Source organism: Paraburkholderia podalyriae (genome assembly GCF_014397785.1).
Classification (GTDB): domain Bacteria; phylum Pseudomonadota; class Gammaproteobacteria; order Burkholderiales; family Burkholderiaceae; genus Paraburkholderia; species Paraburkholderia podalyriae.
Map to the genome: position 1 here is coordinate 1 of NZ_VZQQ01000011.1, position 57038 is coordinate 57038.

Sequence of the window (57038 nt, forward strand, 5' to 3'; positions counted from 1 at the left end):
CGCACCGCGCATCAAGCGCCCACACTTATCGGCTGTTAGTTTTTAAAGATCGTTCCGCCCAACCCGCAGCACCTGCACCACAACCACCGGCACCGCTTCGTTTGCGTCGCTGCATCTGCAGCAGAGAAGCGAGATTATGGAGAACTTCCTTCGGATCGTCAACAGGTTTTTATCACTCGCCTGACCTGCCCACGCCGCTGAAACCCCCGCCATCCAAGGCTTCCCGCTTCTCCGTGCCCCGGCGTCCGGAGCACGAAAGAGCGGAATTCTAGTCGCCGCAGTTCGAACATGCAAGCGAAATCCAAGGGTTTTCCTTAGGGCGCCTTTCCGATGCGACCCGGATCGTCTATCACCGGCGTTTTCGCCTCCGGCGACAGAGTCTGCGCGGCGGACGCGCCGATAGTCCAGTCATGCAACACGGTATAAGCGACCGCCAGCAACGTAGGGCCGATGAAAACACCAAGGAAACCAAACGCTAGCGCGCCGCCCAGAATACCGAGCATCACCAGAATCAACGGCATGTCGCTGTTCTTGCCGATCAGGATCGGCTTGATGACGTTGTCGGCCATGCCAACTACCAGCACGCCCCATATGACCAGAAAAATCGCCCATCCGGTCGAGCCACCCTGATACAGCCAGATCGCCGCGGGCAACCAGACAATGACCGGACCGCCCGGTACCACCGACAGAAAAAACGTAGCGAGCCCGAGCAATGCCGGCGCCGGTACGCCCGCCATCCAGCAGCCGAATCCCGCGAGAACCGCCTGCACAAGGGCCGTACCAAGAATCCCGTAGACCACGCCCTTCACCGTGCTGCCCGCCAGCGCCAGCAGATACTCGGCGCGCTCACCGGCGACTCGACGCATGCCTGCGTTCAGCCATGCGGCCGCCCCTTCGCCACCGGTATAAAAGAAGAACGCGAGCACGATGCTCAACGCCAGTAGCCCCAGTCCATGCGTCACCGCAAGCGCCGCCGCCAGAATCCACTTGCCGGCCGGCGCGGCGAGAGTGCGCACTTGCGCGATCAACTCGGAATTGCTGCTGGTCACGCGCTCCCAAAAGGCCTCGATGCTCGAACCAACCAGCGGGATCCGCTGCACCCACGGCGGCAGATCGGGCAACCCCGAGTCGAAAAGTCTTTGCACCAGCGCCACGATATCGTGAACATGCGCGCCGAACGCGAAACCCGCATAGACGAATGGCCCGAGCACCACGACCAGAATGATCAGCACGATCAAGGTTGCGGCCAGCTTGCGCCGCCCGCCAACCACGCGGGTGAGTCGCCGGTAGAGTCCCCAGGAACTGTAGCTGAGGATGGCCCCCCACAACAGCGCGGTCGTGAAAGGCGCCAGTACCAGCAACGACCCGCCCACCAGCACAATCAACGCGAATACCGCGGCAAGTCGTTCGATCAGTTGGTCCGATTTCACGATGAATCTCCTATTGCGCCAGATCGTGGCAATGAAATGACACACGCCCGCCAGGCGCCCCACTGAACGCCGCCAGCATAGAAGCGAGTCGGACGTCCGAGGGTGTCTTATACCATCAGGCCAAGGCAAGATGCGTCGCGTGCGACGTGCCGGTGGCAAACACCTTTTCGAGATGAAAGCGCCCGAATCAGCCGGAGATTGCCGACCAACCGATATAGCTGCCTGGAAAAGACTACAATCTAAGGTTCCGTGCCCCCAATTTCCTGGATTTATGCGCTCGCGAATCGCCAAACGTCTCCCTCCCGACGCCGACAAGCTCGTCGGTCTCTCGCTCGCGCTTTTCGCGTCGGGCAGCCGTACCGAAGATCGCTTCTGGGAAGCGAAGCTCGACGCGCTGCTGGCCAAAATCGTGCGCAACGCCAACCAGACTACGCTGGACGCCGCGCTCGACCATCTGCAGCAAAACCATCCCGATGCCTACGGTGCGCTGGCCGACATGGCGGAAACGCACAGCGAATCGTTCGTGATCGAACACGAAGGCGTGTCTTACGAAGCGCTGCTGATCGCCGCGCCCGTGCTCGCCTGGACCCGCTACGTGATTCCGTCCGGCCCCCTCAAGTCCGACGCCGCCGACGTCCTGCGCGCGCACCTGCAGGCGCACGTGCTCGCCGCCAACACGCGCGTGGCAATGGCTCCGTTCCTGTACAGCATCGACCAGTTACCGCGCCATCACGTCGAAACGTGGCGCATCGCCCAGCAACTCGCGCAAGCCGCGCTCAGCGGCGGCAACGCGAAGCTAAACTTCGGCGAACTGCCGGAGACCTCGCCGATCCTGGCGGACCCGCGCTTTCTGCTAGCAGTAGTCGCCGCACCCATCGGCGAAGCGACGTTCCGCTGGCAGGAAGAAGAGCACGGCACTCGCATCGAGCGCGGCCAATGTCTGGAGCAATGGGCCACGCAAGGCGGCGCGAATCTGTCGGTCGTGCTGCCGGGCTGCGAATTTGAATGCCTGCTGCCGGATGCGTACTACTCCGCCTGCCGCGACGCCGACGAAAGTGTGCGTCCGCACACCGTGCGTACCGCCGTGCGTTATCTTTTCGACACAATTGGCGCGGCGCCGCAGGACCTGCGCGCGGTGGTCGCCGGCTTCGGCGAACGGCGCATCGACGAGTACCGCGTCGGCTTCACGCGCAAGGGCAGCAACGACGTGATCTACGGGGTGGTGTGGCCACTCTACGGCCGCGAAAACGGCGAGCCGGGCATCGACGAGGAGCCGGAGGAAATCACCGGATCGGACGAGCCGCTCGAGGAAATCGTCGCATTGCTCAAGGAAACCGGCATCACAGATGTGCGCCGCCACGCGGGCCGCTTCGAGCCGGAATATTGCGACGACTGCGGCGTGCCGCTGTATGCGGACCCGCTCGGCGAAATCGTCCATGCGGAAATGCCCGAGGACGCTGAACCCGCGCAACCCCATTTCCATTGATCCCGACGTCGACATCACACCTTATCGCGAAAAAGCCCCGTCCATGCGGGGCTTTTTTTGTCGAATGTCCGCCTTTCTTATGCCTTTTGGACAGCCGTCAAAACGAAGGGAATTTGTCATCATAGGCACGGCGACGCATCGCCGTGATCGAGTCAGCTTCACGAGTCCCACAGATGCGTCGCGCCATTTCGCCCGACACATCTGGAGACATGCATGCGCTTCGCGATTCTCAATTCAAACGCAGAACGACGTGATGGACTCAAGGCGCTGCTGCGGCAGATCGACCGGCTGGCGCGCTTCACCGAAGCCGACGAATGGCGTCTGCTAGAACGTCCGTTCAAGCGTTATCGGCCTGATCTTGTCGTGATCGACTGGGAGGACTGGATGTCGGTTGCGCAGGTTCGCGCGTTGCTCAGCCAGTTCCCCGACCTGCGCATCAGCGTGCTCACCGACGGGACCTTGCCAGCGCTCGTGCGGGCGCTGATGGACGAAGGGGTGCTCGGCGTCGTTCCACGCGACACCGATCCCTGTCTGATCGTGCGCGCATTGGAAATGGTGCTGCTCGGCGGTCACTACGTGCCGCCCGGCGCGCTCGCGATCGATCCGCCGCTGCCGACCGACACCACGATCCGTACATTCGATGAAGAAAGTCCTCCGCCCCGCCGCAACAAACTCTCGAGCGGACTGTCACCGCGGCAGGAGCAGATCATGCGCTGCGTGCACATGGGCAGCACCAACAAGATGATCGCGCGCACGCTCGGCATCAGCGAAGGCACGGTCAAGATCCACCTGACGAGCATATTCCAGCAACTCGGCGCGCCCAATCGCGCCGCCGCGGTCGCGCTTTACAACGGCTGGCTCACGAATCATTTGCAAGTTCTGCGCAACAACGGCGAGGACAGCGCGCGGCCTGTGATACGCGGGCAGCCTGGCCCGGTTCCGCTCCGGCGCCGCAACCACGGGCGCTTCCTGTACCCGTTGCCCGGCGGCGACACCAGTAGCGCGCTGCCGCTCGCTGCGGAGCCCACCAAGTCCTATGGCGAGGCCACACCCGGCGGACCCGCGCGGAAGTCGGTCCGGCCGGACTCCGCATGAGACGGGTCGCGGCGCGCACGGCTTGGAACATCCGCATGCGCGCAGGTTGACGGTGGGCTGGCATGGAATCCGCTCACACCTTTTGTCGTCCAACGAGTAATATGAGATTCATGGGTTTCCTCTACACACCGCTTCCGTTCTGGGTCGCTGTCGGTGGCTGGATTGCCACTGCGATGGCGGTCGCGCTCGCGCTGTGGAAAAACCCTTTCAAAAGACTTCAGGACGGCACGCTCCAGCATGTCTGGCTCGCCATAATCGTTGCGGTGTCGGTGCTGTGGGCGAGCAACGCCTGGCTCGACGACGGCACCGTGATGCACCTGCTCGGCGCCACGCTTGTCGTCACGCTGTTCGACTGGGGGCTCGCCCTGATCGCGATGGCGGTGGTCACGGGGCTGGCCGCCGTCGTCTTCGATGCACCCTGGCAGGGCATCGCGCTGACGTTCCTCGTATACGGCGCACTGCCCGTCGCCATCTCGACGTTGCTCCAGCGCATGTGCACCGCATGGCTGCCGCGCAATCTTTTCATGTTCATCTTCGGCCAGGGCTTCGTTTCGCCCGCCATCGCCGTGTCGTTGACCGCGGCGGCAGCGCTCGGCATTCATATAGCGGTCTCCGGCGGTTCGATGACTGTGGTGCCCATCGGCTACGCACTCAGCGTGCTGCTGCTCGCCACCGGCGAAGCATGGTTCACTGGCATGGCGACCGCGCTGATCGCGGTCTACCGTCCCGCGTGGGTTACCACGTACGATGTGCGGCGTTACCGGCTGGGAGGCCCGCGCACCTGAGCGCTTCGGGCTCGCGTGCGGTGCTCCTGTGATAATCGGCGCCTCGTCGTTGGAGGCTCTTCGGGCGGCCCCACGAGGACAAGATGTCAGAATATTTTTAGCGACATTGAACTCAACCCTTGCGCGGGGCATCTTATTTGCCTCATCTCCCATTTGCGTCTAAAGAACTAGATGGATCGCACCAATGTACCGCGCCGATTGCTGCGGGTGATCGGCCGGTTGGCAGCCTGCGCAGCGGGTCTCTCGCTCACCTGCGCGGCTCCCGCATTCGCTGATCAACTCGAACAGCACAACGACCTCGTCAACAGATTTATCACCGAAATGCACGCGGATCCGCTCGTCGCGGACTGCGCCGCGCATGGCGACTTTGTCGCGAGCACGTCGACCGCGTTCGACCACGTCGAATTTCCGTCCAGTTCGTTCGACAGCGCGCACTCGTCGGTCACGCCGTGGAACGACTCGTTCGACGAAGGCAAGCAGCGCGTCAAGGTGGACAGCATCGTCACCGTCGAGGGCGTCGGCGTGCGCCAGAACAGCTCGGCCGAGCCGGCCGAGCTGAAATTCCGCTGCGGCTATGTCGGCTCGCAGATGCTCGCGTTCAGCTGGAACGATCCAGTGCCGCCGAACCGTGCGCATAGCGAGGGATCCGGCAAGCACAAAGGCGGCAAAGGCAAGCACGCCGTCGGCGGCAAGACGCCGAAGAAGTCGTCGAAGACAGGCTCGGGTCAATCGTCGCGCGCAACGTCGAGCAAATCGGCAAACAAGACCTCGAAGAAAAAGAGTCAATAACATCTGGCGCTGATCGACTCACGCCGGTCGTCCGATCAGTCGCCGCAATAAAAAAGAGGCACGCACTTTTTCAGTGCGCGCCTCTTTTTTGCGACCATCCGTCCGCTTCTTCAGGCGAACGTCTCCACGTGATGCAGAATCGCCTGCAACATTGCGGCGCCCAGCGATGCGCTGCGCTCGCCGTTCCAGCCCACCCGCTCGTCGGGCAGATTCGCGTTGTCCTTGAACGGCATTTCCAACGTCAACGACAGACAGCCGAATTCGTTGCCGATGTACTTCGACGCAAGCTTCAATGCATCCTCGCGATACTTGCTCGGCGCATAGCCATACTCGTCCTGAAAATCCGGACTTGCGTGCTTGAACGCCTCGATGAACGCCTTCTGCTCGCGCCCCTGCCGCTCGGTGAAGCCCGGCAGCATTTCGGAACCCGCGACGAATACGTACGGCAGCGCCTCGTCGCCATGAACGTCGAAGAACAGGTCGCAACCCGTCGCATGAATCGCGTCACGCACCGCCAGCACCTCGGGACTGCGCGCGGCATCCGGCTCCATCCATTCGCGATTCAGGTTCGCGCCGGCCGCATTGGTGCGCAGATTGCCGCGCACGCTGCCGTCCGGATTCATGTTCGGCACGATGTGGAACACCGCGTGATCGTAAAGCTTGCGCGCGACCGGATCGCCCGCCCAATCGCCCCAACCCACCAGGCGCTTCACGAACCCTTCGATAAACCATTCAGCCATCGTCTCGCCCGGATGCTGGCGGGCGATCAGCCAGATGTTCTGTTTCGGCGTGGCGCTGACGGCATCGTCCGCCGGCGGCGTGCCGAGCGTGAGCAGCGAGATCGGTCGTCCTTCGACGGTCTTGCCGAGCTCGGTCAGCGACGCGTGCGGCATCTGCTGCACGGCGCCGAGAAACTCGGCATGGCGTTCCTCGCTATACGGTTCGAAGTATGCGTAATAGATGCTGTCGAAATCAGGCGTGTGGTCGATCGTCAGTACGCGGCCGTCGTACGAGGTCGGCACGCGGAACCAGTTCACGCGGTCATAACTCGCGACTGCCCGATAATCGTGCCAGCCCTCCGCGAACGCGCACGCGGCGGCATTCTCGAAGCTCATCACGCAGCGCTCGCCCGCCGCGCCCGACAGACGGAAATAGAACCACTGCGCGAACTCGGCGTGGCTGTCGGACCGCACGCGCAGGCGAATATCGCCGGCGTCCTCGCAGGACAGCACATCAATCGCGCCTGCGTCGAAATTGCTCGTAATCGATAACGTCATGAAAGTCTTCCCTGCCTGAATTCACGCTGCCGGTTCAGCGCAGCGGCACGCTTATTCCGCAACGCGGCGGCGAAATACGAAAGTGGAGTCGTTCGAGGCTTCGGCGCTGAACGCATAGCCTTCGGTGTCGAAGGCCCTCAACTGCTCGGGACGATCGAGGCGGTTTTCCACCGCGAAACGCGCCATCAAGCCTCGCGCCCGTTTTGCATGGAAGCTGATGATCTTGTAGCGGCCACCCTTCCAGTCTTCGAACACCGGCGTGACGACCGGCGCGTCGAGCAGCTTCGGCTTGACCGACTTGAAGTACTCGCCCGACGCGCAATTGACCAGCACGCGCGAGGCTGCCGCATTCTTCTTCAACTGCGCGTTCAATGCGTGCGTGATCCGCTCGCCCCAGAACGCGTACAGATCCTTGCCGCGCGGGTTGGCCAGGCGCGTGCCCATTTCGAGCCGGTACGGTTGCAGCAGGTCGAGCGGACGCAACAGGCCATAGAGGCCCGACAGCACTCGAACGTGATTCTGCGCATAGTCGAGATCGGCCGACGACAACGTCTTCGCATCGAAACCTTCGTACACGTCGCCGTTGAAAGCGAGCACCGCCTGCTTGGCGTTGTGCGCGCCGAATTGCTGTGACCAGTCCGCGTAACGCTGAAAATTGAGGTGCGCGAGCTGATCGGAAATGCTCATCAGCGAAGCAATCTGTTGTGGCGATAAACGGCGCAGGCCGCTGATCAACTCGGCGGCGTCATCGACGAAATCGGGGATCGTGTGCTTTTTGACGTGCGGCGGGGTGTCGTAGTCGAGCGATTTCGCCGGCGACAGAACGATTATCATAGAGGCTTGCAGGCACGCCGTGCCTGACGGTCAAAGACGAAAGCCCGATTGTAACGAATGCCAGGTTCCCTCGCCTCAAGCGGCGCGTTGCGCGTCGTACTCGATTCCAATGTGTGGATCGATATTCTCGTATTCGACGACCCGCACACGCGGCCGATCGCCGCCGCGCTCGAGAGCGGCGCGCTCGCCGCGCTGATCGACGCGCGCTGCCTCGCCGAACTCAGCTACGTGCTCGACTATCCGCAGTTTGCGCATCGCAACGTCGACAAAGCCGCTGCGCTCGCGATCGTCGCGCAGCTCGCGCAACGGGTCGAGCCGCCCGGGCCGACCGAGTCCGCCGGCGACTCCCGGCCGCTGCCCCAATGCAAGGATCGCGACGACCAGAAGTTTCTCGAACTCGCGCATGCAGCGAAGGCCGACTGGCTCGTGTCGAAAGACCGCGCGGTCCTGAAGCTCGCCAAGCGGATCGCGCGCGATTTCGGCTTCCAGATCGCGCAACCGGCCCCGTTCGTCGCGGCGGTCGGCATCGCGCAGAATGCCGGCGGCGAGCCCGTCACCGCGTGAATCCGCTCACCCGCACTTCACGTCGAGCCGAGCGCAATTTGACGGCTCATCGCGAGCCGGCCGGACCGTCAACGTGAAACCCGCGGCGCGCACAGCGTGTTGGGATTCCCTACAATCAGTCTTCGCCCTTCGCAACGACAGTTCGAGAACCGGCCCACCTATCGCCCTGCTACCCACGACGCCATGAACGCATCGCACGACACGCCCAGGATGCCCACGTTTCCGTCTCGCCTGCCGAACGTCGGCACGACGATTTTCACCCTGATGAGCGCGCTCGCCGCGGAAAAAGGCGCGGTGAATCTGGGTCAGGGCTTTCCCGACTTCGCCTGCGATCCGCGCATCGTCGACGCGGTCGCGAACGCGATGCGCGACGGCCACAACCAATATCCGCCGATGGCCGGCGTGCTGCCGCTGCGTCAGGCGATCTCGGACAAGATCGCGAATCTGTACGGCCGCCGCTATGACGCGAACAGCGAAATCACGGTCACCGCGGGCGCCACGCAGGCGTTGCTGACCGCAATTCTTTGCACCGTCCATCCGGGCGACGAAGTGATCCTGATCGAACCGACCTACGACAGCTATCTGCCGTCGATCGAACTAGCGGGCGGCAAGCCGGTCTTCGTCACGCTCGACGCACCCGACTACGCGATCCCGTTCGACAAGCTCGCCGCCGCGATCACGCCGAAGACGCGACTCATCATGATCAATACGCCGCACAATCCGACCGGCACGGTGTGGCGCGAACAGGACACGCGCAAGCTCGAGGAAATCGTGCGCGGCACCAACGTGCTGATTCTGTCCGACGAGGTGTATGAGCACATGGTCTACGACGGCGCACCGCATCAAAGCGTCGCGCGTTATCCGGAACTCTCGCAGCGCAGCTTCGTCGTGTCGAGCTTCGGCAAGACCTACCACGTGACCGGCTGGAAAGTCGGCTATGTGGCCGCGCCCGCTGCGCTCACCGCCGAGTTCCGCAAGGTGCACCAGTTCAACGTGTTCACCGTCAACACGCCGATGCAGGTCGGCCTTGCCGATTACATGAAGGACCCCGGGCCCTACGTGGATCTGCCGGCGTTTTATCAGCAGAAGCGCGACTTCTTCCGCACGGGCCTCGCGAATTCGCGCTTCCGGTTGCTGCCGTGCACGGGCACGTATTTTCAGTGCGTCGACTATTCGGCGATCAGCGACCTGCCCGAAGCCGAATTCGCCCAATGGCTGACCGGCGAGATCGGCGTGGCCGCGATTCCGGTCTCGGCGTTCTATCACGAGGCGCACGAGTCGGGCGTGGTGCGCTTCTGCTTCGCCAAGCAGGAAAGCACCCTCGCCACCGCGCTCGAACGGCTCGCGCAGCTCTAGGATGCTCCGCGCGATGTCACGAACGAATCCACGTTCCTTGTCATCGCGCTGCGCGGCATGGCTGTGCGCTGCACACCCTTGCGCGTTTCACCACACTGCGGTCTTTCCGTCAGGACGCGCGCGACGCCGCGACGCAGGCCTTGCGATCCTCGGTCACGCGCTGCGCCGCTGGTCGCGCGTTGATCGACTTGACGTAGCTCTTCCAGTCGATCCCCGCCTCGAGCAGAAAATCGCGGCCGTAAATGGTCTGTGTCGCCATGCCGACGAGCGGCAGGCTCACGTAGCCGGCGGCATCGGCGACGCTGAATTGCTCGCCGCACAGATACGGCGCGAACTTCGCGATCCGCCTGAAGCCGGCGATGTGATGCGTGAGCAACTTCTCGACGCGCCCTTTCGTCGCGTCGCTGACCGTGCCGCCGAAGAACGCTTCCTTATACAGATTGCGCACCGTCAGCTCGAGATGCACGTCGACGAAAAAGATCATTTCGCGTTCCTTGGCGGCCTGCCACGGATCGGCGGAAAAGATCCGCTTGTCGGCAAAACGCGCGGCCAGATATTCGACGATGCACTGCGACTCGCACAGATCGCCGTGCTCGGTCTGCAAATACGGCACCTTGCCGAGCGGCGAATGCGCGAGCAGCGCTTCTTCCTGGCTCGGCTTCACGAAATGCTCCTCGAACTCAATGCCATGTTCGAGCAGCACGAACTTGACCTTGTTGTAGTAGTTCGAAAGCGGGAAACCGCACAGCTTGATCATCGGGTGTCTCCTTGTGTCATCGTGTATGAGACCGCGCGTCGGAGTTGAAGCAGCGGCATTCCATCAAATCATCCGGGAAATTGCACGATCGTGCTATTCTGAAATAACCATGGAGTCGGGCATCACAATGAACTCTCGCAATTTCAGCATCGAGACCATCGGTATCGTCGGCACTGGCGCAATGGGTCGTGGCATCGCACAAATCGCGGCGCTCGCCGGCCTGCGCGTGCGACTCTACGATACCAACGCGGCGGCCGTCGGCGTCGCCCGCGACTATCTCGCGGAGACTTTCGCCAAATTGACGGCCAAAGGCAAGCTCGAGCAGTCGCGCTCGCTGGCCGCGCTCGCCAACGTGAGCGGCGTGCAGGCCGTCAGCGAGCTGGTCGGCTGCGATCTGGTCATCGAGGCGATCGTCGAAAGGCTCGACGTGAAGCAGGCACTGTTTCGCGAGCTCGAAACCGTGGTCAGCGGTCGCTGCATCCTCGCGTCGAATACGTCGTCGCTGTCGATCACCGCGATCGCCGCGGGCTGCACCGATCCGTCGCGCGTGGTCGGCTATCACTTCTTCAATCCGGTGCCGCTGATGAAGGTCGTCGAAGTGATCGACGGCCTGCGCAGCGACCCCGAGGCCGGCGACGCGCTGATGGATCTCGCGCGCCGCATGGGTCACACTCCGGTGCGCGCGAAGGACATGCCCGGCTTCATCGTCAATCACGCGGGCCGCGGCATGAATACCGAGGGCTTGCGCGTGGCGGGCGAAGGCGTCGCGAGCTTTGCGGACATCGACCGCATCATGCGCGAGCAGGCCGGCTTTCGGCTGGGACCGTTCGAGCTGCTGGACCTGACCGCGCTCGACGTGTCGCATCCGGTGATGGAGTCGATCTATCACCAGTTCTACGAAGAACCGCGCTATACGCCGTCGCCGATCACGGGCACGCGGCTGTCGGGCGGACTGCTCGGCCGCAAGACCGGCGAAGGTTTTTATCGATACGTGGACGGCAAGCAGCAGGTGCCCGCCGAAGCGCCCGCGCCGAGCGTGCTGCCGCAAAGCGTGTGGGTCAGCCAACGCTACCGCGACGCGTATGAGGCCGTGGTGCAACTGGTCGGCACAGCGGGCGTGAAGCTGGACGAAGGCGCGACGCCCGCCGCCGGTTCGCTGATCGTCGTGACGCCGTTCGGCCACGACGCGACCACGGCCGCGGTCGACGAAGCGCTCGACGCGAGCCGCGTCGTCGCGGTCGATGCTCTGTTCCCGCTCGTCGGCGCGCAACGCCGCACGCTGATGACCACGCCAGCCACGACGCGCCCCACGCGCGATAGCGCGCATGCGCTGTTCGCCGCCGATGGCATCCCCGTCACCGTGATCCGTGATTCGACCGGCTTCGTCGCGCAGCGGGTGGTCGCGACGATCGTCAACATCGGCTGCGACATCGCGCAAAAGCAGATCGCGACGCCGGAGGACATCGACCTCGCCGTCATGCTCGGCCTCGGCTATCCGCGCGGACCGCTCGCGCTCGGCGACGCGCTCGGCGCCGCCACCATTCTCACGATTCTGCGCAACATGCACAGCGTGCTCGGCGAGCCGCGCTACCGTCCGTCGCCGTGGCTCGCAAGACGCGCGCAGCTTGGCCTCTCGCTCACGCAGTGCGACGCCGCCGATATCCCAACCGAGACCCGATCATGAGCGCCGCCCTGCTCGCTTCACGCCCGGCCAGCAGCGAATCCACGCTGGTCCTTACGCTGTCGAACCCCGGTGCGCGCAACGCGCTGCATCCGGACATGTACGCCGCGGGCATCGAGGCATTCGATACCGTCGAGCGCGATCCGTCGATTCGCGCTGTCGTGATCACCGGTGCCGACAACTTCTTTTGCGCGGGCGGCAATCTGAACCGCCTGCTCGAAAATCGCGCGAAAGATCCGTCCGTGCAAGCCGATAGCATCGACATGCTCGGTCAATGGATTTCGGCGCTGCGGCTGTCGTCGAAACCGGTGATTGCCGCGGTGGAAGGCGCGGCGGCCGGCGCCGGATTTTCGCTCGCGCTCGCCTGCGATCTGATCGTCGCCGCGGACACCGCCAGGTTCGCGATGTCGTACGCGCGCGTCGGCCTGACGCCCGACGGCGGCGGCTCGTGGTTTCTCGCAGAGGCGCTGCCGCGTCAACTGGCCACCGAGGTACTGATCGAAGCCAAGCCGATCGGCGCCGCGCGTCTGCACGAACTCGGCGTCGTCAACCGACTCACGAAAGCCGGCACCGCGCTCGATAACGCGCTCGCCTGGGCCGACGAGCTCGGCGCGATTTCGCCCAATTCGGTCGCGCGCATCAAGGGGCTGATCGCCGCGGCCGGCACGCAGCCACTCGCGGACCATCTGCTCGCCGAGCGCGATCACTTCGTCGCGTCGCTGCATCATCGCGACGGTCTCGAAGGCATCACCGCGTTCCTCGAAAAACGCGCGCCGATCTACAAATAAGCGACGAGAGAGCCGCCCGACATGCCCGACTACCAACTGCCGAAACGGCGCCGCATCTTCCTGATGCGTCACGGCGACGTCACCTACTTCGACGACTCCGGCCGCGCGATCGATCCCGAAACCGTGCCGTTGAACGCGAACGGCCGCGAGCAGGCGAGCGCGGCGGGCCGCGTGTTCGCCGAACAGCAGGTGCGCTTTGACCGCGTGATCGTCAGCGGCTTGCCGCGCACGATCGAGACCGCGCGACGTGTGCTCGTCGAAACAGGTCAGCAAATCGAACCCGAGATCGAACCCGCATGGCAGGAGATTCGCGGCGGGCGGCTCGGCAGCATTCCTCCGAGCGATATCGAGGCAGCGTTTCTCGGCGTGTTCGACGGCATCGTGCCGGAGACCATGCGCTTTCTCGACGGCGAAACGATCGGCGAGCTGTTCGATCGCGTGCTGCCGGCCGTCGCGGCGCTACGCGAGGACACGTCGTGGGACACCGTGTTGCTGGTGCTGCACGGCGGCGTCAATCGCGCGATCCTGTCGCACGCGCTGACGGCGGGCGGCCGCACGTTTTTCGGTCATCTGGCGCAGGCGACCGGCTGCATCAATGCGCTCGACGTCGGCGCCGCGCCGCGCGACTGGGTGCTGCGCACGCTCAACTATTCACCGCCGTCGCCGTTGCACCGCGACGTTCGCAACACCACGATGGAAATCCTCTACGCTCAATTTATTCGATACCAGCGTAGCTGACACCGAACCGGAGGAGACACATGGCGCAAGCCCCGCAGACCGGCGAACCCGCACGCAAAAAGGACTACTCGGCTTTCGAGGGCACCCGCCCGGTCAACGAGCGGCAACGCTTCGACAACGACGCGCTCGCCGCGTGGCTCGGCGCCCATGTCGACGGTTTCGCGGGGCCGCTCACGCTCGAACAGTTCGCGGGCGGGCAATCCAATCCCACCTTCAAGCTGATCACGCCATCGCGCTCGTACGTGATGCGCGCGAAGCCCGGCCCCGCGGCGAAGCTGCTGCCGTCCGCGCATGCGATCGAACGCGAATATCGCGTGATGCACGCGCTCGCCGGCACCGACGTGCCGGTCGCCCACATGCTCGCGCTGTGCGAGGACGAAAGCGTAATTGGCCGCGCGTTCTACGTGATGGAGTTCGTCGAAGGTCGCGTGCTGTGGGATCAATCGCTGCCCGGCATGACGGCCGCCGAGCGCGCGGCGATCTATGACGAAATGAACCGCGTGATCGCGGCGTTGCACAGCGTCGACGTCGCCGCCGCCGGCCTCGCCGGCTACGGCAAACCAGGCAATTACTTCGCACGCCAGATCGGTCGCTGGAGCAAGCAGTATCTGGCGTCCGAGACCGAGCCCATCGACGCGATGCACCGGCTGATCGAATGGCTGCCGCAGCATATGCCGGCGGAGACGAACGAGCGTGTGTCTGTCGTGCATGGCGACTACCGGCTCGACAACCTGATCTTCGATCGCAACGAGCCGCGCGTGCTCGCGGTGCTCGACTGGGAACTGTCGACGCTCGGCAATCCGCTCGCCGACTTCGCTTATCACTGCATGGCGTGGCATGTCGATCCGGCGCAGTTCCGCGGCATTGCGGGACTCGATTGGGCCGCGCTCGGCATTCCCGATGAAGCGCGCTACGTCGAGCGTTATTGCCAACGCACCGGCTTCGAGATTCATGGCGACTGGAATTTCTATCTGGCCTACAACATGTTTCGCATCGCAGCGATTCTGCAAGGAATCATGAAGCGCGTCGTCGACGGTACCGCGTCGAGCGCGCAGGCACTTGATGCCGGCCGGCGCGCGAAGCCGATGGCCGAGCTCGCCTGGCATTACGCGCAGAAGGTTCTCTAGATACAAGGGCGCGCGCTGTTCCCCATCATTCGCAGTCCGTTACCCGCGAGGTCCCAGATGAATTTCGATTACACCCCGAAGGTCCAGGCGTTGCGCGAAAAACTGCTCGCCTTTGTCGACGAGCACATTTACCCGAACGAACAGGCGTTCTATGCGGAGATCGCGCGCAATCGCCAGAACGGCAACGCGTGGGTGCCGACAGAACTGATCGAGCAACTCAAGCAGAAGGCGCGCGACGTCGGCCTGTGGAATCTGTTCCTGCCGCAATCGGAGCGCGGCGCCGGGCTGACGAATCTCGAATACGCGCCGCTGTGCGAGATCATGGGCCGTGTGCCGTGGGCGCCCGAAGTGTTCAACTGCAACGCGCCGGACACCGGCAACATGGAGACGATCGAGCGCTATGGCAGCGAAGACAACAAGCGCGAGTGGCTCGAACCGCTGCTGCAAGGGCAGATCCGTTCGGCATTTCTGATGACGGAGCCGGAGGTCGCATCGTCGGATGCGACGAATATCCAGACCCGCATCGAGCGCGATGGCGACCATTACGTGATCAACGGTCACAAGTGGTGGTCGTCGGGCGCGGGCGATCCGCGCTGCAAGGTCTATATCGTGATGGGCAAGACCGATCCCGACGCTCCGCGCCACCAGCAGCAGTCGATGATCCTCGTGCCCGCCGACGCCACCGGCATTACCGTGCATCGCCCGCTCACGGTGTTCGGTTACGACGACGCGCCGCACGGCCACATGGAGATCACCCTCGACAACGTGCGCGTGCCCGCCACCAACATGCTGCTCGGCGAAGGCCGCGGCTTCGAGATCGCGCAAGGCCGCCTCGGTCCGGGACGCATCCATCACTGCATGCGCCTGATCGGTCTCGCGGAACGCGCGCTCGAATTGATGGCGAAGCGCTCGCTGCAACGTGTCGCGTTCGGCAAGCCGGTGGCGTCGCAAGGGGTCACGCAGGAGCGTCTCGCCGAGGCGCGCTGCATGATCGAGCAGGCGCGTCTGCTCACGCTGAAGACCGCGTACATGATGGACACCGTCGGCAACAAGGGCGCCCGCGGCGAGATCGCGATGATCAAGGTGGTCGCGCCGAACATGGCGTGTCAGGTGATCGATTGGGCGATTCAGGCTCATGGCGGCGGCGGCGTCAGCGACGATTTTCCGCTCGCGTATGCCTACGCGTCGGCGCGCACGCTGCGTTTCGCCGACGGCCCCGACGAAGTGCACCGCAACGCAATCGCGAAGCTCGAACTCGCGCGTCATATCGATGCGGGCGCGGCGGCTCGCGTGGAGATGCCGGTCACGCGCGTTTGAGTGCTTCGGCTCGCGGCGAGCGCGGAGCCTGAGCCCGCGGCAAGCAGCGTCGCGCGATCTATGCTCTAATTTTCGACAACGGCAGCGCCCTCTTTGCGGCGCCGCTTCGACGAAAAGGAGCCAGGATGATCGACGTCTATAGCTGGGCGACCCCGAACGGCCACAAGGTTCATATCATGCTCGAGGAAACGGGCCTACCCTACAACGTGCATGCCGTAAACATCGGCGCCGGCGACCAGTTCAAGCCGGAATTTCTCGCCATCAGTCCCAACAACAAGATTCCCGCGATCGTCGATTCCGAAGGTCCGAAAGGCGCCGACGGCCGGCCCCTCGCGCTATTCGAGTCGGGCGCGATCCTGATTTATCTGGCCGAGAAAACCGGCAAGTTTCTACCCACCGATCCGGCCGCGCGCTACGCGGCACTCCAATGGCTGATGTTCCAGATGGGCGGCCTCGGTCCGATGCTCGGGCAAACCCATCACTTCCGCGTGTACGCGCCCGAGCAGATCGAATACGCGGTCAATCGCTACACCAATGAAGCGCGACGTCTGTACGGCGTGATGGACACGCAACTCGGCAAGACACGTTACCTCGCGGGCAACGACTATACGATCGCGGACATCGCCGCGTTTCCGTGGACACGTTCGTGGAAAAATCAGGGCATCGAGCTCGATACGTTGCCGAACGTGAAGCGCTGGCATGAAGAGATCGCTGCGCGGCCGGCGGTGGTGCGCGGCGTCGACGTGCTCGCGTCGGCGCGCGCGCCGCTGACGGACGACAAGGCGAAAGAGGTCCTGTTTGGCGCGACGCAGTACGCGAAACACTAGCTTGAAGCCGCCTCGCCGACACGGGTCGACACAAACAGGAAGCGCGAGCGGCATGCCTGCCGTCTCGCGCTTTTTCATTTCATCTGCGAAGGGCAAACGCTAGAAGTAATGCCGCGTGATGAACTCCGCCACGCACACCGGTCGCTCGCTGCCCTGACGCTCCAGCGTCACGTTCCATGCGAGTTGCACGCCGCTATTGTCGACGTCGGTCACCGAATTCACCGCGAACTTCCCGCGCAGCGACGAACCCACCAGCACCAGCGATATGAAACGCACGCGATTCAAGCCGTAGTTGATTCCCATGCGCTGCTCGATCTTCACCGTTTTGCCGAGCAGAGCCGGAATCAGCGACAGTGTCAGAAACCCGTGCGCAACCGGCCCGCCAAACGGCGATTCGCGGTTGGCCCGCTCGGGATCGACATGAATCCATTGATGATCGCCGGTGGCCGCGGCGAAACGGTTGACCCTCTCCTGGTCGACGCTCAGCCATTCGCTGACGAGCGGCTCGGCGCCGATGAGCGCGCGCAAAGCGTCCGCATTATCGAAAACGGCTATTGCCGCCGTGTTTGCCGCCACGCTCGCCGCCGCGCTCGCCGTCATACCGCGACTCCGGGATTACGCAGACCGAACATGCCCTTCGAGCGCACCGTAATCACCGTTTCGCCGTGCTGATTGATGCCTTCCCAGCACGTCGACACGATGCCGCGGTCGGGCTTGCTTTCCGACACGCGCTTGTCGACGACGACGTTCATCATCGTGATCGTGTCGCCGACTCGTACCGGCTTGAGCCAGCGAATTTCGTCGATGCCGGGCGAACCCATCGACGTCGAATCCGCCAGTACCTTGCGCACGAGCATGCCCATCATCACCGAGCACGTGTGCCAGCCGCTCGCGACGAGGCCGCGAAACGGCGATTCGGCCGCGGCGGCTTCGTCGAGATGAAACGGCTGCGGATCGAACTTCTGCGCGAACTCGACGATCTCCTCGCGCGTGAACGTGTGCTTGCCGATTTCGCGGCTCGTGCCCACTTCCATGTCTTCGAAACTGATTTTCATCGTGTACCTCTTTTGTGCGGTGGAACGGCCCGATCAGTCTTCGGCGACGGCAAATCCGGGCAGCGTCGCAAACCGCGCGAGATGATGGTCGACGTCGCCGAGCGTGGTCTCGATGATCGCGAGACGCTTGAACAGATGCGCGGCCGCCACTTCGTTCGTGACACCCATGCCGCCATGCAACTGCACCGCCTGTTGACCGACGAAACGCGCGGCCTGGCCGACCCGAACCTTTGCCGCCGAGATTGCGCGACGGCGCTCGTTCGCGTCTTCACTCGGGTAGCGCATCGCGGCGAGATATGTGATCGACCGCGCCTGCTCCGCGTGGATCAGCATCTCGACCATGCGATGCTGCAACGCCTGGAAACGCGCGATCGGCTGGCCGAACTGCTGGCGCGTTTTCGTGTACTCGACAGTGGCGCGATTGAGCGCGTCGAGCGCGCCGATCGCTTCCGCGCACAGCAGCAGCGTGCCGTAGTCGGCGATCTGCTCGAGGGTCGCCGCTCCCGCATGTTTGCCGGCGAGCCGGCGTGCGGGCGTGCCGTTGAATTCGAGCGTCGCGGCGCGTTGACCGTCGATCGTGCGGTACTCGGTGAGCTTGACGCCGGCCGCGTGACGCGGGACGACAAAGAGCGCGATCTCGCCAGCGACGCGCGCCGGCACGATCCAGTCGTCGGCCTGCGCACCGTGCAGCACGACTGATTTGGTACCGCTCAGCGCGTGCTGCGCGCCCTGCCCGCTTGCGGTCGTGGCGACGTCGAACAGATCGTAGCGCGCGTGCGGCTCGTGAAACGCCACGGCCAGTTTGGCTTCGCCCCTGGCCGCCCGTTCGAGCAGCGCGGCATCTTCGCCGTCGCCGGTGCCGGCAAGTCGCAGCGCTTCGATGCCGACCGCGGTCGCCCAATACGGCTCGACGACGAGCGCGCGGCCAAGCTCCTGCATGACCACGAGCATGTCGATCGGACCGCCGTTGAAGCCGCCCTGCGCTTCGGGCACCGGCAACGCGGTCAGCCCCAGTTCGGTGAACGCAGCCCAGTGCGCAGCCGATACCCCCGCCTCCGAGCGCACGATCTGCTGGCGCGCTTCGAAGCCGTAGCTCTTCTCGAGATAGCGGCGCAGCGTGTCGGCAAATTGCTGCTGTTCGTCGTTAAAAGTGAAGTCCATGGCGCCGCTCCTCAAAGTCCGAGAATCATCTGCGCGATGATGTTCTTTTGAATTTCGTTCGAGCCGCCGTAAATCGACGTCTTGCGGAAGTTGAAGTAATACGCGGCAAGCGGCGCGGCATCGTCGTCGCCGGCGAGACTGTGCTCGCGTTCGCCTTCGAGGAATGGCACGTCGAACGGCGCGGCAAGCGGGCCGATCGCTTCGAACATCAGTTCGGTGAGCCCTTGCTGCACTTCGGTGCCCTTGATCTTTAGCATCGACGCTTCCGGGCCCGGGCCGCGCCCGCCCGCCTCGTTGGCCACCACGCGTTGCACGGTGACTTCGAGCGCCATCAACTCGATCTCGAGACTCGCGACCTTCGCCGCAAACACCGGATCGTGCAGCAGCGGCTTGCCGTTCTCCTTCTGATCTAGCGCGACGCGCTTGAGAAACGCCAGTTCACGCTTCGACGCACCGACTCGCGCAATGCCGGTACGCTCATGCCCGAGCAGATATTTCGCATACGTCCAGCCGCGATTTTCTTCGCCGACCAGATTGTCGACCGGTACTTTGACGTCCTCGAAGAACACTTCGTTGACTTCGTGATCTTCGTCGAGCGTGATGATCGGCCGCACGGTGATGCCCTGCGTTTTCATATCGATCAGCAGGAACGAGATGCCCTCCTGCTTTTTGGCGCCGCTGTCGGTGCGCACCAGACAGAACATCATGTCGGCGTGCTGGCCAAGCGTGGTCCATGTCTTCTGACCGTTGACCACGTAATGGTCACCGACGCGTTCGGCGCGGGTGCGCAACGACGCAAGGTCGGAGCCCGACCCCGGTTCCGAATAACCCTGACACCACCAGTCCGTACCGTCGAGAATCCGCGGTAGGTAATGGCGCTTCTGCGCCTCGTTGCCATACTTCATCAGCACCGGCGCGACCATCGACACCCCGAAAGGCAGCACGGAAGGTGCGCCGAGACGCGCGCACTCCTCTTCCCAGATATGCCGTTGCGTCGCGTCCCAGCCGGGGCCGCCGTATTCGCGCGGCCACGCGAGCGCCGACCAGCCCCGCGTGCCGAGCAGCCTGTGCCAGCTTGCGAAGTCTTCGCGGGAAAGACGTTTGTGATTGAGAACCTTGTCGCTCAGCTCGCGAGGCAGATTCGCTTCGAGCCAAGCGCGGATGTCGGCGCGGAACGCGTCTTCAGCGGGGGAATAGTCCAGATTCATGCGTAGTGTCTCCTGGCCGCCACCACCCGGCCGCCTGGAGTCACCGCGCTATTGCAGTGGTTCCTTCAGCGCAGCCGGGACCGGCAGCGGCATCACTTCGATGCCTTCCTCGACCAAGGCGCGCGCATCTTCCGGTGTCGTGACACCGCGAATGCTGCGCGCGGGCGCTTCGTTGTAGTGAATGCGCCGCGCTTCCTCGGCGAAGCGGTCGCCCACGTTCTCAGTCTTCTCCAGTACCTCGCGCAGCGCTCGCATCATCTGCGCCTGCATTTGCTCCGCGCGCGCGGGCGCCTCCGAGTCGCTCGCACCCGACAGATTCAGACGCGGTGCCGACGGCAAACGGCTCACCTCGGTCGCACCGCAGATCGGACATTCGACGAGCTTGCGGGACTGCTGCGACTCGAAGTCATCAGCCGAAGCGAACCACCCTTCGAACCGATGGCCATGCGGACACTGTAAATCGAGGACCTTCATGTGGAATCAGGGCTTGCGTGCCAGTTTAGCGCAAAATGGAAATTTGTGAACGGTCGTTCGTAAAACTTCAGGGCTACCGCGCAGCCGCCAGTTGCTGCCAGGGAATATGACGCGGGTGGGCGATTTTAACGCTTTACGGCATGTGCTGCCGATGGCGACCCAGCGCCTAGGCCGCACCACATTTGCTCCGTTCTTCAGCCTTCCGGCACACCGCTACGCCACGAGATTTTCGAGTTGACGGCTCACACGCGGTTCGATCTGACGGGCCTCCTTCGCCAGATTGATCTGTTTCGCCAGTTTTGCGACATTCGTCACACCGGTCTCGATCTCATACCCACCGCGCGCGGTCAGCCATTCGAGCACGTCCGCCAGATGCCAAACCGACGCACTGCCTTCGTGGACCGGCGACGGGAAGTCGATCGCATGGCTCAGCATCAGCTTGCGCATGTTTTGCCGGGACACGCCGGCCATTTCGGCGACGTCGGTCAGCCCCACGAAGTCAGGCCCAGCCTCGACCAGCTGCGCGGAGGGCACCGCGCGTTTCACGTCCTTCAGCGCGCTGGTGACAGCCTCGAATACGCTCGCGCCTTCGCGGGTGAAAAGCAGGCCCAGGCGGCCCGGTTGCCCGACGCCAACTGTGGCGTCGTCGCACCCTGCTTCGCCCAACCGCTCGACGATTGCGTCGGCATCGCAATCTTCCGCGGCGAGGCGGTATTTCAACGTGAACACATATTCCATACGTTACTCCTGTCTTCTCAACTTTAGACATTCGCGCCCCTAGCCGAACGGCATGGGGCGGTAAAAATTCTTAGGATCGCGTAATTAGCACTTGACATGAGGTGGAACTCGTGAGGCCGCCGCGCTGCTTGCGCGGGGTTTGGCGCAAGCAGCGCGGCGGCCAATGAGGATCGTTTTCGATCCCCATGCGATTCCTCATGTCCCTGTCCAACTTTGTCCGACTGTGCCTGTCCGAATGGATCAGCTTCCTGCTTCCCGCTGTCCCGATCCGCTCCCGCGCGACCTTCATCGAACTGCTCTGTGGCTGTCTGGTCTCGCCGGAAGGCTGGGTTACGCGCTCGATCGTCGCCATCTCGCGCCGCAAGCACTGGACCACCTACTACAAGCTGATCGGGCGCGGCAGCGTGCGCACCTTGCGCCTGGCTCGCGCGCTGTTTCGCCTGGTGCTTGCGGTGCTGCCCTTCGATGTGCTGACCCTGGTCATCGACGATACCCTGGTGCCGCGCTCCTCTGAGTCGGCCCTCGGTTGCGCGCGTCGCCACGACCACAGTCGCAAGACCAACCGGCCAACGTTCATGCTCGCGCAGTGCTGGGTCACCGTCGGGGTGAGCGTGCTCGGTCATGGCGGCGCCAAACTCGTGCTGCCGATTCTCTCCCGCCTGGTGCCGGCGACCGGCAACCGCAACAAGCTTTTGATTGCGCTGGCGCTGCTGCGCGGCCTGGCAGGCGTGGCCGACAAGCCGGTCCGGGTGCTGTTCGATTCCTGGTTCATGCGCGCGCGTCTGGTATTGCCTTTGCTGCGGCGTCAGATTCGCGTGATCGGTCAGGCGCGCGTCGACACCGCACTGTTTCTCCCACCGGTTGCACAGACGACGCCCAGGCGCGGCCGCAAGCGCATCTATGGCGAACGGCTGAGCGCCGAGGCAGTGGCGGCCTTGCCGGTGACCGAGCTGTGCTTGTCGCTCTATGGTCAGGAGCAGTTGCTTCGGCTGCGCTCGGTGGTGGCGCGAGCGCGCTTCCTCAGAGGCACACCCGTGCGCGCCGTCTGGTGCCAGTTCTTCGATACCAAAAAGCAGACGTGGACGAAGCCCCGTCTGCTGCTTGCGACAGAGACCGGGCTGACGGCCGAAGCGATCGTGCAGCTGTATGCGCGCCGCTGGGGGATCGAACCGCTGTTTCACAATCTCAAAAGGTGGTGGGGTATCGGCAATCTCTGGCAGCAGTCGCGCACTGCGCTCGAGCTGTGGATGCAGATTCGCTCGACGGCCTGGACGTTGGCCCAGTTGTTGAGCCTGGCGGCACACGGGGCCTTCCCAATGGAAGTCGTGGCACCCTGGCGCCTGAAGCACCCACTCACCGCCGGTCTGGTGGCGCAGTGGCTGCGCATGGAATTTACCGGACTTGCCTTTCGCGATGGCTTCGACCGCAAGTCCCAGAAATTCGTCTTCCCGGAACCGCGCAACGACCCCCGCTTGAGGCTGTAGTGCTTCATCTGTTCGCCGCGGTTCAGCGTTCATCGCAGTTTCGTCGTCGGTATAGTCTAATCGCCGCCCAGCGTTGGGGTGGTGAGGCAGCGATGCCGGTGTCTAAAGTTGAGTCCTGTCTTGTTTAGCCCAGGTTATTGCCATTCCTGTTTGGCACTCACGAACCCACTGGCGCGAGCCGTGCAGTTCTCGACGATGCGCCGCAGGTGTCTGGCGTGATTGCCGGGATTCTTCGGCGTACTCCAGACGCTCGATATACAGAACTCCACGCAACGACACTCGCCGTCTTGGTACGGACAATAGATTTTTCCCCACGCATGACCTTTTCCGCCGTCCTGGACGCGCCAGCCGTGCTGCTCCGCGTGCACCAATGCGACCTCGATTTCTTTTTTCCTGTGCCTTCCTCGAACCATCGACATCTCCAATGTAGTCGGTCCGGTGCCGGTTGTCAATCGACAACCTGCACCGGACTTGAAATCAGATCATTCCACCGTCTATGGTCAGTTCTCCAAAGCAAAATCGACGACAGACACGGTGATCGGAAGGTTCATACTAGCCGGCCGCCGGCGCCACGACGAGCCGGCCTGATGGCATAGGAAACGAGATATGCAACAAACCGGGCAACCAATGGCAAAGCCCCTGCCGGTCATCGACCAACAGGGGCTTGGTTAAACCGCAACGCCGATCAGCTATCCGGCAGACGTGAACTTATACCGCTTCGGGCGCCTCTAGCGGCCACGTGCCCGACAGCACTTTCTCGAGCCAGAATGTACCGATGATCGTCTTCACATCGGTGATCTTGCCGATACGCACCCACTCGGACACCTGCTCCACGGTCGCGGTGAAAAGTTCGAGAAACTCGCCTTCGTCGAGCTCGCGCTCGCCCGCGGTCAAGCCCCGCGCAAGATAGATGTCAATGAATTCGGTCGAATAAGAAATAATCGGGTGAATCCGTGTGAGGTACACGTATTCGCGCGCGGTATAGCCGGTTTCCTCGCGCAGTTCTCGCACCGCGCAGGCCAGCGCGCCCTCGTTCGGGTCGAGCTTGCCGGCCGGATATTCGACCATCACCTTGCCCATCGGATAGCGATACTGACTTTCGAGCAGCACGCGACCGTCATCGAACAATGGGATCACCATGACGGCGCCCGGATGCTGAACGTATTCGCGCGTCGCATGTTTGCCGTCCGGCAGTCGGACCGTATCGTACTTGACCGTCATGAACGGCCCTTGATGGACCGTTTTGCTGTCGATACAAGTCTCGGTTAGCGCGGCGTCGTGATTGGGAAGTTCAGCCATGTGCGGACCTCGGAACAGCCAGGCGCGCGACGGCGGGACGCCGTCAGCGGCGTTTGACCAGATATTGGAAGGTGAAGCCGGGGAAAGCGAATACGACGAACAGCGCGAACGTGATCGCATAGAACTGCCAGCCCTGCTCGAAGCGATTTCCCGCCCGCGCTTCGAGCAGAAAGCCCAGCGCGCCGACCACGAAATACAGGACGATCAATTCGGCAATTCGCAGCCAGGTGCTTTTCTTCGCCGCTTTCAACGGCACGGCGGCGAAGAGGCGCTGATTCAGGAACGGCAGGTTGGCGCCGACCAGCGCCAACAGCACGATAAACCAGCCCGCAGCGGACATCAGAGCAGCAGCGTGTGCTGCATCGCCTGCAGACAGGCGCGCAACAGCGGATCCGGCACGATACCGAGCACCAGCACCGCGACGCCGTTGAGCGCGAGCAACGCGCGCGTGCTCGTGTCCGCGAGGATCTGCGACTTGTCTTGCGGCTCGTCGAAGTACATCAGCTTGACGATACGCAGATAGTAGAACGCGCCGAACAGCGACGTGATCACCGCGAGCACGGTCAGCCACGTCAGACCGGCGTTCATCGTTGCCTGCAGCACGGCGAGCTTCGCGTAGAAGCCAACTGCCGGCGGAATACCCGCGAGCGAGAACATCATGATCATCATCACGAACGCGAACACCGGGCTGCGCTGGTTGAGGCCCTTGAAGTCCTCCAGCGTGTCCGCTTCGAAGTCGCGGCGCGCGAGCAGCATAATGACGCCGAAGGTGCCGAGCGTCGTGATCAGGTAGACGATGCTGTAGAACATCGCCGAGCCGTATGCGCTCGCGGCGCCCGTGGTCTTCTGGTCGACCACGCCGGCGAGCAGGCCGAGCAGCACGAAACCCATGTTCGAGATCGCCGAATACGCAAGCATCCGCTTGACGTTGCGCTGCACGATACCGGTGATGTTGCCGACGATCAGCGACAGCGCCGCCAGAATCACCAGCATCTGTTGCCATTCGACCGCGAGTGGCAGCAGACCCATCACGAGGAAGCGCAGGCCCCATGCGAAGGCGGCAACTTTCGGACCGCCGCCCACCACGAGAGTCATCGCCGTCGGTGCACCCTGGTACACGTCAGGCACCCACATATGGAACGGCACCGCACCCATCTTGAAAGCCACACCGGCCACGATGAAGATCACGCCGAACAGCAGCACGGTCGGATCGTAGTGGCTCGTGCTGATCGCCTTGAACACTTCGTTCAGGTCGAGCGAGCCGGTCGCGCCATACAGCATCGAGATGCCGTAGAGCAGGAAACCGGAAGCCAGCGCGCCGAGCACGTAATACTTCATCGCCGCTTCGTTCGAAGACGCTACTTCCCGACGCAGTGCGATGACCGCGTACAGCGACAGCGACATCAGTTCCAGACCGAGATACAGCGTCAGGAAGTTGTTGCCCGAGATCATCACGATCTGGCCCAGCAGCGAGAACATGCCGAGCAGGAAGAAGTCACCGCGGTACAGGCCACGGTCTTCCAGGTAGCGACGCGAATAAACGACGGATACCGCATAGCCGAGCGACACCACCGCCTTCATCACGTTGGCGAACGGATCGACCACGTACATGTGATCGAAGAAGTAATGCACTTGCGGGTCGAACGCATTGATCGCGAACCAGATCCCGGCGACGAGCGTCGAGAAGAACGCGATGAAATACGTGGTGCGACGACCCTCCTGGCCGACGAACGTGTCGTTGAGCCACGCGACGACAACGGCGAGCATCACCAGTGCGTCGGGCAACAGAGCAGTCATAGGGGCGTTTTGCATGGTCTTAAATTCCTCCGCTCGTCGTTACTGAGGCAACGGCAGCTTCGATTGAGCAACGTGGGAGAGGAGGTTTTCCACGGATACGTGCATCACATCGGTGAAGGGCTTCGGATACAGGCCCATGAAAAGCGTCAGTGCGGCGAGCACTGCCAGCATGAAAAATTCGCGACGGCCGATGTCGAGCAGGCTCTTCACGTGGTCGTTCGCGACCGCGCCGAAGTAGACGCGCTTGTACATCCACAGCGTGTAGGCTGCGCCGAGAATCAGCGTGACTGCCGCGCCACCCGCGATCCAGAAGTTGTACTGGACGGAGGCTAGAATCACCATGAATTCGCCGACGAAACCGGAGGTGCCCGGCAAGCCGCAGTTCGCCATCGCGAACAGCATCACGAACGCCGCGAACTTCGGCATCACGTTGACGACGCCGCCGTAATCGGCAATCTGACGCGAGTGCATGCGGTCGTACAGCACGCCGATGCTCAGGAACATCGCGCCCGAGATGAAGCCGTGCGAAATCATCTGCACGATCGCGCCTTCCGCGCCGAGCTGATTGAAGATGAAGAAGCCGAGCGTGACGAAGCCCATGTGCGCGATCGACGAATACGCGACCAGCTTCTTCATGTCGGCCTGCACCATCGCGACGAGACCGATGTAGATCACCGCGATCAGCGACAGCGTGATGACGACCGGCGCGAGGAAATGGCTCGCATCCGGCGTGACCGGCAGCGAGAAGCGCAGGAAACCGTACGCACCTAGCTTCAGCATGATCGCGGCCAGCACGACCGAGCCGCCGGTCGGCGCTTCCACGTGCGCGTCCGGCAACCACGTGTGCACCGGCCACATCGGCACCTTCACGGCGAAGGCCAGGAAGAACGCGATAAACAACAGCACCTGCGGCGTCATCGCGATTTGCGCGTGCTGCCACGTGGCGAGGTCGAACGAGCCGGTCTCGTTGTACAGATAGATCAGCGCGACCAGCATCAGCAGGGAGCCCATCAGCGTGTACAGGAAGAACTTGAACGCCGCGTACACGCGGTTCGCTCCGCCCCACACGCCGATGATGATATACATCGGAATCAGCGTCGCTTCGAAGAACACGTAGAACAGCATGCCGTCGGCCGCGCTGAACACGCCGACCATGATGCCCGACAGGATCAGGAATGCCGCGAGATACTGGCCGACGTTCTTCGTGATCACTTCCCACGCTGAAATCACGACGATCACCGTAATCAACGCGGTCAACACGACGAACCACATCGAAATGCCGTCCACGCCGAGGTGGTACGTGATGTGGAAGCGCTCGATCCAGTTCGCCTGTTCGACGAACTGCAGGTCGGAGGTGCTCGAATCGAAGCTGGTGATCAGCGGCAGCGTGACGAGGAAGCTCAGAACCGAGCCGAGCAGCGAAATCCAGCGCGCGGGGGCGGGGTTGTCGTCGTTGCCGATCGCGAGAACCAGCAGGCCGAAGAGAATGGGCAACCAGATCGCGATGCTGAGAATCGGATAAGCGTGCATAAGTGTCTCTCGCCTTATTTGCCGCCGAGCGTTACAAACAGGGTCAGTAGCCCCAGCATGCCGATAATCATGGCGAACGCGTAGTGGTAGATGTAGCCGGATTGAAGGAAGCGGATCACGCTGGCGAACCAGCCGATGAACCGTGCGCTGCCGTTGACGATGCCGTCGATCACGAACACGTCGCCTTCCTTCCACAGACCCCGGCCAACGGCCACCGCGCCCCGCGCAAACACGACTTCGTTGATCTTGTCCATGTAGTACTTGTTATCGAGCAACGTGTAGATCGGACCGAATGCGCGCTTGATGACAGCGGGCAGATCCGGACGGACCAGATACAGGAACCATGCGACTACCACACCAGCGAGCGCGAGCCACACCGGCAGGCCCGACACCGAGTGCAGCCCCATCGACGCCCAGCCCTGGAATTCTTCGGCCATCTCATGCAGCGCCGGATGGTTGTCGCTGACGTAGATCACCTTGTCGAACGCGACGCCGTGCTGGAAGAAGTCGCCGAACAGCAGCGGACCGACACCGATCGCACCGATCACGATCGACGGAATCGCCAGCAGCACCAGCGGCACCCACACGACCCACGGGGTTTCATGCGGCTCGTGCGCGTGGTCGTCGTGACCATGACCATGGTCGTCGTGGCCGTTCACGCCATGCCCATGCGACGCGGCTTCGGCGCCCATCGGCGAATCCGGGTGTTTCGGATGTCGGAAGCGCTCCTCACCGTGGAACACCATGAAGTACATACGGAACGAATACAGCGCGGTCACGAACACGCTTGCGACCACCGCGAAGTACGCGAAACCCGAGCCCGGCAGATGCGACAGCTTCACCGCGTCGATGATCGAGTCTTTCGAGTAGAAGCCCGAGAAGAACGGCGTGCCGATCAGCGCGAGCGAGCCGATGAGCGACGTGATCCACGTAATCGGCATGTACTTGCGCAGGCCGCCCATGTTGCGCATGTCCTGATCGTGATGCATGCCGATGATCACCGAACCCGCGCCGAGGAACAGCAGCGCCTTGAAGAACGCGTGCGTCATCAGGTGGAACACGGCGACCGAGTAAGCCGACGCGCCGAGAGCGACCGTCATGTAACCGAGTTGCGACAGTGTCGAATAAGCGACCACACGCTTGATGTCGTTCTGGACGATCCCGAGGAAGCCCATGAACAGCGCGGTAATCGCGCCGATCACCATGACGAACGACAGCGCCGTATCCGACAGTTCGAACAGCGGCGACATGCGCGTGACCATGAAGATACCGGCCGTCACCATGGTCGCCGCGTGAATCAGCGCCGAGATCGGGGTCGGGCCTTCCATCGAGTCCGGCAGCCACACATGCAGCGGGAACTGTGCCGACTTGCCCATCGCGCCGATGAACAGGCAGATACAGGCGACCGTCAGCAGCCCCCAATCGGTACCGGGAAAGTTCAAGGCCGCCAGTTCGGTACGCTTCGCGAAGACTTCGCCGTAGTTCATCGAACCGGCGAACGCGAACAGCAAACCGATTCCGAGCAGGAAACCGAAGTCACCGATGCGGTTCACGATGAACGCCTTCATGTTCGCGTAGATCGCGCTCTCACGCTTGAAGTAGAAGCCGATCAGCAGGTACGACACGAGACCCACCGCCTCCCAGCCGAAGAACAGCTGCAGGAAGTTGTTGCTCATCACGAGCATCAACATCGAAAACGTGAACAGCGAGATGTACGAGAAGAAGCGTTGGTAGCCGTCGTCGTCGGCCATGTAGCCGATCGTGTAGATGTGCACCATCAGCGAGACGAAGTTCACCACACAGATCATCATCGCGGTCAGCGAGTCGACGAGGAAACCGACTTCGAGCTGCGTCTTGCCGATCGACATCCATTGATAAACGGTCGCGTTGAAGCTCGCGCCATCCATCACTTGCAAAAAGACGATGACCGACAGGATGAACGAAACCGCGACGCCGAGGATCGTGACCGAATGCGCACCCGCTCGCCCTACCGCCTTGCCGAACAGCCCCGCGACCAGGGAGCCGGCGAGCGGCGCAAGCGGAATTGCCAACAGCAGGTTTTCATTGAGTATCGTGGACATAACCGCTTTTCCTGAAATTAACCTTTGAGCTGATCGAGATCCTCGACATTGATCGTGTCGAGACTACGGAACAGGGTCACCAGAATTGCGAGACCGATCGCCGCTTCGGCTGCCGCAACCGTCAGTACGAAGAAGACGAAAATCTGGCCGTGCACGTCGCCCAGGTAGTGCGAGAACGCAACGAAATTGGTGTTCACCGCCAGCAGCATCAGTTCGATCGCCATCAGGATGATGATGACGTTGCGGCGGTTCAGGAAAATGCCGACGATGCTGATCGCAAACAGGATCGCGCCGAGGACAAGGTAATGGGCAAGGGTCAACATGATTTCTATCTCCTGTCCGCTCAGCTGTTCTTGGCAGGTGCCGAGTCGGCTGCTGCTGCCGCTGCCGCGGCAGCAGCTTGTTCCGCCGCGATTGTCGCCGCGGTTTTCTCTGACGGCATCTTCACGACGCGCACGCGATCCTGGGCACGGACCTTGACCTGGGCGCTGACGTTCTGACGCTTGCTGTCCTTCTTGTGGCTCGTGGTCAGCGCGATCGCCGCGATGATCGCCACCAGCAGGATCAGGCCAGCGATTTCGAACGCGAAGATGTAGTCGGTATAGATGACCTTGCCGATCAGACGCGTATTCGACCAGTCGCCCATACCGGCCGCGGCTGCGGCCGTGTCGTGCAGTGCCGTGGTGGTCGCGCCGTAGCCGTGCCACAGGATCAGCGCGGTTTCGATCACGATGATCGCGCCCACCGCCGAGGCCATCGGCACGAAACGTTTGAAGTCCTTGCGCAGCACGTCGAGGTTGATATCCAGCATCATCACGACGAACAGGAATAGCACCATCACCGCGCCGACGTAGACCAGCACCAGCAGGATCGCGAGGAACTCGGCCTCCAGCAGCATCCAGATCGCGGCTGCGTTGAAGAACGCCAGCACCAGAAACAGTGCGGACGACACCGGGTTGCGCGAGGTGATCACCTTCAGCCCTGACACCACCAGGAGCAGCGCGAAGATGTAGAACAGTACGGTCGTGAATTCCATGATTACCGGTTCATCGTTAGGCCATCGTCAGGCATTGTTCTTTGGCACGCGTGGCTGGCAACAGCGGACGGAACCGCCAGAACCTCCACACAGGTGCGCCGTGCCGCGGCGTTCAGGCCGCGGCGCTCGGCCCGACAGCAGGCCGTGTTACTGCTTTTACTGCCGCAATTACTGCGTCAGCGGGAAAGCGCTTCAACGATACGGTGCGTCGGCTGCCTTGTTGGCGGCGATTTGTGCTTCATAGCGGTCGCCAACGGCCAGCAGCATGTCCTTCGTGAAGTACAGGTCGCCGCGCTTCTCGCCGTGAAATTCGAGAATGTGCGTCTCGACGATCGAGTCGACCGGGCAGCTCTCTTCGCAGAAACCGCAGAAGATGCACTTGGTCAGGTCGATGTCGTAGCGCGTCGTGCGGCGCGTGTTGTCCGCGCGCGCTTCCGATTCGATGGTGATCGCGAGCGCCGGGCACACTGCTTCGCAAAGCTTGCACGCGATGCAGCGCTCTTCGCCGTTTTCATAGCGGCGCAGCGCATGCAGACCGCGGAAACGCGGCGAGATCGGAGTCTTCTCTTCCGGGAACTGCACGGTGATCTTGCGCTGGAACGTGTAGCGTCCGGTCAGCGCGAGGCCTTTCAGCAGTTCCGTGAGGAAGAAAGTCTTGAAGAAGTTTTGGATTGCGGTCATAGGTTCGTCCGCCCTTTATTTCCAGATGTTCAACGGCGACATGATCCAGAAGCCGACCACCACGAGCCACACCACGCAGACCGGAATGAAAATCTTCCAGCCGAGACGCATGATCTGGTCATAGCGATAGCGCGGGAACGTGGCACGCGCCCAGATGAACACCGACAACAGGAAGAAAACCTTGGCGACGAGCCAGACGATGCCCGGGATGAACGACAGGAACCCGAACGGGGCGCTCCAGCCGCCGAGGAACAGTGTTGCAGCCAATGCCGAGATCACGATCATGTTGATGTACTCGGCGAGGAAGAACAGCGCGAACGCCATACCCGAGTAATCGATCATGTGGCCCGCGACGATTTCCGATTCGCCCTCCACCACGTCGAACGGGTGGCGGTTCGTTTCGGCGATGCCCGAGATGAAGTACACGACGAACATCGGCAGCAGCGGCAGCCAGTTCCAGGACAGGAAGTTCAGGCCGTGCGAGGCGAAGAAGCCCTGCTCCTGCGAGCCGACGATGCCCGACAGGTTCAGCGTGCCGGCCGTCATCAGCACGACCACCAGCGCGAAGCCCATCGAGATTTCGTACGAGACCATCTGCGCGGCGGCGCGCATCGCGCCGAGGAACGCGTATTTCGAGTTCGACGCCCAGCCGGCCAGAATCACGCCATACACGCCGATCGACGAGATCGCCATCGCGTACAACAGACCCGCGTTGATGTCGCCCAGCACCGCGCCCGCCTGGAACGGAATCACCGCCCAGACCGCGAAGGCCGGCACCACCACCATGATCGGCGCGATCATGTAGATCCAGCGACTTGCCTGGGCGGGCTGGATCACTTCCTTCAGCAGCAGTTTCAGCACGTCGGCGATCGGCTGCAAGAGCCCGGCGGGGCCCACGCGGTTCGGACCGAGACGCACGTGCATCCAGCCGATGAGCTTACGCTCCCACAGGATCAGATAAGCGACGCACAGCAGGATCACAACGGCCACCACCAGGATGCGCACGAGCGCCCACACCGTGGGCCATGCCACACCGAGAAGTTGGGCGCCGCCCGAGTTGATCGTATCGAACAAGCTCATTTACGCCTTCTCCACCACCAGTTCACCGAACAGGCTGCCCAGCGCTGCACCGGCAGGCGTAGCCGCCGATACGCGGACGACTGTCTCCGCAAGATTCGCATCGCGCACGGCCGGCAACTGCACCGCTTGCTCGCCCTGACGAACGCGCACCGCGTCCCCCTCTTTCAATCCCAGTCTGTCGAACAGCGCAGCCGGCAGGCCGACCGAGTTCGCCGCACGGGCCGCCGCAGTCAGATGCAGCGACTCCGCGCGACGCACCAGCGCATCGGCATGATAGATCGGCACGTTCGCGAGACGCTCGAACTTGCCTTCCGCCGCCCTCACGGCCTTGCCGCGCGTCACCGCGACGCCGGTGCGGTTCGATAGACGCGACTTCAGTTCGCCGTCGCCGAGCGCGGCCGTGCGCACTTCTTCGACCGTGTCGTATTCGAAGCCCGGCGCGCCGAGCAGGCTGCCCAGCACGCGCAACACCTTCCAGGCCGGACGCGTGTCGCCGAGCGGACGCACGACGCCGTTGAACGCCTGCACCGTGCCTTCCGCGTTGATGTAGGCGCCGGCCGTTTCCGTGAACGGCGCGATCGGCAGCAGCACGTCGGCGTAGTCGGCGCCCGTCTGGAACGGCGACATCACGACGACCATGTCGGCCTGCTTCAGCGCGGCAAGCGCCCGCGCCGGATAGGCCGTGTCGAATTCCGGCTCGAGGTTCAGCAGCAGATAGCCCTTGCGCGGCTGCTCGAACACTTCGCGCGCATTCAGACCGCCATCGCCCGGCAGCGCATTCACGAGGTGCGCGCCGACCGTGTTGGCCGCTTCGGTAAGGAAACCGAGCGTTGCGCCGGTTGCCTCGGCAATCCATTGCGCCGCGGAGTGGATCGCCGCGAAGTCCGGATGACGGACCGCTTCGTTGCCGAGCAGCACGACACGATGCTCGCCGGTAGTCAGCGATTTCGCGATCTGCTTGTGTGCGTCGTTCGGCTGCGTGCCCGCGAATGCTTCCGGCAGCGCGACGCCCTTCGCTTCGCCCACTGCACCGGCGACACCCGCGAGCGCGTCGAGCCATGCCGACGGCGCCGCGACCACGCGGTGCGCCTGCGGGATCAACGCGTCGTCGTTGGTGGACTGGATCAGCGTGAGCGCCGAGCCGCCGCGAGCGACCTGGCGCAGACGTGCGGCGAACAGCGGATGATCGCGGCGCAGATCCGAGCCGATCACGAGCGCGGCGTCGACGTTCGACAGATCGGCGATCGTGCTGCCGAGCCACGGCGCGCCGGTAACGGGCGCCGAGAAATCAGACTGACGCAGACGGAAGTCGACGTTCGGCGTGCCGACCGCTTGTGCGATCTGCTTCAACAGGAACAATTCTTCGACCGTGCTGTGTGCGCTCGACAGCGCCGCCAGCGCGTTCGCGCCGTGGTCACCCTTGATGCCGTTCAGCCCTTTGACCACGTATTCGAGCGCGGTCTGCCAGTCGGTTTCGACCCACTGGCCGCCCTGCTTGAGCATCGGCTTCGTCAGACGCTCGGGGCTGTTGAGGCCTTCGTACGAGAAGCGGTCCTTGTCCGAAATCCAGCACTCGTTGATCGCTTCGTTTTCGAACGGCAGAACGCGCATCACGCGGTTGTTCTTAACCTGCACGATGAGGTTCGCGCCGACGGAATCGTGCGGGCTCACGGACTTACGGCGCGACAGCTCCCATGTACGGGCGCTGTAGCGGAACGGCTTGCTCGTGAGCGCGCCGACCGGGCACAGGTCGATCATGTTGCCCGACAGTTCGGAATCGACTGTTTTGCCGACGAACGACGTGATTTCCGCATGCTCGCCGCGGCCCAGCATGCCGAGCTCCATCACGCCGGCGATTTCCTGGCCGAAGCGAACGCAACGCGTGCAGTGAATGCAGCGCGACATCTCTTCCATCGAGATCAGCGGGCCCACGTTCTTGTGGAACACCACGCGCTTTTCTTCGCTATAGCGCGACGACGACTTGCCGTAACCAACGGCCAGATCCTGCAACTGACATTCGCCGCCCTGGTCACAGATCGGGCAATCCAGCGGATGGTTGATCAGCAGGAATTCCATCACGGCTTGCTGACCCTTCACCGCCTTGTCCGACATGGTGCGCACGATCATGCCGGCCGACACCGGGGTCGCACACGCGGGCACGGCCTTCGGCATCTTCTCGACATCGACCAGACACATCCGGCAATTGGCCGCAATCGACAGCTTCTTGTGATAGCAGAAGTGAGGAATGTAGGTGTCGACCTTATGCGCAGCCTGAATCACCATGCTGCCTTCAGGCACCTCGACTTTCTTGCCGTCTATTTCGAGTTCAACCATGATGGTCAATCTTCCTTAACCTGTTACCGCTCAATCGTTCGCCAGTTCATCGCCCGCTTCGGACGATGAATCCTGTGGTTGAGGTATTCGTCTGGTGGTTATCCGTGAGCTGCCTGTTGGCCGGACTCAGGCAGCCACCGTCATGCAGCCACTGTTTCGGGCGCCGCCGCCATGCCAGCATGACCGCCGACGAGGCAATGCTTGTGGGCGACGTGATATTCGAATTCGTCCCAGTAGTGCTTCAGCATGCCCCGAACCGGCATCGCGGCCGCGTCGCCGAGCGCGCAGATCGTGCGGCCCATGATGTTGTCCGCGACGGAGTTCAGCAGATCCAGATCTTCCTGGCGGCCGAGACCATGCTCGATACGATGCACGACGCGATACAGCCAGCCCGTACCTTCCCGGCAAGGCGTGCACTGACCGCACGACTCTTCGTAATAGAAGTACGACAAACGCAGCAGCGAGCGCACCATGCAGCGCGTCTCGTCCATCACGATCACCGCGCCCGAGCCGAGCATCGAGCCGGCCTTCGCGATCGAGTCGTAATCCATGTCGGTCTGCATCATCATGTCGCCCGGAATCACCGGCGCCGACGAACCGCCGGGAATCACGGCCTTGATCTTCTTGCCGCCGCGCATGCCGCCGGCGAGTTCCATCAGCGTCGCGAACGGCGTGCCGAGCGGAATTTCGTAATTGCCCGGACGCTCGACATCGCCCGACACCGAGAAAATCTTCGTGCCGCCGTTGTTCGGCTTGCCGATTTCAAGGTAATTCTGCGGGCCGATGGCGAGCAGGAAAGGCACCGCCGCGAACGTTTCGGTGTTGTTGATCGTGGTTGGCTTGCCGTACACGCCAAAGCTCGCCGGGAATGGCGGCTTGAAGCGCGGCTGACCCTTCTTGCCCTCGATCGATTCGAGCAGCGCGGTTTCCTCGCCGCAGATGTACGCGCCGTAACCGTGGTGCGCATGCAACTGGAACGAGAAGCCCGAGCCCATGATGTTGTCGCCGAGGAACCCGGCGCGACGAGCTTCTTCTAACGCTTCTTCAAAGCGCTTATAGACTTCCCAGATTTCGCCGTGAATATAGTTGTAGCCGACCGTAATGCCCATCGCGTACGCGCCGATCGCCATACCTTCGATCAGCGAATGCGGATTGAAGCGCAGGATGTCGCGATCCTTGAACGTACCCGGCTCGCCCTCGTCCGAATTGCAGACGAGGTACTTCTGGCCCGGGAACTGACGCGGCATGAAGCTCCACTTCAGACCGGTCGGGAAGCCCGCGCCGCCGCGGCCGCGCAGACCCGACGCCTTGACGTCGGCGATTACCTGCTCGGGCGCGATCTTTTCTTCCAGGATGCGGCGCAGCTGCGCGTAACCGCCGCGCGCCAAGTAGTCTTCGAGATGCCAGTTGTCGCCGTTCAGGCCGGCGAGAATCAGCGGTTTGATGTGACGATCGTGTAAAGACGTCATTTCGAAAGTTCCTCGAGCAGCTGGTCGATCTTCTCGCGGCTCATGAAGCTGCACATGCGTTGATTGTTCACCAGCATCACCGGCGCGTCGCCGCACGAACCCATGCACTCACCTTCTTTCAGCGTGAATTTGCCATCGAGCGTGGTTTCGCCGAAGTCGATGCCGAGCTTCTGCTTCAGGTATTCAGCGGCGCTTTCGGAACCGCCGTCCGGGCCGAGCTGACACGGCAGGTTCGTACAGAGCGTGATCTTGAACTTGCCGACCGGCGAGGTCTCGTACATCGTGTAGAAGGTCGCTACCTCCTGCACGGCGATTGCCGGCATGCCGAGATAATCCGCGACGAACTGCATGAGTTCGGGCGACAGCCAGCCATGCTCCGTTTGAGCAGTGGCCAACGCCGACATCACGGCGGACTGTTTCTGATCGGCGGGGTACTTTGCGACCGCACGATCGATTTCTTTCAGGCCTTCAGCTGAGATCATTTTCAGACACGACTCTTTCAATTCCTACCGAACGAAAACCCGTCGCTGACGTCATACTGCGACAGACCCGGCGTTCCTTTACTTGACGCGCTGGCGGTGCGATGACCGCAGACACGCGTCGATGAATACGTCCTAGCGATCCACTTCGCCGAACACTATGTCCTGCGTGCCGATGATCGTCACTGCGTCGGCGATCATGTGACCGCGCGCCATTTCATCGAGCGAGGACAAGTGCGCATAGCCCGGTGCGCGAATCTTCAGGCGATACGGCTTGTTGGCGCCGTCCGAGATCAGATAGATGCCGAACTCGCCCTTCGGATGTTCGACTGCGGCATACGCCTCGCCTTCCGGTACGTGGAAGCCTTCGGTGAACAGCTTGAAGTGATGGATCAGATCTTCCATGTTCGACTTCATGCCGACGCGCGACGGCGGCGCAACCTTGTGATTGTCCGTCATCACCGGGCCGGGATTTTTGCGCAACCACTCAATGCACTGTTTCGCGATACGCGTGGACTGACGCATTTCTTCGACGCGCACCAGATAGCGGTCATAGCAGTCACCATTCACGCCGACCGGGATGTCGAAGTCGAGCTTGTCATAAACTTCGTACGGCTGCTTCTTGCGCAGGTCCCACTCGATGCCAGAGCCGCGCAGCATCGCCCCGGTCATGCCGAGTTGCAGCGCGCGTTCCGGGCTCACCACGCCGATGCCGACCAGACGCTGCTTCCAGATCCGATTGTCGGTGAGCAGCGTTTCGTATTCGTCGACGTACGTCGGGAAACGCGTGAAGAAGTCGTCGATGAAGTCGAGCAGTGAACCCTGCCGGTTCTCGTTCATCTTCGACAAGGCTTTCGCATTGCGAATCTTCGATGCCTTGTATTGCGGCATTGCGTCAGGCAGATCGCGATAGACGCCGCCCGGACGATAGTAAGCCGCGTGCATCCGCGCACCCGACACCGCTTCGTACACGTCCATCAGGTCTTCGCGCTCGCGGAACGCGTAGAGGAACACCGCCATCGCGCCGACGTCGAGCGCGTGCGAGCCGATCCACATCAAGTGATTCAACACGCGCGTGACTTCGTCGAACAGCACGCGGATGTATTGCGCGCGCAGCGGCACGTCGATGCCGAGTAGCTTTTCAATGGCCAGCACATAGCCGTGCTCGTTGACCATCATCGACACGTAGTCGAGACGATCCATGTACGGCACCGACTGGATGAACGTCTTGCTTTCGGCGAGCTTTTCAGTCGCGCGATGCAGCAGACCGATGTGCGGATCGGCGCGTTGGATCACTTCGCCGTCGAGTTCGAGCACGAGACGCAGCACACCATGCGCTGCCGGGTGCTGCGGGCCGAAGTTGAGCGTGTAGTTCTTGATCTCTGCCATGACGTTCTCTTAGTGTTTCAGACCGCCATAGCGATCCTCGCGGATCACGCGCGGCGTGATTTCCCGCGGCTCGATCGTCACCGGCTGATAGACGACGCGCTTCTCTTCCGGGTCGTAACGCATCTCGACGTAGCCGGAGACAGGGAAATCCTTGCGGAACGGATGACCGATGAAACCGTAGTCGGTCAGAATGCGGCGCAGGTCCGGGTGACCTTCGAAGACGATGCCATACAGGTCGAACGCTTCGCGCTCGTACCAGTTGACCGAATTCCAGATGTCGACGACGGACGGCAGGATCGGCATGTCGTCGTCCGGTGCGAACACGCGCAGACGCAGACGCCAGTTGTTTTGCACCGACAGAAGATGCAGCACGGCCGCAAAACGCGGACCGTCGTAAGCGCCTTCGGCGTAGGTCTGATAATCGACGCCGCACAGGTCGACACACTGCTCGAAACCGAGCGAGCGGTCGTCGCGCAGACGCTTTGCCACGTTGAGGTAGTCGCCTACCTTGACGACGATCGTCAATTCACCGACCGACTCGGTCACGCTCGACAGGAGGCCGCCAAAGGCCGCCTCGAGGTTCGCTTTCAGGGTCTCGAGTTTGCTTGCCATATTGTGGAGAGGCGTTGGCCTTATTGACGGGCGATGGTGTTGGTGCGGCGAATCTTGGCTTGCAACTGGATCACTCCGTACACCAGCGCTTCCGCTGTGGGCGGACAACCCGGCACGTACACGTCGACCGGGACGATCCGGTCGCAGCCGCGTACCACCGAGTACGAGTAGTGGTAATAGCCGCCGCCGTTCGCACACGAGCCCATCGAGATCACCCAGCGCGGCTCGGCCATCTGGTCGTAGACCTTGCGCAGAGCGGGCGCCATCTTGTTGCACAGCGTGCCAGCGACGATCATCACGTCCGACTGACGCGGACTCGGACGGAACACCACGCCGAAACGGTCGAGGTCATAACGGGCAGCGCCCGCATGCATCATCTCGACCGCGCAGCACGCAAGACCGAACGTCATCGGCCACAGCGATCCGGTGCGCGTCCAGTTGATCAGTTTGTCTGCCGTAGTGGTGACAAACCCTTCCTTCAAGACCCCTTCGATACTCATTTGCTTTCCACTCCAGACGGGGCGGCGAGCCTGGCCACCCACGCAAACCGGCGATTAATCCATCATTCCCAGTCGAGGCCACCCTTCTTCCAGATGTAGGCAAAACCAAGAAGGAACTCGAGCAGGAAAATCATCATTGCCACGAACCCGGTCCAGCCGATGTCACGCAATGCCACACCCCATGGGAACAGGAACGCGGTTTCAAGGTCGAAAATGATGAAAAGAATGGCGACGAGGTAGTAGCGCACGTCGAATTTCATGCGCGCATCTTCGAATGCTTCGAAGCCGCACTCATACGGTGCGTTTTTCTCGGTGTCGGGCTTGTTTGGACCGAGGATCTTGCCAATACTGACCAGTGCTACGCCTAAACCGGTGCCCACAATGAGGAACAACAAAACGGGGAAATAGGCTGCGAGGTTCAAGACAATCCTCAATCGGTTGGTTCTGAGTGCCGTCAGGAGCATAGCACCACTGACGCGAAATCACTTCCTCAACGCGCATGGCGTAAGCCCTGCGGCCATACGCCAGAAGTGAAAATGCCAGCCGAAGCGAAGCAAGCGGCTGGCATTTAGATAACATTTGGTGCCGACGGCGAGACTCGAACTCGCACAGCTTTCGCCACTACCCCCTCAAGATAGCGTGTCTACCAATTTCACCACGTCGGCACTATATGCAATCCGGGAAAACAACTTGTAAAACCCGCGAATCGCTTCAAGACTTGAATTGTAACGTGTCTAAACAGATTGTTCAACGCACAAGAGCGCTTCGGCCGAAAATTTATTTCGGTACGCCCGTCGCCGGAACCGACGCGGGCGAAGCCGGCGCGGCGGCCGATGCCGCCGCCGGAGCCGAGCCCGCAGCCGGCGCGGAAGCCGTGACCGGCGCAGTGACAGCCGCGCCCAGCACGCCTGCCGACGGCTTCACGCGATACGCACCAAGGTAAGTGAGCGCCAGCGTCGTGGCAAAGAACAGCGCTGCGAGCACCGCCGTGGTACGCGACAGGAAGTTCGCCGAACCCGTCGCGCCGAACAGACTACCCGACGCGCCGCTGCCGAAAGCCGCGCCCATGTCGGCACCTTTGCCGTGCTGCAGCAACACGAGTCCGATGACCCCGAGCGCCGACAACAACTGAACGACGATAATTAATGTTTTCAAATACAGCATCACACTCACCTGAGTCTTTATTTAACCGCGCCGCACACAGTGTGTTGCGCGAAATGGAGTCATCCTTGCCGAGACGTCCTGCTTAACTCGCAACGCTGGTCGCTGCGGCCGCCTTGCAGATCGCCAGGAAATCCTGATCTTTCAACGACGCGCCTCCGATCAGGCCGCCGTCGATATCGAGCTGACGAAACAGTTCTTCCGCGTTGTCCGGCTTCACGCTGCCGCCGTACAGCAACGGCACGTCCGCCGCGCCCTTTGCCACGAGGCGCGCGCGCAGGAACGCATGCACGGCTTGCGCCTGTTGCGACGACGCGCTCTTGCCCGTGCCAATTGCCCACACCGGCTCATACGCGACGACGAGACCACTCGCTTCCTGAGCCGACAGCTTCGCGAGCACTTCTTCGAGCTGCCCGCCGACCACCTGCTCGGTCGAACCAGCTTCGCGTTCCTCGAGCGTTTCGCCGACGCAGACGATCGGCGTCAAACCCGCTTCGAGCGCACGCTGCGTTTTCACGGCGACCAGTTCGGCGCTTTCGCGGTGATACGCGCGACGCTCCGAGTGCCCGACGATCGCAAACGTGGCGCCGAAGTCCGTCACCATCGGCGCAGCCACTTCTCCGGTATAGGCACCGTGCGTGAACGCGGACACGTCCTGCACGCCCCACACGACCGGGCTACCTTCAAGCAGCGACTGGGCCTGCGCGAGATAGAGGCTCGGCACGCACACACCGACGCGCACGTCGGCCGGCAACTCACCGGAGCCCTGGGCGACCGCCCGCAACAACGCGGCGTTCGCGGCGAGCCGCCCATGCATCTTCCAGTTACCGACTACCAGTTTCGCTCGTTGTTGATTCGACATCGTCTCGTATTGTCCTGTCTTGCCAGTCCTGCCTGTTGTGCCGGCGGACCCCGCTCGCGCCTCGCTGCGGCTCGTTGCCTGCGCCAGAGGCTCCAACCGTCGCATCGATTCGGCGCGCGCAAAACGCGCAATTTTACTGCGTGGGGTGGATCGGGTCAAACCGATGACGTCAAGCCTCCTGACCCCACGTCAACACGATCTTGCCGACGTGCGTGCTGCTTTCCATCAGCGCATGCGCGTCGGCAGCCTGGGCAGCCGAAAACACGCGATGCACGACCGGCTTGATGCGCCCAGCTTCGAGATGGGGCCACACGCGCTCCTTCAGTTGCGCGGCGATCTGTGCCTTGAACTCGATGGGCCGCGGCCGCAGCGTCGAACCGGTGAGCGTCAGACGGCGACGCAACACTTCGTTCAGGTTCAGCTCCGCCTTCGCGCCGCCAAGCAGTGCGATTAGCACGATGCGGCCACCGTCGGCGAGCGCTGACAGTTCCCGCGGCACGTAGCTGCCCGCCACCATGTCGAGGATCACGTCAACACCGCGATCGTTGGTCAGCGACTTGATGACTTCGACGAAATCTTCAGTCTTGTAGTTGATCGCCCGTTCGGCACCGAGCGCTTCGCACGCGCGGCATTTATCGTCCGAACCCGCGGTGGCGAACACACGGAATCCGAGCGCGTGCGCAATCTGGATCGCCGTCACGCCGATGCCGCTCGAACCGCCCTGCACGAGCAGCGTTTCGTTCTCGCCGCCTTCGCCCAGACCGAGCTGCGCGCGATTGAACACGTTGCTCCACACCGTGAAGAAGGTTTCGGGCAGCGAAGCCGCTTCGATATCCGACAACCCCGCCGGCACCGGCAGGCACTGCAGCAACGGCGCGGCCGCATACTCCGCGTAGCCGCCACCCGCCAGCAGCGCGCACACGCGATCGCCGATCTGAAGACCGAACGGGTTGTTCTTCCCTTCGATCGTCCCGCCGACGATCTCGCCCGCCACCTCCAGCCCTGGCAGATCCGACGCGCCCGGTGGCGGCGCATATCCGCCCTTGCGCTGAAACACGTCCGGACGATTGACGCCGGATGCCGCCACTTTGATCAGTACTTCGCCCGCCTTGAGCTGCGGCGTCGGACGCTCCGCCAGCTTAAGGACTTCCGGCGCACCGAATTCCGTGATTTCGATCGCTTTCATCTGCGTCAACTCCAAGATTGGATTGCGTTGCCCACCGTTGCTGCCATCTGCCGTAGCGCCGCGCTGCGATTCGAATCCGCAACGCAATCCATCCTGCATGAAAAACGGCCGGCGCGCATGACACGGCCGGCCGTTTGTCCGCTACCGCATTACTGCGGAGTCGGTTCGCCTTGCGGCTCGTCGTTCAGCAATGCTTTCGCCGACAGACGCACACGACCCTTTTCGTCCGTCTGGATGACCTTGACCTTCACCTGCTGGCCATCCTTCAGATAGTCATTGATGTCCTTGATGCGTTCGTTGGCGATTTCGGAGATATGCAGCAGACCGTCCTTACCCGGCAGGATGTTCACGATCGCGCCGAAATCGAGCAGCTTGAGCACGGTGCCTTCGTACACCTGGCCCACTTCGACTTCCATCGTGATCGCCTCGATACGACGCTTCGCTTCGGCCATGCCTTCGCTGTTCGTGCTCGCGATCGTGACGACGCCGTCGTCCGAAATATCGATCGTCGTGCCGGTTTCTTCGGTCAGCGCGCGGATCACCGAGCCGCCCTTGCCGATCACGTCGCGAATCTTTTCCGGGTTGATCTTGATCGTGATCATGCGCGGTGCGAACTCCGACAGCTGCGTGTTCGCGCCGGCCACGGCCGAGGTCATCTTGCCGAGGATGTGGATGCGGCCTTCCTTCGCCTGCGCGAGCGCGACCTGCATGATTTCCTTCGTGATGCCCTGGATCTTGATGTCCATCTGCAGCGCGGTCACGCCTAGTTCCGTACCCGCGACCTTGAAGTCCATGTCGCCGAGGTGATCTTCGTCGCCGAGAATGTCAGTCAGCACCGCGAAGCGGTTGCCTTCGAGGATCAGGCCCATCGCGATACCGGCAACGTGCGCCTTCATCGGCACGCCAGCGTCCATCAGCGCGAGACAGCCGCCGCACACCGAAGCCATCGAGGACGAACCGTTCGACTCGGTGATTTCCGACACGACGCGGATCGAGTAGCCGAATTCGTCGGCGCTCGGCAGGCATGCGACCAGCGCGCGCTTCGCCAGACGGCCGTGACCGATTTCGCGGCGCTTCGGAGAACCGACGCGGCCCGTTTCGCCGGTCGCGAACGGAGGCATGTTGTAGTGGAGCATGAAGCGTTCGCGGTACTCGCCTTCGAGCGCGTCGATGTTTTGCTCGTCGCCCTTCGTGCCGAGCGTCGCGACCACCAGCGCCTGCGTCTCGCCGCGCGTGAACAGCGCCGAGCCGTGGGTACGCGGCAGCACGCCGGTGCGGATTTCGATCGGGCGCACGGTGCGCGTGTCGCGGCCGTCGATACGCGGCTCGCCGTTCAGGATCTGCGTACGGACGATCTTCGCTTCGATGTCGAACAGCACGTTGCCGACCGACGCCTTGTCGGCCGCCACGGTGCCCGCCGCCGCCGCTTCTTCCTCGAGCTTCGTCGAAGTCGCAGCGTAGACTTCCTTCAGCTTGGTCGAGCGAGCCTGCTTGTCGCGAATCTGGTAAGCGGCGAGCAGATCGGCTTGCGCGAGTTCAGTCACGCGCGCGATCAGCGCTTCGTTCTTCGCGGCCGGCTGCCAGTCCCACTCGGGCTTGCCGCCTTCGCGGACCAGTTCGTGGATCACGTCGATCGCGGTCTGCATCTGCTCATGGCCGAACACGACGGCGCCGAGCATCACTTCTTCGCTGAGCTGCTGCGCTTCCGATTCGACCATCAGCACCGCGCGTTCCGTACCGGCGACGACGAGGTCGAGCGCCGATTCCTTCATCTGCGGACGCGTCGGGTTCAGCACGTATTCGTTGTTGATGTAGGCCACGCGTGCCGCGCCGACCGGTCCGTTGAACGGCAGACCGGACACCGCGAGCGCCGCCGACGCGCCGATCAGCGCGGGGATGTCGGCGGGGATTTCCGGATTCAGCGACAGCACGTGAATCACGACCTGGACTTCGTTGTAGAAGCCTTCCGGGAACAGCGGACGCAGCGGTCGGTCGATCAGGCGCGAGATCAGCGTCTCGCCTTCCGACGGACGGCCTTCGCGGCGGAAGAAGCCGCCCGGGATCTTGCCGGCGGCGTAGGTCTTTTCGATGTAATCGACGGTGAGCGGGAAGAAGTCCTGGCCCGGCTTAGCAGTCTTCGCGCCGACCACGGTGGCGAGCACCACGGTATCTTCGATGTCGACGATCACCGCGCCGCCCGCCTGGCGAGCGATTTCACCGGTTTCGAGGCGAACGTTGTGCTGCCCCCACTTAAACTCTTTGACGATCTTGTTAAACATAGTCATTGCTTTTCCTCATCGTAATGCCGCGCGGACCGGAGCGGCGCGGCAACGCCAGGGCCGGCGCCGCATGGGAAGAGTCGTGCTATGCCATTCCAGAGAGCCGCGCGCTGCGCGTGCGCGCGAACCGCTGGAATGACACAAAACTCTGCCCTGAAGCCCGGCCATATTCCTGTTACTGCCTGCTTTACTGCTGTCTTGCTGCTGCTACTGCGTTGCCCGTGGACGCCGCGCGAACCGGCATACGCCGCGGATCACAGGCGGCACGCGTTACACGAAGCGTGCCGTGCAAAAACAAAATGCCTGTATCAGCGAAACTGACACAGGCATCTTGCTGAACGACTGGCCGATTACTTACGCAGACCCAGCTTCTCGATCAGGCTGCGGTAACGATCCGCGTCCTTACCCTTCAGGTAGTCGAGCAGCTTGCGACGGCGGCTCACCATGCGCAGCAGTCCGCGGCGGCTGTGGTGATCCTTCGTGTGCTCCTTGAAGTGGGAGGTCAGTTCGTTAATACGGGTCGTGAGCAGCGCGACCTGAACTTCGGGAGAGCCGGTGTCGTTGGCTGCGCGTGCGAATTGCGCGACGACTTCGGACTTCTTGCTTGCTTCAACTGCGGACATGTCAATTTCCTTGATAACTGGACAGGCGGTCACGGAAGAAAGGCCGTGCCGTGGGATACCCGTTTCACAATTTACTGAGCCCCTTCGTGGCTGAATCGACTGAATCGGAACCCAGCCCAACAACGGGACGCGTATTGTAGCACAGCCGACTCCGGCCGCGAACCCCGGGCTGGCAAGGCGGATCGAGGGCCGCTCGCGGTGGCACAGGGCGCCGCATCCGGCAGACTGTCGGCAACACCGCGCGCTCGGCCGATAGCGCCAGCACGGTGCGGAAGCCGTACCCGGAGCCTTCGTTGTCGAAATGCACCCCGGGCGTGCCGGCCTTATCCATCTGCATCACGTAAAAGGGCTGGATCAGTTGATGATCGTCGGCGCGCATCCATGATGCGTGAAAACCGCTGTCGAAGCGTATGCCCTCGAGCGCTTTGGCGACCGCCGTCGGATCGGCGCTGCCGGCGCGGTTCATCGCGGCGGCGAGCGTTTCGATCATCAGTGGCATGCGCAGCACCGGATAGTCGTCCTGCGCGGCCGGAAAGCGCGCGCGGAACGCCGCGTACCACGCGTCGGATGCCGCGCCGCTGACGTTCGGATGCCACTCTGCCACCGCGATCACGTGACCCACGCCCGCGTCGCCGAGTGCGGACGGCGCGCCGAGGCTGTTGCCATAGAACGTGTAGAACTTCGTGTCGAGGCCCTGCTCGCGCCGCCCTCACGAGCAACGTCAGGTCGTTGCCCCAGTTCCCGGTGATCACGGCGTCCGCGCCGCTCGCGCGGATTTTTGCGACATACGGCGCGAAATCCTTGACGCGGCCGATCGGATGAAATTCGTCGCCGACCACCGCGATGTCGGGGCGCTACGCCGCAAGCGCCGAGCGCGCGAGGCTGCTCACGTCGTGGCCGAAGCTGTAATCCTGGTTCAGCAGATAGACTTTTTTTACCGCCTTGTCGCGCTCGATCACATCGGCGAGCGCGGCCATGCGCATGCCCGCGTGCGCGTCGAAGCGGAAGTGCCAGAAGCTGCAGTCCGCGTTGGTGAGCGCGAGGTCGTCGGCCGAGTAGTTGAGGAACAGTTCGCGGTTCTCCGGTTCGCGGCTGTTCTGCTTGTCGATCGCGCCGATCAGTGCTGCGGCGACCGCTGAGCTATTGCCTTGCAGGATGTAGCCGATATGGCGATCCGCGGCCGCGCGCAATTGCGTCAGCGCTTCCTCGGTGCTGCCCTTGCTGTCGAGCACCACAAGTTCGAACGGATGCGCGCCGTCCGCGAGCTTCACGCCACCGTGCGCGTTCACCTGCTCGACGCCGAAGCGCAGATTGCGCTCGACCGCCGCGCCCGCGTTCGCGAATGGGCCAGACATGCCTTCTATTAGCGCGAGCTGGATTGGCGTACCCGTAGGTTTGCCGGGGGCCGCAACGGTCCCCTGCGCGGACGCTGGATTCATGGCCATCGCCGCCCGATTCGCCGCCGCCACGCCGACTCCCGCCACCGCCATCGAAATCGCCGTCAGCGCAACCGCCGCCGCCCGTTGCCACATCGTCGTCATGGTGCCCCGCCTGAATCTTCGAAGCGCGGATCATAGGACGACGCGCGGGGAATAGGCAAGCCGGCGCATCCGTTACCGTTTCGGGGCGACGCACGTTCAGGCAGCGCCATTCATTCGCCACAGCGCGTGTCAAAATAGTGCGTCTCGATGATAAGAACCGCTATTCAAACGCCATCGGAGGAATACATGTCGAACCGCCACCACCGCACGGCGGCCTCTATCACCGCCCCGGCCGGTGCGGGTCTGCGCCGCGCCGCGCTCGTTTGCCTCAGCGTGCTTGCGCTCGCCGGCTGCGCGCAGCCGTGGCAGCAATATCAACAGGGCGCGGACGCATCGACGGTCATCGCGCGCCTCGGTCCGCCGCGCGAAACCTACGATCTGCCTGACGGTGGCAAGCGCCTGATGTGGCCGACCCAACCGATGGGCGAGACCACCACCGCCGCCGACATCGACGCGGCCGGCAAGATCGTCGGCATGCGCCAGGTGCTGCAGCCCAACGAGTTCTACCGCGCCGAAATCGGCAAATGGACGCGCAGCGACGTGCTGGTGAACTTCGGCCGCCCAGTCGAAACGTCGTACTTTCCGCTAATGAAACGCGAAGTCTGGACCTATCGCTATCTCGAAGACAACGTCTGGTACATGCTGTACAGCTTCTACTTCGACGATCAGGGCATTCTGCGCCTGACGCAGAAGACCCCCGACCCGCTGCACGACCCCGATCGCCGCAGCCTGTTCTGAGCGCTGAGCGCCCTCTTTGTAGGAAGCGCCAAAACCTCAAAAAAGCCGCCTTCGATAGGCGGCTTTTTTATTCTTTGAGCATAAAGAAGAATTTTATCCTGTTTGCGTCAACCATTTTGCGCCGGAAAGGTTATTGTAAACCCCGTTCGGGTGCCGGCCTGCGATCAACCGCGCGGCTGCTGTCGCAGTCCGGTGCCAGGTCAATTGCCTCTCTTACGGAGTTGCTACGATGAACCGTCCCAAACACCTGCTGGTCGCCAACGTCGCGTGGGCGCATGAAACCGCGACGCGCAATCCGGCATTCTTTCGCGACCTCCTGCGCGGACAGAATCCACACATCCTGTGGATCGGCTGCTCGGACAGCCGCGTGCCCGCCGAAACGATCACGCATTGCGAGCCCGGCGATCTGTTCGTCCATCGCAACATCGCCAATCTGTTTTATCCCGACGACGACAACGTCGCGAGCGTGCTCGAATACGCGGTGCGGGTGCTCAAGGTCGGCCATGTGATCGTCTGCGGCCACTACGGCTGCGGCGGCGTGCGCGCCGCGCTGCTGCCGCCAGATCCCGCGCTACCCCATGTGAACCGGCGTATCGCGCCGCTCTGCTCACTGGCAAAAACGCATCGCTCTGAACTGCACGGCGCGGCGACCGAGTCGGGTCGCGTCAACCGCCTCGCCGAGTTGAACGTGCTCGAACAGGTACGGCAGCTACGGGCTAGCCCGATCGTGCACGAGGCCGATGCGCCGCCGCTCGTGCACGGCTGGATCTTTGCGCTCGACGACGGGCGCATCAAGGTTCTCACATCCGGTTATACCGCCGACGACGCGATGACTTGCACGACCGCCGCGCACAGTGCGGCCTAGCGAAGCGCGTCGCCCGCCCCATTCGACCGCGGACGGAGCCGACAGCGGAATCGTCATCAAGCCATACCCGTTAATCGCCCGCCGCCCCTACCTCTCGCTCTTCGACAACATGAATCCTCAAACCTCTTTCGCCGCGCTCCAGCGCGACGTGCTCGCCGGCACCGCCGTTTTTCTGGTGGCGCTGCCGCTTTGCCTCGGCATCGCCCACGCATCGGGTGTCGACCCGTTTGCGGGGCTGGTGTCCGGCATCATTGGCGGGCTCGTGGTCGCCGCGCTGAGCGGCTCGCGCCTGAGCGTAAGCGGCCCGGCCGCGGGCCTCGTCGTGATCGTCGTCGACGGCATCGCGCGGCTTGGCGGCTTTTCCGCCTTCCTGCTGGCCGTCCTGCTGTCGGGCGTTATCCAGTTCGGCTTCGGCATCCTCAAGGCCGGCCGTTTCGCCGCCTACGTGCCGTCGCCGGTGATCAAGGGGATGCTCGCGGCCATCGGCGTACTGTTGATCGTCAAGCAGTTTCCCGCCGCGCTGGGCCTGTCCGGCACCGGTGCCTCCGTTCAGTCCGCGGCGGCGGTCGCAACGCCGCTCGGCACGATCTCGCCGACCGCCGTTCTGATCACGCTAATGTCGCTCGCGATCCTCGCCGGCTGGGAAACGCGCGCGCTGCGCCGCTTCGCTGTCGTGCGCATCATGCCTGCGGCGCTCGCGGTGGTGCTTCTCGGCATCGCCGCGACGCTCGCGCTGGATCTCGTCGCGCCATCGCTGGCGCCGGCCGCAGAACGACGGGTCGCGTTGCCGTCGCTCGAATCGTTTGCGGCACTGCGGGCCGCCCTCGGGTCGGCCGACTTCGGACCGCAGTTCGCCCATCTCATCAATCTCGACATATGGCGCGTTGCGGTCACGATCGCCATCCTCGCGAGCCTCGAAACGCTACTGAGCCTCGAAGCGGTCGAGCAGATCGATCCGGAGCGCCGCCGCGCGCCGCCCGATCGCGAACTCAAGGCGCAGGGCGTGGGCAATCTGATCGCAGGTGCGATCGGCGGCCTGCCGATTACTGCGGTGATCGTGCGTAGCTCCGCGAACGTGCATGCCGGCGCAAAAAGCCGGCTCTCGGCGATCGTTCATGGCGTATTGCTGCTCGTCAGCGTGTTCGCGCTCACGAGCGTGATCAACCTGATCCCGCTCGCCTGCCTTGCCGCGATCCTGATCTTCACCGGGTTCAAACTCGCCAAGCCGTCGTTGTTCGCCGGGCTCGCGCGACAAGGATTCGCGCCGTTCGCACCGTTTGTCGTCACTCTCGTGGGTGTGCTCGCCACCGACCTGCTGATCGGCATCGTGCTCGGCATCCTGTGCAGCATGCTGTTCGCGCTGTATGCCAACCTGCGCGGCCCGATCGTGCTCGCGCAGCATGGCGATCACTACCTGCTGTCGTTTCGCAAAGACGTGTCGTTTCTTGGCAAGGTGCCGCTCAAGCACTATCTGCAGCAGATTCCGGATGGCGCCACCGTTATCGTCGACGCGACGCGCGCCGATTTCGTCGATCATGACGTGCGCGAGCTGCTGGACGCGTTCGTCGCCGATGCGCCCCGCCGCGGCATCAGCGTCGACGTCAAATATCAGGTCCGCGAGCACGCGCGCGCAACGCGCGGCTGGTCCCTGCGACGCACGGCGGCGGAGTGATTCCTAGATATCGCGTCACCGCGCCCGCGCGGTGACGGCGAAAAAAAGCCCCGCGTGCCAGGCACCGCGGGGCTACTGCTTCGCTCTCACTCGAGATTGCGCGCTACCCGCGCAGCAAGCTCGCGTTACTCCGAGCGCTGCGGATTCAACTTGTCCGCACTCGAATACAGCTTGTTGAGCGCCGAAAAATACGCCTTCGCAGATGCCGCGACGATATCCGGATCGGTGCCCACACCGTTGACGATGCGTCCGCTTTTCGACAGCCGCACGGTGACTTCACCCTGCGCCTGCGTGCCAGTCGTGATCGCGTTCACCGAGTACAGCAGCAACTCGGAGCCGCTGCCCACTTCCGTTTCGATCGCGTTGAGCGTGGCGTCGACCGGGCCGTTGCCGCGCGCTTCGCCGGTGATCTCTTTACCCTCCACCGAGAACACGACCTTCGCGTGCGGCTGCTCGCCGGTTTCCGAATGCTGCGACATCGACAGGAACTTGTAGTGCTCTTTCTCGTGCGCTTCCGCCGATTCCTCGTTGACGATCGCGATGATGTCTTCGTCGAAAATCTCCGCCTTGCGATCGGCGAGCTCCTTGAAGCGCGCGAACGCGGTGTTCAGTTCGGCTTCGCTTTCGAGCGCGATGCCTAGCTCCTGCAGCCGCTGCTTGAATGCGTTGCGGCCCGACAGCTTGCCGAGCACGATCTTGTTCGCGGACCAACCCACGTCTTCCGCGCGCATGATTTCGTAGGTGTCGCGCGCCTTCAGCACGCCATCCTGATGGATGCCCGACGCGTGCGCGAATGCGTTCGCGCCGACCACTGCCTTGTTCGGCTGCACGACGAAGCCAGTGATCTGCGACACGAGCTTCGAGGCCGGCACGATTTGCGTCGTATCGAGGCCGACGTCGAGTCCGAAATAATCCTTGCGGGTCTTCACCGCCATCACAATTTCTTCGAGCGATGTATTGCCCGCGCGCTCGCCGAGACCGTTGATCGTGCATTCGACCTGGCGCGCGCCGCCCAGCTGCACGCCGGCGAGCGAATTCGCGACCGCCATGCCGAGGTCATTGTGGCAATGCACGGAGAACACCGCCTTGTGCGAGTTCGGAATGCGCTCGCGCAGCGTCTTCACGAGCTGGCCATAGAGTTCCGGCACGCCGTAGCCGACCGTGTCCGCGATGTTGATCGTGGTCGCGCCCTCGGCGATCACCGCTTCGAGCACTCGGCACAGGAAGTCCATATCCGAGCGACTGCCGTCTTCCGGTGAGAATTCGACGTCGTCGGTGAACTTGCGCGCGAAACGCACCGCGAGCTTCGCCTGCTCGAATACCTGCTCGGGCGTCATGCGCAGCTTCTTCTCCATGTGCAGCGGCGACGTCGCGATGAACGTGTGAATGCGGAAACGTTCGGCGGCCTTCAATGCGTCGGCGGCCCGCTGAATGTCCTTGTCGTTTGCGCGCGCGAGCGAGCAGATCGTGCTGTCCTTCACGAGACCCGCGATCGTATGGATCGCGTCGAAGTCGCCGTTCGAACTGGCCGCGAAGCCCGCTTCGATCACGTCGACTTTCATCCGCTCGAGTTGCTTGGCGATGCGGATCTTCTCTTCCTTCGTCATCGACGCGCCGGGCGATTGCTCGCCATCGCGCAGCGTGGTGTCGAAAATGATCAGTTTGTCGGACATGTCGGGCCTCCTCGGGAGTCGTTCAGATGTGGGACTTTGGTTTTGGAATGGGACGATGGGCGCCGCCGCTGGCGAGGTAGGGCGATCGCGATGGTCGCCGCCGGTGCGGACGGAACGCAAAAAAGCATAAGGGCGTGAACGAAGCGTGATGGCGCGGCGCAGCGAACGGTCTCGCCGACCCGGCAAAATCGGCCACACTCACGTACTGATCCGACGACTATAGCGGCATTCCAGCGACCGCGCAATGCGCGCCGGCACGGCCTGCGGCGCGGTCCGAAGCGACCTCGTAAGGGCAGGAATCAACAAAAAACGGCAGCTCGTGAGCTGCCGTTTTTTTCGTACGTCGCTGCGATGCAGCGTGGTTCAGACCGTCACCGGTCATGCGAGATCGAACGCGCCGGATTGGCCCTGCCGCGCACTGCCTGATACGCCCAGAACACGTAGCCGGACAGACCGTACAGCACGAACAGACCGAACAGCATTAACGGCGGATCGGACGACACCAGCACGAACGCGACCACCACCAGCAGGATCACGCCGAACGGCACGCGATGCCGCACGTCGAGTGCCTTGCCGCTGTAGAACGGCGCGTTGGACACCATCGTCACGCCCGCATAGATGGTCAGCACGAACGCGACCCACGGCAGCCAGACGAGCTTCAGCGGCACGCGGTTGTCGGTGGCAAGCCACACGAAACCGGCGATCAGCGCCGCCGCGGCCGGGCTCGGCATGCCTTGGAAAAAACGCTTGTCGACCACGCCGATATTCGTGTTGAAACGCGCAAGCCGCAGCGCCGCGCCCGAGCAATAGACGAACGCGGCGAGCCAGCCCCATCGCCCGAGGTCTTTGAGGATCCACTCGTACATCACGAGCGCGGGCGCAACACCGAACGACACCATGTCGGACAGGCTATCGAACTGCTCGCCGAACGCGCTTTGCGTATGCGTCATGCGCGCGACGCGGCCGTCCATGCCATCGAGCACCATCGCGACGAAGATCGCGATCGCCGCGATCTCGAAGCGCACGTTCATCGCTTGCACGACAGCGAAGAAGCCGCAGAACAGCGCAGCCGTGGTGAACGCGTTCGGTAGCAGGTAGATGCCGCGTTTTCTGAGGAACTGCTGACGCTGCGCGCGCCGGCTGTCAGCGACCGGCGACTCCGTGACCACCGGCGGCTTGTTGCGGCGAAACGGCCGCGGCAGCGGTCCGCTGCTACGGGGTCGACGCGGTTTGAATGCGGCCATTCGGACAACCTCCTGTATGCCGCTTTACAGCTCGGCGAGGATCGTGGACGACGCCGACACCTTCTCGCCGATCGACACGCGCGGACGGCTGCCCACCGGCAGATACACGTCGACGCGCGAACCGAAGCGGATGAATCCGTAACGCTGGCCGCGGGTCAGCGGCTCGCCTGCACGGACGTAGCAAAGAATGCGCCGCGCAATCAGCCCGGCGATCTGCACCGACGTGACCGTCTGGCCGCCGGCCATTTCGATCACGACCGCGTTGCGCTCGTTCTCGAGTGAGGCTTTATCGACCGCCGCGTTCAGATAGGCGCCAGGAAAGTATTCGACCTTCGAGATTGCACCGTCGACGGGCGAGCGCTGCGAGTGCACGTTGAACACGTTCATGAACACACTGATCTTCAGCGCTTCGCGATTCGCATAAGGGTCATGCGCGGTTTCGACCGCGACGATACGACCGTCGGCGGGACATAGCACCGCGTTGGCCTGCGTCGGAATGGGACGCGCCGGGTCGCGGAAGAACTGCACGACGAAGATCAGGATCAGCCAGAAGAGCCACGCAATGCCGAACCCCGCGAAGGCGTGAACCAGTAATGCAACGACGGCCGCGATGGCGATGAACGGCCAGCCTTCTCGCGCGATGATCGGATGAGGGTAATTCATGGATGGCTTCTGTGTTTTTGTAAAACCATAGGATAGCAAAAGCCGCCCAGGGTTCAGCACCCTTGGACGGCCTTTTGACTGTTCCGGCCGCCGCGCCGAAAGCGCCGCGCCGGACCTCGTTACGTCGAGACCCTTAGTTCTTCGACTGGTCGACGAGCTTGTTCTTCGCGATCCACGGCATCATCGCGCGCAGCTTCGAGCCAACCTGCTCGATCTGGTGCTCGGCCGTCAGACGGCGACGCGATTGCAGCGTCGGCGCGCCAGCCTTGTTCTCGATGATGAAGCTCTTCGCGTACTCGCCGGTCTGGATGTCGGTCAGCACGGCCTTCATCGCCTTCTTCGTTTCAGCGGTCACGATCCGCGGACCCGTCACGTACTCGCCGTACTCGGCGTTGTTCGAGATCGAGTAGTTCATGTTCGCGATGCCGCCTTCGTAGATCAGATCGACGATCAGCTTCAGTTCGTGCAGGCACTCGAAGTACGCCATTTCCGGCGCGTAACCCGCTTCGACCAGCGTTTCGAAGCCGGCCTTGATCAGGTCGACGGTACCGCCGCACAGCACAGCCTGCTCGCCGAACAGGTCGGTTTCGGTTTCTTCGCGGAAGTTCGTTTCGATGATGCCGGCACGGCCGCCGCCGTTAGCCGCGGCGTACGACAGCGCGATGTCGCGCGCCGCGCCCGACTTGTCCTGCGCAACCGCGATCAGGTGCGGCACGCCGCCACCTTGCGAGTAGGTGCCGCGAACCGTGTGGCCCGGCGCCTTCGGCGCGATCATGATGACGTCGAGGTCGGCACGCGGGATCACCTGGCCGTAGTGAACGTTGAAGCCGTGCGCGAACGCGAGCGCTGCGCCCTGCTTGATGTTCGCGTGGACTTCCTTCGCGTATACGTCGGCGATCTGCTCGTCCGGCAGCAGCATCATGACGACGTCCGCGCCCTTGACCGCTTCCGCGACTTCCTTCACTTGCAGGCCGGCGTTTTCAGCCTTGCTCCACGATGCGCCGCCCTTGCGCAGACCGACCGTGATATTCACGCCGCTTTCCTTGAGGTTCAGCGCGTGCGCATGGCCTTGCGAGCCATAGCCGATGATGGTGACCTGCTTGCCCTTGATGAGGGAGAGATCGGCGTCCTTGTCGTAGAAAACTTTCATGTCGGTTCCTTGGCTAGATTCGATGATTCACAGAAATTCAGGTACGGCGAAATTGGTGCTGCGGGCCGGGGGATGCCGCGTTGCCCGGCCTTGCGAAACGCGACGTCAGACCTTCAGAATGCGCTCGCCGCGACCGATGCCCGAGCTGCCCGTGCGGACCGTCTCGAGAATCGCCGTGGAGTCGAGCCCGTCGATGAAGGCGTCGAGCTTGTCGCTCGCCCCCGTCAATTCGATCGTGTAGGTCTTTTCGGTGACGTCGATGATGCGGCCGCGGAAAATGTCCGCCATCCGCTTCATCTCCTCACGTTCCTTGCCGACCGCCCTCACCTTGATCAGCATCAGCTCGCGTTCGATATGGGCGCCCTCGGTAAGGTCGACCACTTTCACCACCTCGATCAGGCGGTTCAGATGCTTCGTGATCTGTTCGATCACGTCGTCCGAGCCAACGGAGACGATGGTCATGCGCGACAGCGAACGGTCTTCGGTCGGCGCCACCGTCAAGGTTTCAATGTTGTAGCCGCGTGCCGAGAACAGCCCCACCACGCGCGACAGCGCGCCCGGTTCGTTTTCCAGCAGGACGGAAATGATGTGTCTCATGTTTCGCTTCTTCCAGATGTTTTGTCGATGTCCGCGAGCGGAGCGGCGCCGCTTCGCCTGCCCTCGCCTTTTGTGAAGGCGCGCATCGCGAAGCCGGCGCTGGAATTATCCAGACGCCCCGTCGTTAAAGATCTTCCGAACCCATGAGCATCTCGGTGATGCCCTTGCCGGCCTGGACCATCGGCCAGACGTTTTCGGTCGGATCGGTCTGGAAGTCGAGAAACACCGTGCGATCCTTCAGGCGCAGCGCTTCCTTCAGCGCCGGTTCGACATCGGCGGTACGCTCGATGCGCATGCCCACGTGACCGTACGCTTCGGCGAGCTTCACGAAGTCCGGCAGCGCATCCATGTACGAATGCGAATAGCGCTTGCTGTATTCGATCTGCTGCCACTGGCGCACCATGCCCAGATAGCGGTTATTTAGCGAAATGATCTTGATCGGCAGCTCGTACTGCTTGCAGGTCGACAGCTCCTGGATGCACATCTGGATTGAACCTTCGCCCGTGATGCACAGCACGTCGTCGTCCGGATGGGCCATCTTCACACCCATCGCGGCCGGCAAGCCGAAGCCCATCGTACCGAGCCCCCCGGAGTTGATCCAGCGACGCGGCTTATTGAACTTGTAGAACTGCGCGGCCCACATCTGGTGCTGGCCGACGTCGGAGCACACGAACGCGTTGCCGTCGGTCAGCTCCCACGCCTTTTCGACCACATACTGCGGCTTGATGATGTCGCTCTTGCGGTCGAACTTGAGACAGTCTTTCGCGCGCCAGCCTTCGATGTCCTTCCACCAGTCGGCGAGCGCCGCGGTGTCCGGGCCATGCTCGGCCGTCTGCAACTGCTCGATCAGTTCCTTCAGCACTTCCTTGACGTCGCCGACGATCGGGATGTCGACTTTGACGCGCTTGGAAATGGAAGAGGGATCGATGTCGATATGGATGATCTTGCGCGGCCGCGACGCGAAGTGATTCGGATCGCCGATCACGCGGTCGTCGAAGCGCGCGCCGATCGCGATCAGCACGTCGCAGTGCTGCATCGCCATATTGGCTTCGTACGTGCCGTGCATGCCGAGCATGCCGAGGAATTTCTTGTCGCTCGAGCGGTAGCCGCCCAGACCCATCAGCGTATTGGTGACTGGATAGCCGAGCAGATCGGCGAACTGGTTCAGCTCACGCGACGCATCCGCGAGCACGATGCCGCCGCCGGTGTAGATATAGGGGCGCTTTGCCGACAGCAGCAGCGACACCGCCTTGCGGATCTGACCGGAGTGGCCCTTCGTGACCGGGTTGTATGAGCGCAGCGAAACGCTCTTGATCGGCTCGTATTGGCACGGCGTCTTCGACACGTCCTTCGGAATGTCGATCAGCACTGGGCCGGGACGGCCGGTACGGGCGATGTAGAAAGCTTTCTTGACGGTGGCGGCGAGATCGCGCACGTCCTTCACGAGGAAGTTGTGCTTCACGCAGGGACGCGTGATGCCGACCGTGTCGCATTCCTGGAATGCATCCTGACCGATCGCGGCAGTC

54 protein-coding genes, 1 tRNA gene and 1 pseudogene (1 of these 56 running past the window's edge) are annotated in these 57038 nt (G+C 62.7%); 16 read left to right on the forward strand and 40 right to left on the reverse strand.

Features of this window, described 5'->3' with window-relative positions; all coding sequences use genetic code 11:
- Positions 1 to 314: 314 nt before the first annotated feature.
- Positions 315 to 1430 carry an AI-2E family transporter gene (locus F6X42_RS14960; protein ID WP_187634967.1) on the reverse strand — a complete coding sequence of 372 codons (1116 nt, stop codon included), beginning with the start codon at positions 1428 to 1430 and terminating at the stop codon, positions 315 to 317.
- A 271-nt stretch (positions 1431 to 1701) separates the two neighbouring features.
- Here F6X42_RS14960 and F6X42_RS14965 point away from each other — a divergent pair, with 271 nt between their 5' ends.
- The 4 genes from F6X42_RS14965 (at position 1702) to F6X42_RS14980 (ending at position 5585) form a co-directional block, all read left to right on the forward strand.
- Complete coding sequence (locus tag F6X42_RS14965) at positions 1702 to 2916, forward strand: DUF2863 family protein (protein ID WP_187634968.1); 1215 nt, start codon at positions 1702 to 1704, stop codon at positions 2914 to 2916.
- A 213-nt stretch (positions 2917 to 3129) separates the two neighbouring features.
- Positions 3130 to 4011 carry a response regulator transcription factor gene (locus F6X42_RS14970; protein WP_187634969.1) on the forward strand — a complete coding sequence of 294 codons (882 nt, stop codon included), beginning with the start codon at positions 3130 to 3132 and terminating at the stop codon, positions 4009 to 4011.
- Positions 4012 to 4121: 110 nt separating this feature from the next.
- Positions 4122 to 4796 (forward strand): energy-coupling factor ABC transporter permease, encoded by a 675-nt coding sequence (locus F6X42_RS14975; protein ID WP_187634970.1) that lies wholly within the window; start codon positions 4122 to 4124, stop codon positions 4794 to 4796.
- A gap of 171 nt (positions 4797 to 4967) precedes the next feature.
- A complete protein-coding gene (locus F6X42_RS14980) occupies positions 4968 to 5585 on the forward strand; it encodes a BspC domain-containing protein (RefSeq protein ID WP_187634971.1) in 618 nt (205 codons plus the stop codon).
- Between the two features lie 110 nt (positions 5586 to 5695).
- Here F6X42_RS14980 and F6X42_RS14985 read toward each other — a convergent pair whose 3' ends face one another.
- Both F6X42_RS14985 and yaaA read right to left on the reverse strand, forming a co-directional pair.
- Positions 5696 to 6862 (reverse strand): M14 family metallopeptidase, encoded by a 1167-nt coding sequence (locus F6X42_RS14985; RefSeq protein ID WP_187634972.1) that lies wholly within the window; start codon positions 6860 to 6862, stop codon positions 5696 to 5698.
- 51 nt (positions 6863 to 6913) lie between these two features.
- Positions 6914 to 7696, reverse strand: coding sequence for a peroxide stress protein YaaA (gene yaaA, locus F6X42_RS14990; RefSeq protein ID WP_187634973.1), 783 nt, complete (start codon positions 7694 to 7696; stop codon positions 6914 to 6916).
- 57 nt (positions 7697 to 7753) lie between these two features.
- Here yaaA and F6X42_RS14995 point away from each other — a divergent pair, with 57 nt between their 5' ends.
- Both F6X42_RS14995 and F6X42_RS15000 read left to right on the forward strand, forming a co-directional pair.
- Entirely contained in the window at positions 7754 to 8260 is a 507-nt protein-coding gene (locus F6X42_RS14995) for a putative toxin-antitoxin system toxin component, PIN family (protein WP_187634974.1), read from the forward strand.
- A 183-nt stretch (positions 8261 to 8443) separates the two neighbouring features.
- Complete coding sequence (locus F6X42_RS15000) at positions 8444 to 9616, forward strand: pyridoxal phosphate-dependent aminotransferase (RefSeq protein WP_187634975.1); 1173 nt, start codon at positions 8444 to 8446, stop codon at positions 9614 to 9616.
- Between the two features lie 109 nt (positions 9617 to 9725).
- Here F6X42_RS15000 and F6X42_RS15005 read toward each other — a convergent pair whose 3' ends face one another.
- Entirely contained in the window at positions 9726 to 10373 is a 648-nt protein-coding gene (locus F6X42_RS15005; protein WP_187634976.1) for a glutathione S-transferase family protein, read from the reverse strand.
- Between the two features lie 127 nt (positions 10374 to 10500).
- Here F6X42_RS15005 and F6X42_RS15010 point away from each other — a divergent pair, with 127 nt between their 5' ends.
- The 6 genes from F6X42_RS15010 to F6X42_RS15035 all read left to right on the forward strand — a co-directional run bounded on the left by F6X42_RS15010 (position 10501) and on the right by F6X42_RS15035 (position 16851).
- Positions 10501 to 12057: a 3-hydroxyacyl-CoA dehydrogenase gene (locus F6X42_RS15010; protein ID WP_187634977.1), complete on the forward strand. Its 1557-nt coding sequence runs from the start codon at positions 10501 to 10503 to the stop codon at positions 12055 to 12057.
- Positions 12054 to 12842 carry an oxepin-CoA hydrolase, alternative type gene (locus tag F6X42_RS15015; protein ID WP_187634978.1) on the forward strand — a complete coding sequence of 263 codons (789 nt, stop codon included), beginning with the start codon at positions 12054 to 12056 and terminating at the stop codon, positions 12840 to 12842. Before F6X42_RS15010 ends, F6X42_RS15015 begins: the two co-directional genes overlap by 4 nt.
- 21 nt (positions 12843 to 12863) lie before the next feature.
- Positions 12864 to 13580 carry a histidine phosphatase family protein gene (locus F6X42_RS15020; RefSeq protein WP_187634979.1) on the forward strand — a complete coding sequence of 239 codons (717 nt, stop codon included), beginning with the start codon at positions 12864 to 12866 and terminating at the stop codon, positions 13578 to 13580.
- Positions 13581 to 13600: 20 nt separating this feature from the next.
- Positions 13601 to 14707: a phosphotransferase gene (locus F6X42_RS15025; RefSeq protein WP_187634980.1), complete on the forward strand. Its 1107-nt coding sequence runs from the start codon at positions 13601 to 13603 to the stop codon at positions 14705 to 14707.
- A 57-nt stretch (positions 14708 to 14764) separates the two neighbouring features.
- Positions 14765 to 16024 carry an acyl-CoA dehydrogenase family protein gene (locus F6X42_RS15030; protein ID WP_187634981.1) on the forward strand — a complete coding sequence of 420 codons (1260 nt, stop codon included), beginning with the start codon at positions 14765 to 14767 and terminating at the stop codon, positions 16022 to 16024.
- 125 nt (positions 16025 to 16149) lie between these two features.
- On the forward strand, positions 16150 to 16851 hold the full coding sequence (locus F6X42_RS15035; protein WP_187634982.1) for a glutathione binding-like protein: 702 nt from the start codon (positions 16150 to 16152) through the stop codon (positions 16849 to 16851).
- A gap of 99 nt (positions 16852 to 16950) precedes the next feature.
- Here the strand turns inward: F6X42_RS15035 and F6X42_RS15040 are convergent, their stop codons facing one another.
- The 6 genes from F6X42_RS15040 to F6X42_RS15065 form a co-directional block, all read right to left on the reverse strand.
- On the reverse strand, positions 16951 to 17451 hold the full coding sequence (locus tag F6X42_RS15040; protein WP_187634983.1) for a MaoC family dehydratase: 501 nt from the start codon (positions 17449 to 17451) through the stop codon (positions 16951 to 16953).
- Complete coding sequence (locus F6X42_RS15045; RefSeq protein ID WP_187634984.1) at positions 17448 to 17906, reverse strand: MaoC family dehydratase; 459 nt, start codon at positions 17904 to 17906, stop codon at positions 17448 to 17450. Before F6X42_RS15045 ends, F6X42_RS15040 begins: the two co-directional genes overlap by 4 nt.
- Before the next feature lie 33 nt (positions 17907 to 17939).
- Entirely contained in the window at positions 17940 to 19067 is a 1128-nt protein-coding gene (locus F6X42_RS15050; protein ID WP_187634985.1) for an acyl-CoA dehydrogenase family protein, read from the reverse strand.
- Positions 19068 to 19078: 11 nt separating this feature from the next.
- A complete protein-coding gene (locus F6X42_RS15055; protein WP_187634986.1) occupies positions 19079 to 20275 on the reverse strand; it encodes an acyl-CoA dehydrogenase family protein in 1197 nt (398 codons plus the stop codon).
- A 48-nt stretch (positions 20276 to 20323) separates the two neighbouring features.
- Positions 20324 to 20749: a DUF1178 family protein gene (locus tag F6X42_RS15060; protein WP_187634987.1), complete on the reverse strand. Its 426-nt coding sequence runs from the start codon at positions 20747 to 20749 to the stop codon at positions 20324 to 20326.
- A 213-nt stretch (positions 20750 to 20962) separates the two neighbouring features.
- Positions 20963 to 21487 (reverse strand): helix-turn-helix transcriptional regulator, encoded by a 525-nt coding sequence (locus F6X42_RS15065; RefSeq protein WP_187634988.1) that lies wholly within the window; start codon positions 21485 to 21487, stop codon positions 20963 to 20965.
- Positions 21488 to 21684: 197 nt separating this feature from the next.
- On the opposite strand from F6X42_RS15065, the gene F6X42_RS15070 reads away from it, so the two are divergent.
- The gene (locus tag F6X42_RS15070) at positions 21685 to 22971 is read left to right on the forward strand and encodes an IS701 family transposase (protein ID WP_187634989.1); all 1287 of its coding nucleotides are present in this window, start codon (positions 21685 to 21687) and stop codon (positions 22969 to 22971) included.
- 134 nt (positions 22972 to 23105) lie between these two features.
- On the opposite strand, the gene F6X42_RS15075 is transcribed toward F6X42_RS15070, so the two are convergent.
- The 24 genes and pseudogenes from F6X42_RS15075 to F6X42_RS15190 form a co-directional block, all read right to left on the reverse strand.
- Entirely contained in the window at positions 23106 to 23384 is a 279-nt protein-coding gene (locus tag F6X42_RS15075) for a hypothetical protein (RefSeq protein ID WP_187635147.1), read from the reverse strand.
- Positions 23385 to 23679: 295 nt separating this feature from the next.
- Positions 23680 to 24270: an NUDIX domain-containing protein gene (locus tag F6X42_RS15080; RefSeq protein ID WP_187634990.1), complete on the reverse strand. Its 591-nt coding sequence runs from the start codon at positions 24268 to 24270 to the stop codon at positions 23680 to 23682.
- Between the two features lie 43 nt (positions 24271 to 24313).
- Positions 24314 to 24610, reverse strand: coding sequence for a DUF2818 family protein (locus F6X42_RS15085; protein ID WP_187634991.1), 297 nt, complete (start codon positions 24608 to 24610; stop codon positions 24314 to 24316).
- On the reverse strand, positions 24610 to 26082 hold the full coding sequence (gene nuoN, locus F6X42_RS15090; RefSeq protein WP_187634992.1) for an NADH-quinone oxidoreductase subunit NuoN: 1473 nt from the start codon (positions 26080 to 26082) through the stop codon (positions 24610 to 24612). The genes F6X42_RS15085 and nuoN overlap by 1 nt, the downstream gene beginning before the upstream one ends.
- Before the next feature lie 24 nt (positions 26083 to 26106).
- The gene (locus tag F6X42_RS15095; protein ID WP_187634993.1) at positions 26107 to 27597 is read right to left on the reverse strand and encodes an NADH-quinone oxidoreductase subunit M; all 1491 of its coding nucleotides are present in this window, start codon (positions 27595 to 27597) and stop codon (positions 26107 to 26109) included.
- A gap of 14 nt (positions 27598 to 27611) precedes the next feature.
- Positions 27612 to 29678 (reverse strand): NADH-quinone oxidoreductase subunit L, encoded by a 2067-nt coding sequence (nuoL, locus tag F6X42_RS15100; protein WP_187634994.1) that lies wholly within the window; start codon positions 29676 to 29678, stop codon positions 27612 to 27614.
- Positions 29679 to 29695: 17 nt separating this feature from the next.
- Positions 29696 to 30001: an NADH-quinone oxidoreductase subunit NuoK gene (gene nuoK / locus F6X42_RS15105; protein ID WP_006052894.1), complete on the reverse strand. Its 306-nt coding sequence runs from the start codon at positions 29999 to 30001 to the stop codon at positions 29696 to 29698.
- A 20-nt stretch (positions 30002 to 30021) separates the two neighbouring features.
- Complete coding sequence (locus F6X42_RS15110) at positions 30022 to 30714, reverse strand: NADH-quinone oxidoreductase subunit J (protein WP_187634995.1); 693 nt, start codon at positions 30712 to 30714, stop codon at positions 30022 to 30024.
- A gap of 192 nt (positions 30715 to 30906) precedes the next feature.
- The gene (gene nuoI / locus F6X42_RS15115) at positions 30907 to 31395 is read right to left on the reverse strand and encodes an NADH-quinone oxidoreductase subunit NuoI (protein ID WP_187634996.1); all 489 of its coding nucleotides are present in this window, start codon (positions 31393 to 31395) and stop codon (positions 30907 to 30909) included.
- A gap of 15 nt (positions 31396 to 31410) precedes the next feature.
- Positions 31411 to 32475 (reverse strand): NADH-quinone oxidoreductase subunit NuoH, encoded by a 1065-nt coding sequence (nuoH, locus tag F6X42_RS15120; protein ID WP_187634997.1) that lies wholly within the window; start codon positions 32473 to 32475, stop codon positions 31411 to 31413.
- Entirely contained in the window at positions 32476 to 34809 is a 2334-nt protein-coding gene (nuoG, locus tag F6X42_RS15125; RefSeq protein ID WP_187634998.1) for an NADH-quinone oxidoreductase subunit NuoG, read from the reverse strand.
- Positions 34810 to 34949: 140 nt separating this feature from the next.
- The gene (nuoF, locus tag F6X42_RS15130; protein WP_187634999.1) at positions 34950 to 36278 is read right to left on the reverse strand and encodes an NADH-quinone oxidoreductase subunit NuoF; all 1329 of its coding nucleotides are present in this window, start codon (positions 36276 to 36278) and stop codon (positions 34950 to 34952) included.
- Complete coding sequence (gene nuoE, locus F6X42_RS15135; RefSeq protein ID WP_187635000.1) at positions 36275 to 36760, reverse strand: NADH-quinone oxidoreductase subunit NuoE; 486 nt, start codon at positions 36758 to 36760, stop codon at positions 36275 to 36277. Before nuoE ends, nuoF begins: the two co-directional genes overlap by 4 nt.
- A 132-nt stretch (positions 36761 to 36892) precedes the next feature.
- Positions 36893 to 38146 carry an NADH-quinone oxidoreductase subunit D gene (locus F6X42_RS15140; protein WP_187635001.1) on the reverse strand — a complete coding sequence of 418 codons (1254 nt, stop codon included), beginning with the start codon at positions 38144 to 38146 and terminating at the stop codon, positions 36893 to 36895.
- 9 nt (positions 38147 to 38155) lie between these two features.
- The gene (locus F6X42_RS15145) at positions 38156 to 38758 is read right to left on the reverse strand and encodes an NADH-quinone oxidoreductase subunit C (RefSeq protein ID WP_187635002.1); all 603 of its coding nucleotides are present in this window, start codon (positions 38756 to 38758) and stop codon (positions 38156 to 38158) included.
- 20 nt (positions 38759 to 38778) lie between these two features.
- Positions 38779 to 39258 carry a NuoB/complex I 20 kDa subunit family protein gene (locus tag F6X42_RS15150; protein ID WP_006052903.1) on the reverse strand — a complete coding sequence of 160 codons (480 nt, stop codon included), beginning with the start codon at positions 39256 to 39258 and terminating at the stop codon, positions 38779 to 38781.
- A 62-nt stretch (positions 39259 to 39320) separates the two neighbouring features.
- Positions 39321 to 39680 (reverse strand): NADH-quinone oxidoreductase subunit A, encoded by a 360-nt coding sequence (locus F6X42_RS15155; protein ID WP_187635003.1) that lies wholly within the window; start codon positions 39678 to 39680, stop codon positions 39321 to 39323.
- A 158-nt stretch (positions 39681 to 39838) separates the two neighbouring features.
- Positions 39839 to 39923, reverse strand: a tRNA-Leu gene (locus F6X42_RS15160).
- A gap of 112 nt (positions 39924 to 40035) precedes the next feature.
- On the reverse strand, positions 40036 to 40422 hold the full coding sequence (gene secG, locus F6X42_RS15165) for a preprotein translocase subunit SecG (RefSeq protein ID WP_187635004.1): 387 nt from the start codon (positions 40420 to 40422) through the stop codon (positions 40036 to 40038).
- Between the two features lie 82 nt (positions 40423 to 40504).
- Positions 40505 to 41281 (reverse strand): triose-phosphate isomerase, encoded by a 777-nt coding sequence (gene tpiA, locus F6X42_RS15170; RefSeq protein WP_187635005.1) that lies wholly within the window; start codon positions 41279 to 41281, stop codon positions 40505 to 40507.
- 169 nt (positions 41282 to 41450) lie between these two features.
- Positions 41451 to 42467, reverse strand: a complete 1017-nt coding sequence (locus tag F6X42_RS15175; protein ID WP_187635006.1) for an NAD(P)H-quinone oxidoreductase — start codon at positions 42465 to 42467, stop codon at positions 41451 to 41453.
- 149 nt (positions 42468 to 42616) lie between these two features.
- A complete protein-coding gene (gene pnp, locus F6X42_RS15180) occupies positions 42617 to 44752 on the reverse strand; it encodes a polyribonucleotide nucleotidyltransferase (RefSeq protein WP_187635007.1) in 2136 nt (711 codons plus the stop codon).
- A gap of 344 nt (positions 44753 to 45096) precedes the next feature.
- Complete coding sequence (gene rpsO, locus F6X42_RS15185) at positions 45097 to 45369, reverse strand: 30S ribosomal protein S15 (RefSeq protein ID WP_008920609.1); 273 nt, start codon at positions 45367 to 45369, stop codon at positions 45097 to 45099.
- A 205-nt stretch (positions 45370 to 45574) separates the two neighbouring features.
- Positions 45575 to 46910: pseudogene (locus tag F6X42_RS15190) on the reverse strand (branched-chain amino acid ABC transporter substrate-binding protein); the annotation flags it as partial.
- A 186-nt stretch (positions 46911 to 47096) separates the two neighbouring features.
- Here F6X42_RS15190 and F6X42_RS15195 point away from each other — a divergent pair.
- The 3 genes from F6X42_RS15195 to F6X42_RS15205 all read left to right on the forward strand — a co-directional run bounded on the left by F6X42_RS15195 (position 47097) and on the right by F6X42_RS15205 (position 50185).
- Positions 47097 to 47648 (forward strand): hypothetical protein, encoded by a 552-nt coding sequence (locus tag F6X42_RS15195; protein WP_187635008.1) that lies wholly within the window; start codon positions 47097 to 47099, stop codon positions 47646 to 47648.
- Positions 47649 to 47877: 229 nt separating this feature from the next.
- Positions 47878 to 48513, forward strand: coding sequence for a carbonic anhydrase (locus F6X42_RS15200; protein WP_187635009.1), 636 nt, complete (start codon positions 47878 to 47880; stop codon positions 48511 to 48513).
- 109 nt (positions 48514 to 48622) lie between these two features.
- A complete protein-coding gene (locus F6X42_RS15205; RefSeq protein ID WP_187635010.1) occupies positions 48623 to 50185 on the forward strand; it encodes a SulP family inorganic anion transporter in 1563 nt (520 codons plus the stop codon).
- Between the two features lie 125 nt (positions 50186 to 50310).
- Here F6X42_RS15205 and F6X42_RS15210 read toward each other — a convergent pair whose 3' ends face one another.
- The 6 genes from F6X42_RS15210 to F6X42_RS15235 all read right to left on the reverse strand — a co-directional run.
- The gene (locus F6X42_RS15210) at positions 50311 to 51858 is read right to left on the reverse strand and encodes a 2-isopropylmalate synthase (protein WP_187635011.1); all 1548 of its coding nucleotides are present in this window, start codon (positions 51856 to 51858) and stop codon (positions 50311 to 50313) included.
- Positions 51859 to 52229: 371 nt separating this feature from the next.
- On the reverse strand, positions 52230 to 53102 hold the full coding sequence (pssA, locus tag F6X42_RS15215; protein ID WP_184059340.1) for a CDP-diacylglycerol--serine O-phosphatidyltransferase: 873 nt from the start codon (positions 53100 to 53102) through the stop codon (positions 52230 to 52232).
- Between the two features lie 24 nt (positions 53103 to 53126).
- Complete coding sequence (locus F6X42_RS15220; RefSeq protein ID WP_129959634.1) at positions 53127 to 53765, reverse strand: phosphatidylserine decarboxylase; 639 nt, start codon at positions 53763 to 53765, stop codon at positions 53127 to 53129.
- A 133-nt stretch (positions 53766 to 53898) separates the two neighbouring features.
- Positions 53899 to 54915 carry a ketol-acid reductoisomerase gene (gene ilvC, locus F6X42_RS15225; RefSeq protein WP_008920617.1) on the reverse strand — a complete coding sequence of 339 codons (1017 nt, stop codon included), beginning with the start codon at positions 54913 to 54915 and terminating at the stop codon, positions 53899 to 53901.
- 105 nt (positions 54916 to 55020) lie between these two features.
- Positions 55021 to 55512 (reverse strand): acetolactate synthase small subunit, encoded by a 492-nt coding sequence (ilvN, locus tag F6X42_RS15230; RefSeq protein ID WP_027197202.1) that lies wholly within the window; start codon positions 55510 to 55512, stop codon positions 55021 to 55023.
- 124 nt (positions 55513 to 55636) lie between these two features.
- A protein-coding gene (locus F6X42_RS15235; protein ID WP_187635012.1) for an acetolactate synthase 3 catalytic subunit crosses the window boundary here: on the reverse strand, positions 55637 to 57038 show its 3' portion. The gene runs 362 nt beyond the window's last position; the window shows 1402 of its 1764 coding nt (coding positions 363–1764); the start codon falls outside the window, past its right edge; it ends in the stop codon at positions 55637 to 55639.

Bases quoted from the DNA above. Each gene is read 5' to 3' on its own strand.
- F6X42_RS14965 (WP_187634968.1), top strand. From the start codon at position 1,702: ATGCGCTCGCGAATCGCCAAACGTCTCCCTCCCGACGCCGACAAGCTC.
- F6X42_RS14970 (WP_187634969.1), top strand. From the start codon at position 3,130: ATGCGCTTCGCGATTCTCAATTCAAACGCAGAACGACGTGATGGACTC.
- F6X42_RS14975 (WP_187634970.1), top strand. From the start codon at position 4,122: ATGGGTTTCCTCTACACACCGCTTCCGTTCTGGGTCGCTGTCGGTGGC.
- F6X42_RS14980 (WP_187634971.1), top strand. From the start codon at position 4,968: ATGGATCGCACCAATGTACCGCGCCGATTGCTGCGGGTGATCGGCCGG.
- F6X42_RS14985 (WP_187634972.1), bottom strand. From the start codon at position 6,862: ATGACGTTATCGATTACGAGCAATTTCGACGCAGGCGCGATTGATGTG.
- yaaA (WP_187634973.1), bottom strand. From the start codon at position 7,696: ATGATAATCGTTCTGTCGCCGGCGAAATCGCTCGACTACGACACCCCG.
- F6X42_RS14995 (WP_187634974.1), top strand. From the start codon at position 7,754: ATGCCAGGTTCCCTCGCCTCAAGCGGCGCGTTGCGCGTCGTACTCGAT.
- F6X42_RS15000 (WP_187634975.1), top strand. From the start codon at position 8,444: ATGAACGCATCGCACGACACGCCCAGGATGCCCACGTTTCCGTCTCGC.
- F6X42_RS15005 (WP_187634976.1), bottom strand. From the start codon at position 10,373: ATGATCAAGCTGTGCGGTTTCCCGCTTTCGAACTACTACAACAAGGTC.
- F6X42_RS15010 (WP_187634977.1), top strand. From the start codon at position 10,501: ATGAACTCTCGCAATTTCAGCATCGAGACCATCGGTATCGTCGGCACT.
- F6X42_RS15015 (WP_187634978.1), top strand. From the start codon at position 12,054: ATGAGCGCCGCCCTGCTCGCTTCACGCCCGGCCAGCAGCGAATCCACG.
- F6X42_RS15020 (WP_187634979.1), top strand. From the start codon at position 12,864: ATGCCCGACTACCAACTGCCGAAACGGCGCCGCATCTTCCTGATGCGT.
- F6X42_RS15025 (WP_187634980.1), top strand. From the start codon at position 13,601: ATGGCGCAAGCCCCGCAGACCGGCGAACCCGCACGCAAAAAGGACTAC.
- F6X42_RS15030 (WP_187634981.1), top strand. From the start codon at position 14,765: ATGAATTTCGATTACACCCCGAAGGTCCAGGCGTTGCGCGAAAAACTG.
- F6X42_RS15035 (WP_187634982.1), top strand. From the start codon at position 16,150: ATGATCGACGTCTATAGCTGGGCGACCCCGAACGGCCACAAGGTTCAT.
- F6X42_RS15040 (WP_187634983.1), bottom strand. From the start codon at position 17,451: ATGACGGCGAGCGCGGCGGCGAGCGTGGCGGCAAACACGGCGGCAATA.
- F6X42_RS15045 (WP_187634984.1), bottom strand. From the start codon at position 17,906: ATGAAAATCAGTTTCGAAGACATGGAAGTGGGCACGAGCCGCGAAATC.
- F6X42_RS15050 (WP_187634985.1), bottom strand. From the start codon at position 19,067: ATGGACTTCACTTTTAACGACGAACAGCAGCAATTTGCCGACACGCTG.
- F6X42_RS15055 (WP_187634986.1), bottom strand. From the start codon at position 20,275: ATGAATCTGGACTATTCCCCCGCTGAAGACGCGTTCCGCGCCGACATC.
- F6X42_RS15060 (WP_187634987.1), bottom strand. From the start codon at position 20,749: ATGAAGGTCCTCGATTTACAGTGTCCGCATGGCCATCGGTTCGAAGGG.
- F6X42_RS15065 (WP_187634988.1), bottom strand. From the start codon at position 21,487: ATGGAATATGTGTTCACGTTGAAATACCGCCTCGCCGCGGAAGATTGC.
- F6X42_RS15070 (WP_187634989.1), top strand. From the start codon at position 21,685: ATGTCCCTGTCCAACTTTGTCCGACTGTGCCTGTCCGAATGGATCAGC.
- F6X42_RS15075 (WP_187635147.1), bottom strand. From the start codon at position 23,384: ATGGTTCGAGGAAGGCACAGGAAAAAAGAAATCGAGGTCGCATTGGTG.
- F6X42_RS15080 (WP_187634990.1), bottom strand. From the start codon at position 24,270: ATGGCTGAACTTCCCAATCACGACGCCGCGCTAACCGAGACTTGTATC.
- F6X42_RS15085 (WP_187634991.1), bottom strand. From the start codon at position 24,610: ATGTCCGCTGCGGGCTGGTTTATCGTGCTGTTGGCGCTGGTCGGCGCC.
- nuoN (WP_187634992.1), bottom strand. From the start codon at position 26,082: ATGCAAAACGCCCCTATGACTGCTCTGTTGCCCGACGCACTGGTGATG.
- F6X42_RS15095 (WP_187634993.1), bottom strand. From the start codon at position 27,597: ATGCACGCTTATCCGATTCTCAGCATCGCGATCTGGTTGCCCATTCTC.
- nuoL (WP_187634994.1), bottom strand. From the start codon at position 29,678: ATGTCCACGATACTCAATGAAAACCTGCTGTTGGCAATTCCGCTTGCG.
- nuoK (WP_006052894.1), bottom strand. From the start codon at position 30,001: ATGTTGACCCTTGCCCATTACCTTGTCCTCGGCGCGATCCTGTTTGCG.
- F6X42_RS15110 (WP_187634995.1), bottom strand. From the start codon at position 30,714: ATGGAATTCACGACCGTACTGTTCTACATCTTCGCGCTGCTCCTGGTG.
- nuoI (WP_187634996.1), bottom strand. From the start codon at position 31,395: ATGACCGCAATCCAAAACTTCTTCAAGACTTTCTTCCTCACGGAACTG.
- nuoH (WP_187634997.1), bottom strand. From the start codon at position 32,475: ATGAGCTTGTTCGATACGATCAACTCGGGCGGCGCCCAACTTCTCGGT.
- nuoG (WP_187634998.1), bottom strand. From the start codon at position 34,809: ATGGTTGAACTCGAAATAGACGGCAAGAAAGTCGAGGTGCCTGAAGGC.
- nuoF (WP_187634999.1), bottom strand. From the start codon at position 36,278: ATGACGTCTTTACACGATCGTCACATCAAACCGCTGATTCTCGCCGGC.
- nuoE (WP_187635000.1), bottom strand. From the start codon at position 36,760: ATGATCTCAGCTGAAGGCCTGAAAGAAATCGATCGTGCGGTCGCAAAG.
- F6X42_RS15140 (WP_187635001.1), bottom strand. From the start codon at position 38,146: ATGGCAGAGATCAAGAACTACACGCTCAACTTCGGCCCGCAGCACCCG.
- F6X42_RS15145 (WP_187635002.1), bottom strand. From the start codon at position 38,758: ATGGCAAGCAAACTCGAGACCCTGAAAGCGAACCTCGAGGCGGCCTTT.
- F6X42_RS15150 (WP_006052903.1), bottom strand. From the start codon at position 39,258: ATGAGTATCGAAGGGGTCTTGAAGGAAGGGTTTGTCACCACTACGGCA.
- secG (WP_187635004.1), bottom strand. From the start codon at position 40,422: ATGCTGTATTTGAAAACATTAATTATCGTCGTTCAGTTGTTGTCGGCG.
- tpiA (WP_187635005.1), bottom strand. From the start codon at position 41,281: ATGTCGAATCAACAACGAGCGAAACTGGTAGTCGGTAACTGGAAGATG.
- F6X42_RS15175 (WP_187635006.1), bottom strand. From the start codon at position 42,467: ATGAAAGCGATCGAAATCACGGAATTCGGTGCGCCGGAAGTCCTTAAG.
- pnp (WP_187635007.1), bottom strand. From the start codon at position 44,752: ATGACTATGTTTAACAAGATCGTCAAAGAGTTTAAGTGGGGGCAGCAC.
- rpsO (WP_008920609.1), bottom strand. From the start codon at position 45,369: ATGTCCGCAGTTGAAGCAAGCAAGAAGTCCGAAGTCGTCGCGCAATTC.
- F6X42_RS15195 (WP_187635008.1), top strand. From the start codon at position 47,097: ATGTCGAACCGCCACCACCGCACGGCGGCCTCTATCACCGCCCCGGCC.
- F6X42_RS15200 (WP_187635009.1), top strand. From the start codon at position 47,878: ATGAACCGTCCCAAACACCTGCTGGTCGCCAACGTCGCGTGGGCGCAT.
- F6X42_RS15205 (WP_187635010.1), top strand. From the start codon at position 48,623: ATGAATCCTCAAACCTCTTTCGCCGCGCTCCAGCGCGACGTGCTCGCC.
- F6X42_RS15210 (WP_187635011.1), bottom strand. From the start codon at position 51,858: ATGTCCGACAAACTGATCATTTTCGACACCACGCTGCGCGATGGCGAG.
- pssA (WP_184059340.1), bottom strand. From the start codon at position 53,102: ATGGCCGCATTCAAACCGCGTCGACCCCGTAGCAGCGGACCGCTGCCG.
- F6X42_RS15220 (WP_129959634.1), bottom strand. From the start codon at position 53,765: ATGAATTACCCTCATCCGATCATCGCGCGAGAAGGCTGGCCGTTCATC.
- ilvC (WP_008920617.1), bottom strand. From the start codon at position 54,915: ATGAAAGTTTTCTACGACAAGGACGCCGATCTCTCCCTCATCAAGGGC.
- ilvN (WP_027197202.1), bottom strand. From the start codon at position 55,512: ATGAGACACATCATTTCCGTCCTGCTGGAAAACGAACCGGGCGCGCTG.